Genomic DNA, 55648 nt, shown 5'->3' on the forward strand with positions numbered 1-55648 from the left:
GGCCGGCCGAGACATTCTTGATCAGCGCCGTCACGTGCGCGACGTCCTCCAGGCCCATGCCCGCGGTGGGCTCGTCCAGCAGCATGAGCTCGGGCTCCATCGCGAGCGTGGCCGCGATTTCCAGCGCGCGCTTGCGGCCGTAGGGCAGGTCCATCGCGACGGCATCGGCGAAGCTTTCGAGATCGACCTGGGCCAGCAGTGCCATGGCGCGCGCGTTCAGGCCGGCCAGCGTGCGTTCGCGCTTCCAGAAGTGAAACGACGTGCCGAGCGCGCGCTGCAGGCCGACGCGCACGTTCTGCAGCACCGTCATGTGCGGAAAGACGGCGGAGATCTGGAACGAGCGGATGATGCCCATGCGCGCGATCTCGGCCGGCCGTGCGCGGGTGATGTCGCGCCCGTTGAAGAAGATCCGCCCGGCGCTGGGTTCGAGGAACTTGGTCAGCAGGTTGAAGCAGGTCGTCTTGCCGGCGCCGTTCGGTCCGATCAGCGCATGGATGTGGCCGCGCTCCACGCTGAGGTCGACGCCGTCGACCGCGCGGAAGCCGCGGAAGTCCTTGACGAGGCCTTCGGCGCGCAGGATCACGTCAGCCATGCGGCGGACCTTCCGGCCGTGGCCTGTCGGGCCGCAGCGCATGCGCCAGCTCGCCGAGGATGCCGCGGCGAAACAGCATCACGCAGGCCATGAAGATCAGGCCCGTGACCAGCGGCACCGAGACGCCGATGGCCCGGAACCATTCGATGCCGGTGGCCGCCGCGAGGAAGTCGCCGATGTCGCCCAGCTTGCTTTCCAGCGCGACGATGATGGCGGCGCCGAAGATCGGTCCGACGAAGGTCCCCATGCCGCCGATCAGCGTCATCAGGATGACCAGGCCCGACATGGCCCAGTGCACGTCGGTCAGCGTGGCCGCGCCGAGCACCACCGACTTGGTCGCCCCGGCCAGCCCCGCGAGCGTGGCCGACAGCACGAAGGCCACCAGCTTGTACCTGGCGACGTCGTAGCCCAGCGAGAGCGCGCGCGGCTCGTTGTCCTTGATCGCCTGCAGCACCTGGCCGAAGGGTGAATGCACGGTGCGCACCATGAGCCCGAAGCCCGCGAGCACGATGGCGAGCACGACGTAGTACAGGGTCAGGTCGTTGTGCAGATCGATGAAGCCGAGCAGCGTGCCGCGCGGGATCGCCTGGAGGCCATCCTCGCCGCCGGTGAAGGGCGCCTGCAGATAGAAGAAGTAGAGCATCTGCGCCAGCGCCAGCGTGATCATCGAGAAGTACACGCCCTGCCGGCGGATCGCGAGGCCGCCCACCACCAGGCCGATCAGCGCCGAGGCGCCGGTGCCGAGCAGGATCCCGGCCTCGGTCGGCATGCCCAGCGAGGCCAGCGCATAGCCGCAGAAATACGCGGCGCCGCCGAAGAAGGTCGCGTGGCCGAAGGACACCAGTCCGGCGAAGCCGATCAGCAGGTTGAAGGAACAGGCGAACAGCGCATAGAGCAGCACCTTCATCACCAGCACCGGATAGAGCACCGCCGGCGCGGCGAGCAAGGCGAGCAGTGCGAGGACATAGCCCCATTTCTTGAGCGTCATGCGGTCCTACTTTTCGCGGCCGAACAAGCCCGCAGGGCGAAGCACCAGCACGATGGCCATGATGATGAAGACCATCGTGGAGGACAGCTGCGGATAGAAGACGCCGGCGAGCGCCTCGACCACGCCGAGGCCGAGGCCGGTGAGGATGGCGCCGAGGATCGAGCTCAGCCCGCCGATCACCACCACGGCGAAGACCACGACGATGAGGTTGCTGCCCATCAGCGGCGAGACCTGGACCATCGGCGCCGCGAGCACGCCGGCCAGCCCCGCCAGCCCGGCGCCCAGGCCGTAGGTCAGCGTGACCAGCAGCGGCACGTTGACGCCGAAGGCTTCCACCAGCTTCGGGTTCTCGGTGCCCGCGCGCAGCGTGGCGCCCAGGCGCGTCTTCTCGATCACGAACCAGATCGCGAAGCACACCACCAGCGACACCGCCACCACCCACGCACGGTAGTTCGGCAGCACCATGAAGCCGATGTCGGTCGCGCCCTGCAGCGCATCGGGCACCGAATAGGGCTTGCCCGATACGCCGTACATCGAATGGAAAAGACCTTCGAGCGCCTGCGCGAGGCCGATCATCAGCAGCATGCCGTAGAGGTGGTCCAGCCTGTAGAGCCGGCGCAGCATCGACCGTTCGATCGCGATGCCGAAGACGCCCACCAGGATCGGCGTCAGCAGCAGCATTCCCCAGTAGCCGATGCCCGCGTAGCTGAGCCCCATCCACGCCAGGAACGCGCCCAGCATGTAGAGCGCGCCGTGCGACAGGTTGATGACGTTGAGCAGGCCGAAGATGACGGCCAGGCCGAGCGACAGCAACGCATAGAAGGAGCCGTTCACCAGCCCGAGGAAGAGCTGCGCGAGCAGGGCCTGGTGGGGAATGCCGAAGATGTCCAACTCACTTCCAGAGCGCGCACTTGGTCTCGGACTTCTTGATGAAAGCCTCGTCGCCGGGAATCGTCTTGATGGTCTTGTAGTAGTCCCACGGGTACTTCGATTCGGCCGGCGTCTTCACCTGGCGCAGGTACATGTCGTAGACCATGCGGCCGTCGGCGCGGATCATGCCGTTCCTGGTGTACATGTCGCTGATCTTCGTCGACTTGAGCGTCGCCATCACCTTGTCGCCGTCGTCGGTACCGGCGGCCTTCACCGCCTTCAGGTAGGTGGTGACGGCCGAGTAGTCGGCGGCCTGCATCGAGCTCGGCATCTTCTTCATCTTCTCGAAGTAGCGCTTGGCCCAGGCGCGCGAGGCCTCGTCCTGGTCCCAGTACCAGCCGTCGGTCAGGTACATGCCCTGGGTCAGCTTCAGGCCCAGCGCGTGGATCTCGGTGATGTGGGTCAGGATGGCCGCGAGGCTCATCGTCTTGTTGATACCGAACTCGTTGGCCACCTTGACCGCATTGATCAGGTCGTCGCCGCTGGTGGCGAGGCCGAGGATCTTGGCCTTCGACGCCTGGGCCTGCAGCAGCAGCGCCGAGAAGTTCGGCGTCGTGCCCACCGGATGCTTGACGCTGCCCAGCACGCGGCCGCCCTTGGCCTTGATGACGTCCGAGGCGTCCTTCTCGAGCGAGGTGCCGAAGGCGTAGTCGGCGGTGAGGAAGAACCAGTCCTTGCCGCCCGCCTCGACGATGGCGCCGGCCGTGCCGCGCGCGACCGATACCGTGTCGTAGGCATAGGCCACGTTGTAGGGCGTGCATTCCTCGTTGGTCAGCCGCGCGGTGGCCGCGGTGATGGCGAACATCGGCTTCTTCTTCTCGGCCGAGAGCTTGGCCAGCGCGAGCGCCGCGCCGGAGTTGGCGCCGATCACCAGCATGTCGAGCCCGTCGCGGTCGAACCATTCGCGCGCCTTCGCCGATGCGACGTCGACCTTGTTGAGGTGATCCGCATAGACGAACTCGACCTTCTTGCCGTTGATCGGACCGAAATCCTGCACGGCCATCTTGATCGCTTCGACGCCGCCCTGGCCGTCGTTGTCCGAGTAGACGCCCGAGATGTCGGTGAGGAAGCCGATCTTGATGACGTCGCCGGAGATCTGGGCCGACGCGGGCGCCGTGATGCCCAGTGCGATGGCGGCGCAGGCGGCGACGGCCGCGCGCTTCGAGTGGCTCGGTATCTTGGACATGAGTCTCCTTTTTATGATTTCTGTGCGGCACGAATGATAGCGCTAACCTGTTTCGCGTCAAGCGCGCTCGCCGGAATGTAGGCAAGCAGATCCTGCTTCGGGTATCTGCGCGTGCTGGTCATGCTCAAGCGCGAGGGCTGGTCGTTGGGCAAGAAGCGGGTCTATCGGCGATATCGGCCGGAAGGCCTGCAGCTTCGCATGAAGGCCAAACGCCGCAAGCGCATCAGCCTGCAGCGCGGTCGACCGGTGCCGGCCTAGACTGCCGCTCTCCCTCACATCCAGCCTCGAAATGAAAGTGCACGCGTGATCAAGGTTCTAGAAGGCATCCGGGTCCTGGAACTCGGGCAGGTACTGGCGGGCCCTTTCGCCGGTTCGATCTTTGCCGGCCTCCGCGCCGAAGTCATCAAGGTGGAGCGCACCGATGGCGGCGACGATGCACGCCGCATGGGCCAGGCCTTCCACGAGGGTGACGCGCTGATCTTCCAGGTCTTCAACGCAGGCAAGCAATCGGTGGCCCTGGACCTGAAGAGCGCGGCGGGCCGCGCAGGACTGGAGCGCCTCCTGGCCGACGCGGACATCCGCACGCGTGCCGTGCGCGATGGCGACGACTTCATCATCAACGGCCACAAGCACTACATCAGCGCCTCCACGTTCGCCGATGTGGCCATCACCATCTGCGTCACCAACCCCGACGACGGCGCGCGCGGCATCTCCGCCTTGTTCATCGATCTGCGCGCGCCGGGCGTGCGGCTCGACTTCGACTGCGTGCCCATGACAGGCCAGTTCGTCGATGCCGACATCCATTTCGACAACGTGCGCGTACCCGTGGCCAACCTGATCGGCACCGAGGGAGAAGGCCTGCGCATTGCGATGGACCGCATCAACGTGAACCGCCTGCTCCACCATGATCGGGCTCGCCCGCCAGGCGTTGCGGCACTCGATCGACTATGCGCAGCACCGGGAGCAGTTCGGTGGCCCTATCGCCCGCTTCCAGGCGATCCAGCATATGTTGGCCGACATGGCGACCGCGCTCTATGCCTGCGAGCAGATGGTGCTGGCGACGGCGGCGAACGCCGATGGCGGCGAGGACATCCGCACCGAGGCGTCGATGTGCAAGCTGTTCGTCTCCGAGCGCTGCTTCGAGATCGCCGACAAGGCGGTGCAGATTCACGGCAATGTCGGGGTCACGCGCAACCATCCGGTCGAGTTCATCTTCCGCCGCCTGCGCATGTACCGCATTGTCACGGGCACGAGCGAGATCCAGCGCAACACGGTGGCCAAGGGGATTCTCCTATAGACCCCTGACTCGCATGGAGTTGTCATCCATATCCGCCGACTCACCTTCGGGTACTGAATGAAGTCCTGACCACGGGGCGGCGTACGGTGACTTAGTCTTCGAGCGGCATTGGCGAGATCGCGCCGATGTCATGGCCCGCGAAGGTCACGGCCAGCGCCTCGCGCTTGAGCCGCTTGCCGTGGCAGGTGGGGCAAATGCTGCCGACCATGAAGCTGCCATGCGCTTCTTCATCAGCGCACTCTGCGTGGTGGCGAAGATGTGCAGCACGTATTTGCGCGCGCCCATAAAGGTGCCCTGGTAGCTCGGCTCCATCTTGCTGCGCAATGCGGCGCGGGTCTCGGCCGGCGTGAAGCCGGCTCAGTACGCCCGCCATTCGACGCGTCGCAGGACGCCGATTCCGCTTAGGCTTGCGGGGCAAATCGAGTCTGCCGCGGGTTTTCAAGTAGGTCTCGTCGACGCGCCATGAGCGACCGACCTGACGAGCGAATCGATTCCAGCGCTTCTCGAACTCGGGCACGTAGCGCTGCACCCAGCGCATGATGGGCGATGCACGCAGGTTCACCTTGGGCCATATCGGGCGGAGGCGTGCCGCGGCCGGACCGCAGGCGTATCGCGCAGCATCGAGCCGTGCGAAAGCTCAGCCCGCGCCGCCCTGGCGCCCCAGCGCCATGGCCATGACGGGCTTGGCCCACTGCGGCACCTGGTCGAGCGCGATGTGCGAGACGATGCGCCCGTCTTCCATGTGCAGCAGCAGCAGCGGCTGTGGCCGCTGCCCGGCCTTCGGATCGCCTTCCGCGCTGTTGTCGTAGACGCGCAGGCTCGCCAGATGCGGCAGCAGCCGGATCAGGTTGGCGCGGCTAGTCTCGTAGCGCTCGCGGATCTTCGCTTCGGGAATGTCGTGACCGCCGGTGGCCACCCGCGCTTGGACGCGCTGCAGATGCAGCTCCAGCGACGACAGCCCGGCATACCAGAGATGGACCTGCGCCCCCTCGCGTGCGCCGTCGAGCAGCATCTGGGAAATTGTCCTGGCGCCCAGCGTCGTCTCGAAAGCGAAGTTCAGACCCTGCGCCAGAGCCCGCTCGAGCCCCTTGCGGCCGAACTCCCAGGCCTGGGCATTGGCCGCCTCGGCCGACAGTCCCGGGTTGGCCTCCAGCAGCGCGCGGGCGGCCAGGTCGGGGTTGAAGTAATCCACCTTCTTCTGCAGCAGCGCGGCGCCGCCCACGCTGCTCTTGCCGGCGCCGTTGACGCCGGCCAGCAGGAAGATCCGCGCCGGCATCAGCGGCGTGCCGCCGGCACCGCCTGGGCAACAGCCGCCTCACCGAGTTCGGCAGGATTCAAGGCGAAGGCGGCCACCATAGCCTGTGCAGCCGCCTCGCCCTGCATGTGCGCGAACATGTCGTCAAAGCGATGCGTGAGGGCTTCCAGGTTCGGCTCCGACGCCTGTTCCAGCTTCAGGTAGCGCTCCACCGACATCAGCACCATCGACGGCTGCTCATGCCGCGTGATCACTACTGCGCCTCGTGCCATCACCGTACTGGTCACCTTCTGCATGCCCGAGGCCAGCTTAGTGGCGGAAAACGACGGCAGGTCGCGCGTCAAGCGCTCGATCTCGGCGGGTAGGACAGAGGAAGTGGAGGCGGCCATCGCAGATCCTTAAATTAAGGGTTTTGGCCATTTTACCCATTTTCCCCTCCTGCCGCTGTACCCTCCCCCGACCGATCAGGTCGAACGCTCCGCGCCCGCCAGTCCGCAGCACGACGGCGGCCCCTGATGGACGACAACCAGGACGCGGCCTAGACCCTGGCTACGTTGATGGATGCATTGGGCTCGCTTCGACGATGCGCCACGACGGTCCTTCCGCAAGCGATCAAGCAGCTGGCGTCGTCGATGCGGCCGAATATGACTTCAACGTCCGGACCATCAACGGAAAAGCTCCTTGATGTAGACGAACTCGAACCGGGCTGCTCGCTGTAGCGAGGTTTCAGCCCTGCGCTCAGGAAAACACTATGGGCTGCTGCCGGTTTCAAAGACATCTTGTTAAGGTGTGAAATGAAACCGGAGGCGGTTCATCGGAACGAGAAGGCAGTTCAGCCGAGAGTTTGAAGCAATCAAGCTGGTAAAGGAACGGGGTGCGGCGGTGGCGCAAGCTGCCCGTGACCTTGATGCACGAGAACGTGCTGCGCAAATGGGTACGTGAGGCAACAGCGGACCCGCAGCAGGCGTTCCCTGGTTAGGGCGTGATGAAGCCCGAGCAGGCTGAGCTAGAGCGTTTGAGGAAGGAGAACGCCAAGCTGCGCATGGAGCGTGACCTGTTGAAAAAAGCGGTGGCCTACTTCGCCAAGGAGTCTCGAGCTTTCACTTTCTGCAAAGGGCTTTGAACGGGCCGTCGACTTTGCGAGACCGGGCCGTCCAGCCCGTGAGCCTCGTAGCGTCGAACCCACTTGCGAGCGTCAGGCGCGAGATGCCGCAGCATCTACACACCCGATGTATGTGAATCGCACACATTAGACGTGGTATTCGTCCAGATCGATGGAGAGATGCACCGGGCCCGAGTAGTCAAGGCGCACGTCGGCTTCGATTTCCGCGAGTTCCGCCTGGGTGGGACGCTTGAAATGCGTCAGCACAAGCCGCTTCACCTCGGCGTTCGCGGCGATCTTTCCCGCGGTATCCGAGCATGCGAGCGTGTATTGGGCCACGCCTTTCATGTGCGCGCTTTTCAAGGATGACGCAGCCATATAGCAACACTGCAGATGCAGGTCCGAGTTCCGTGCTGCGCGAACAAGTTCCTCGCACATCACGGCGTCGCCACTGTAAGAAAAAACCTTGCCTTCGGCCTCGACACGAAAGGCCAGGCAAACCCAGCGCTGCCGAAACAGCTCGCCGAACGGGAGCTTGTGGCCATGCTCAACTTCTTCGCATCGCGCTCGCCAACCCTCGCCCTCGATGACCTCTCCTCCCCTGATTTCGGTCACGTCAGCACCGACGAAAGGGCCGAATGCGCTTTCTCCTTCTGTTCGAAATCCGATGTCACGGTCGTAGACCGCCTTGATGAGGATGTCGATGATTGCGGCGGTTCCAGGAGGGCCGTAGACCTTCAGCGGCATCCTTCGCCCTTCGATCCAGCTCGTGATGAGGTAGTTGGCGAACTCCCCGATATGGTCGACATGCAGATGCGAAATGAAAAGCGGCCCGAGCGTCGCGAGCGGAAGCGCCTTCTGGGCGATTCGCTGTATCGCGCCGCGACCGATGTCGAATATCAGATATTGATCGCCGACTTCCAGCACATGGCAGGACGAGTTGCGCTCAGGGTCGAGCCGCGGTCCCCCAGTTCCCAGAGTCATCAGCTTCATTCTGGCCTTCACTCGATCGAGATGTTCGCGCGTTGGATCGTATCCCGGTATTTGTCGTGCTCGGATTTCACGAAGGTTGCGAATCCGCTCGTGTCCTGCAGCATCGGGACGCCCCCGATGTCCATGATGCGCTGCTTCATCTTGGGATCGGCCAACACAGCGCTGACCTCCCTGTTCAGCGTTTCGACCACCGTAGAGGGCGTACCGATCGGCGCGAAGAGTCCGTTCCAGGCGGTGATCTCGAAACCGGGAACTCCGGCCTTGGCAATGGGCGGCACCGTGCTCAGGTCGGGCAGGGACTCCGCCGTCGTGACCCCAAGCGCCTTCAGGCGCCCGGACTTGATGTGGCTGAGCGACGAAATGACCGTGTCGAATGCGACGTCCACACGCCCGGCAATGACGTCGGTGATCATCGGCCCGCTGCCCTTGTAAGGCACATGCGTCAGCGTGGTCTGCGACATCCGCTGGAAGATCTCCGCCGCAAGATGGGGGGCCGTGCCGCTTCCGGGCGAGGCATAGGTCACCTGGCCAGGGCTTTGTCGAGCGATGCGGATCAAATCCTCGACCGACCGAATGTTGGGTCGTGAGGTGACGAGCACCAGAGGGAGCCCCGCCAGGGGCGCAATCGGCTTGAGTTCGCGCTGCGCGCTGAACGACAGGTTCCGGTAGAGGCTCTCGTTGATCGCGTTGGTGGAAATGGTCCCGAGCAGCAAGGTGTAGCCATCGGCGGGCGACTTGGCCACGAGTTCGGCGCCGATGTTGCCGCCGGCTCCCGCGCGGTTGTCCATGATCACCGGCTGCTTGATCCGCTTCGAGAGCTCTGCGCCGACCACTCGCGCGATGGCGTCGGTCGCGCCTCCGGGCGGGAACGGCACCACGATCTTGATGGATCGAGAAGGGTAGGGAGCGTCCTCCGCGCCCGCTGCTCCTGCCGCGGACGCACAGACGATCCCCGACAGGAGGACAAGAGCACAAGCCAGAAAATTGGACGCCATGGGGATTCTCCATCTAGAAAGGTTGATCAGGTTGCGGGGGACGGGCCAGGCACGGCCCCAGTCGCGCCAACATCGCATCGCAGCGAGAGAGCTGTTCCCGGGTGATGAATTCGTCCGGCCTGTGACCCTGATCCATGCTGCCCGGCCCGCAGATGACTGCCGGGATGCCTGCGCGCTCGTACAGGCCGCCTTCCGATCCGAAGGCGACGGTCCCGAAATCCTTCGACTGGCTCAATTGCGCGAGAAAGCGCGCCGCATCGCTGTCGAGGGACGTGGCGAGAGCCGGATAGCTCGTCAGTCTCTCGAGCAGGATGCCGGTTCCTGCATCCACCGCCCGCATACGCGGCTCGAGGTGCGCCGTCGCGTGGTTGCGCAATTCGTCCATCACCGTGGCGGGTTCGAAACCAGGCAGCGGTCCTGCAACTTCTGGTGCTCGCCGTGGCGATGCCCTGGTTCGCCTTGATGGGCGGCTACATCAGCGCACTTCGTGAGGAACTCAAGAGCGCCCTGCACACTGTCGAGGAGCGCGAGCGTAGGAGACCGGGGGCGGAAGGATCCAAGCGCACTACGGCCCCGAAGCGTGCAGCTCTGCAGGCCAGCATCTGCAGCGGTCGAACGTTCGGAGCGTGCATTGCAATGCCAGCGCCGCGCTCGCGGCAAGCGCCCGCCGGCGCTGCGGCAAGGGAGAGCGGAGCGACCGCGGAGTGACGGTACGCACGAGAGTGCCGCGCTATGGATGCCAACTTGAACGAGCCACCTCCAGACGTCGTGCGACGGCGTCGTCGTCATAGCTGAGCGCGGCAGACAGCGCTTCGGCAGCGCGCTTGAGTCGCGGCGCAAACTGGGTGAGCTCGTCGTCGACATGCGCGCCAGCCGGCGCGCCGATGCACAGGGCGCCGACCACGCGCCAGCGGTTGCCGAAGACGGGCACCGCAATGCTTGCCGACTTGCTCTTGGCTTCCGCCACGGTCACGTGGTAGCCGCGCGAACGGATCTCGTCGTAGAGCACACCCTGCCTGCCCATCGCGGCCAGCATGACCTTGCCTGCGGCACCCAGGTCCAGCGGCATCGATTCGCCGACGCGCGCCGCGTTGTGCTGCGCGTTCGGGCACATGACCTTCACCAATCGAACGCGCCGGTTGCCCTCCTGCACGAAGAAGGAAGCATCCTTGCCGGTCTCGTCCGACAGCTTGCGCAATGCGGGCTCGATGTTCGCTCGGATGTCGAAGGACACCTGATAGCGAGCACCCAGGGATGCGGTGGCCGGTCCCAGCCGCCATTGCGCGTTCTCGTTGTTCTGCACGACGAATCCGTTGGCCGCCAACGTCTTGAGCAAACGCAACGCAGTGGCCTTGGGCAATTGCACGCGGCGTGCGATGTCGCTCAGCCCGAGGTGTGGCTCTTCGATCGTGAAGACACCGAGGATCGCCAGCGTCCGCGCGGCGGATGTCACGAGCGTGGGTTCAGGGTTTGTACCCATTTTTGACCCTTCATCGGTTCACGTGATGGACCGCGATTGTAGGAGACCCGCTGCGGTCCTACGCTCGGGTCCATGGAAGGCCATCACGTCGATGCGCCTTCAGGACTCCACAAGGAAACGAGGCAACACATGTATCGACGCATCGCCACACTCGCTATCGCGGCTGCCGCCATCGGCGCGCTGATGCCCGCTTTCTCCGCCGAGGACTATCCGGCCAAACCGATCCGCATCGTCGTGCCTTACAGCGCGGGCGGCGGTGTCGACAACATCACGCGCGTGGTCGCGACGCAGCTGGGCGCGAGGCTGAAGCAGTCGGTGATCGTCGACAACCGTCCTGGCGCGAATGCGAACATCGGCGCCGACTACGTCGCGAAGGCACCTGCCGACGGCTACACGCTGTTGATGGGCGCGACCTTCCTGGCCTTCAACCGGGCGACGATGAAGACGATCCCCTACGACGCATCCAAGGACTTGATTCCCGTGGCGCGCACCGGCAAGGCGCCCTTCGTGCTGGTGGTGCCCGCCACGTCGCCCTTCAAGACCGTGGCGGAACTGGTGGCCTACATGAAAGCCAATCCCGACCAGGCGTCCTATGGTGCCGTCGGCGCCGGCTCGCCGACCAACCTGATCTTTCCGAAGAACACCGGCACCGATCCCGTCCAGATTCTCTACAAGGGCGGCGCCACGGCCTTGCCCGACCTGATCGCCGGCCGCCTCACTTACATGATCCAGACCACGAGCGAGGTGCTGCCGCACATCGGCACAGGGAAGCTGCGCGCCCTGGCGGTGACCGGCACGGTGCGATTCAAGCATCTGCCCGATGTCCCGACCATGAAGGAGGCGGGTGTCGGCGGACTCGAAGGGACGGGATGGTGGGGACTCTTCGTGCCGGCGAAGACGCCGGCCGCAATCGTCGATCGCCTGTCGGAGGAAACACAGCGGGTGATGAAGCAGCCCGAAGTGATCGCCGCGCTCGACAAGCTCGGCATCGAATCGGCGCCGCAGCCCGCCGCCGAGTTCCAGCCCTTCTTTCAAAGCGAGTTGAAGAGCTACGTCGAAGTCGCCCGGCAGTTCAATCTGACGACCGAGTAGCGCCCGCGCTTCCTTCCCTCTCATCGTTTCAGCACCCCAGGAGCATCCATGCAAGCAGGTTTTCAGGTTCTCAAGCGCCGCAGCGCCGTCGCCAGCGAGTGGATCCACAAGTTCGCCTCGATCCCGGTGGCCAACATCAGCGATTCGATGTCACGCCTCAATGCGGGTGGCGCAAGACTTCGCCCGATGCATGCGGGCGGCGTGCTGTGCGGGCCGGCGGTCACGGTGAAGACCTGCCCCGGCGACAACCTGATGACCCACATGGCGCTGAACCTTGCAGTGGCCGGCGATGTGATCGTGGTGGATGCGGGCGGCGAGCTGACCAACGCGATCGTCGGCGAGCGCATGCTGGCCTACTGCATTGCCAAGAAGTTTGCCGGCATCGTCATCCACGGCGCGGTTCGCGACTATGGCTGGATCCGGCAGCACGACTTCCCGGTGTATGCCTGCGGCGTCACGCACCAGGGGCCCTACAAGAACGGTCCCGGCGAGATCAACACACCCATCTCCATCGGCGGCATGGTGGTCGCGCCCGGCGACCTGATGGTGGGCGACGAGGACGGCCTCCTCTGCATCCCTCAGGATTCGGTCCCCGCCGTCTATCCCAAGGCTGCAGCCAAGTTCAAGCACGAGAGCGAGACCTTCGCCGCGATCGGCAAAGGCGACAACGACGAAGCGGGATACCGGGCCAAGCTGATCAAGCTCGGATGCTTTTTCGAGGAATGAGCATTCCGATCCGAATGACCGACGCGTTCCATCCATCCACATTTTCGACCTCGACATCATGATCATCGATTGCCACGGCCACTACACCACCGCGCCCGCAGCACTGAAAGACTACCGGGCGCGCCAGACTGCCGCCTTCGAAGCCGGGCAGGTGCTGACGCCGGACTTCCACATCAGCGATGACGAGATCCGCGAGTCGCTGGAAAAGAACCAGCTGCGCATCCAGCGCGAACGCGGCGTCGACATGACCTTGTTCTCTCCCATCGCGGGCGCCATGGCGCATCACGTGGGGGACGCCACGACGAGTCGGCATTGGACCGAGGCCTGCAACGATCTGGTTCATCGTGCCACCGAGATGTTTCCCGACCAACTGGTGCCCGTCTGCCAACTGCCGCAGTCGCCCGGCGTGAGCCCGGCCAATTGCGTCGACGAACTCACCCGCTGCGTGGAAGAACTGGGCTTCGTGGGTTGCAACGTCAACCCGGATCCGACCGACGGCTTCTGGACCGACCCGCCGATGACCCAGCGCTACTGGTACCCGCTGTTCGAGAAGATGGTGGAACTTGACGTTCCTGCCATGGTGCACGTGAGCTGCTCCTGCAATCTCAACTTCCACCACACCGGCGCGCACTATCTCAACGGCGACACCACCGCCTTCATGCAGTTCCTGCTGTCGGACATCTTCAAGGACTTCCCGACCTTGCGTTTCGTGATTCCCCACGGCGGCGGCGCCGTGCCCTACCACTGGGGCCGCTATCGGGGACTGGCGCAGCAACTCAAGCGTCCCCCGCTCGAGGAGATGATGCGCAATGTGTTCTTCGACACCTGCGTGTACCACCGGCCGGGCGTCGAGTTGCTGCTGGAAGTCGTGCCGCCGGACAACGTGCTCTTCGCATCGGAGATCGTGGGTGCCGTGAAGGGCATCGACCCCCGCACCGGCCACCACTACGACGACACCAAGCGCTACATCGACGCGGTTGAATGGCTTCAGCCCGATCACCGCGCCAAGGTGCTGGGCGGCAATGCGCTGCGCGTCTATCCGCGGCTTGCCCAGCATCTTCAGGCGCGCAATGCCGTGGCCGCGGCCTGACAGAACGCAAGACACACCCGATGATCTGATCGCTCAAGCACGGCATCGTCCATGAACACACTGCCCGCCAATGCATGCGACTGCCACATGCATGTCTTCGATCCGAAGTACCCTTTCGCGCCGGGCACCAGGCCGGTCCCGCCTGCATCGGTGGCGCAGTACCGGGAAGTGCAGGCAAGGCTGGGCACCACGCGCACGGTCGTCGTTGCACCCTCTTCCTACGGACTGGACAACCGCTGCACGCTGGATGCACTGAAGGCACTCGGCCCGCAGGCGCGAGCCGTCGTGGCACTGTCCACCGAGGTCACGCGCGAAGAGCTCGACGGCCTGCACGCAGCCGGTGTTCGTGGCGTGCGCATCAATCTGGCCCGCGGTGACGCCACGCCGTTCGACACGCTTGGACCCTTGGCACGTCGCATCGAGCCGCTCGGATGGCATGTGCAGCTGATGCTGACTCCGGCGCAACTGGCGCTCCACCGCGCCGAACTGCTCGAGCTCGGCGTGCGCCTGGTGATCGATCACATGGCACGCATACCGCAGGACGGCGGCACGGCAAGTCCTGCCTATTCGGCGCTGAGGCGACTGCTCGATGCCGGCAATACGTGGGTCAAGTTGTCCCTTGCGTCGTCGGCTCAGCTGATTGGCACCGCGCAGGAAGATGCGCTTCACGCCGTCGGCCGTGACCTCGTCCGCGCGTGTGCAGATCGACTGCTGTGGGGCAGCGATTGGCCGCACGTGCTTTCCACGCTCGAAGGCCAGCCGCAACCCAGCGACGAGCAATTGCTGGCGCTGTTCCTGGAATGGGCCACCACCGAACGCGACCGGCAGTCGATCCTGGTCGACACCCCCGCCAGCCTTTACGACTTCCCAACCCTCTCCCCATGAACACCCTGCTCTTTCTTCGCGCCACGGCCCTGCTCGCAGCGGCCGCGATCGCAGCGCCCGCTTTCGCACAAGATGCGTACCCTGCGAAGCCGATCGTGTACGTGGTGCCCAACGCGCCCGGAGGCTCGGGCGACGTCATCGCACGCACCCTGTCGGGGCTTCTCTCGCGCGACCTCGGCGTTCCGGTCGTGATCGAGAACAAGGCGGGCGCGACGGGCGTGATCGGCGCGCAGTTCGTGGCGCGGTCGAAGCCCGATGGCTACACGCTGCTGGTGAGTTCGACGGGACCGATGGCGGTCGTGCCTGGTCTTCGTTCCGATCTGCCGTACGACGCCAACGACGCCTTCCTGCCGGTGATCAAGATCGCCGAATCCCATACCGTCCTCGTGGTGCCCGCCGCGAAGCCATGGCACTCCGTCAAGGAGATCGTCCAGGCCGCCAAGGCGGCGCCCGGCACGATGAGCTTCGCATCCGGCGGCAATGGCACGGTGCTCCACCTCCAGGGCGAGCTCTTCAAGCTGAAGACCAGCATCGACATGGTCCACGTGCCCTACAAGGGCGATGCACCGGCCGTGACCGATCTTCTGGCGGGTCAGGTTTCGATGATGTTCGTACCGACCCAGTCCGTCGCGCCGCAAGTGCAGGCGGGCTTGCTTCGCGTCATCGCCACCACTTCGTCGAAGCGACTTCCAAGCATGCCGGACGTGCCGACGATGGCCGAAGCGGGCGTGCCCGACTTCGCGGGCGATGCGTGGTTCGGCGCCTACGTACCTGCAAAGACGCCCGCTTCCGTTGTCGTTCGATTGAATGCGGCATTCAACAAGATCCTGAAGGATCCGACCGTGATCGATCGACTGCAAAAGCTCGGGCTCACGGTCGCGGGCGGCGACGCCGCGTCCCTGATGACAGCCCAGCGTGCCGACATGAAGAGGTGGGCGGAGGTCATCAAGGCGGCAAATGTCCATATGAGCGAGTGAGCTTGCGCTCCTGAGGCGTGTTCGAACTTGTAGCCGCCAATCAGCATCGATCGCGCGCCACGTTCCCTCCTGGCTTGGCCTCGATACTTGCGAAGGGCGCCAGCTCCCGCTCGAGTCTTCGCCTACAGGGTGGCGCAGGGCGACAAAGGTTGGACCGTCACGTCGCTGAAGACCTCGGAGTCCGTCTACTCGGGGCCCGGCCCAGTCGAGTGATCCTGTCCACCTGCGCTGTTCCGATTTCAGTCAGCCGTCGGCGGCACCATCAAATTGTGCGATCCGTCTCCTCAACTCCTTTCTGGCCTCGCAGCCTGGACCGCCGGCCATACTGCCCGCCGCATCCGCGGAGATGACAGAAGAACTCCAACGCGAGACCTGCGCCGGCGTGAAACGGGCCGGCGCGCCAGCAGCAGGCGGGGCGCGCGAGTCCAGAACAAAACTTGCCAAGGCTGCGGCTATAGCGGCTAAATAGACATCATGGTCGCTCGTGCGTCGGCAGCGGCTCGTCTCCGGGTATCGTGGATCGGCGTTCACAGCGCGCGTGCCACATGCGGCGGGCTGGCCAGCCGCAAACCGTATGGAGACGAGCCATGAACGAGGGTATCAACTTCTTTGTCGGCCTGGACGTGCATAAGGACAGCATTGCAGTTGCGGTCTGTGAGTCTGGCCGAGAGCCAAGTCGGTTCGTGGGCACGCTCAGCGCCGACGCCCAAGGCGTGATCAAGACGCTGCGCAAATACGGGGCCCCGAAGGATGTCAGCGTGGTCTATGAGGCCGGCCCGACCGGATACGGCCTGCACCGGGCTCTGAGCGAGCGCGGCTATCACTGCGAGATCATCGCGCCTTCGCTGATTCCGCACCGCGCCGGCGAGCGCATCAAGACGGATCGACGCGATTGCGTTCGGCTGGCCGAGCTCTCTTGGGCGGGTGAACTCAAGGCGATTTGGGTGCCAGACGAAGCACACGAAGCCATGCGCAATCTCTGGCGGGCCCGCGAGGATGCGCTTGGCCAGCGCCTGCGAGCGCGCCAGCAACTCAAGTCGTTCCTGATGCGCATGGACCGTCGCTTCACGGGCAAGACGAGTTGGACCAGGGCGCACCACCATTGGCTCGCCGACCAACGTTTCAATCACGTCGCAGAGCAGATCGCCCTGACGGAGTACCTGCTTGCTGAGCAGCTTGCCGGCGAACGCGTAGTGCGACTGACGACCGCATTACAGCAGGCAACGCAGGACTGGCGCTTCGGTGGTGTGGTGGCTGCTCTGAGAGCACTGCGAGGCATTGACACTGTCAGCGCCATTGGCCTCGTGTGCGAGATCGGCGACATCGGCCGGTTCGCCAGTGCGCGTCAGCTCATGGGGTACCTAGGCTTAGTTCCATCGGAGCGCTCGAGCGGCGCCAGCCTGCGCCGCGGCTCGATCACCAAGACTGGCAATTCACACGCTCGCCGGCTGCTGACCGAGGCGGCGTGGAACTACCGATTCCCCGCGCATATGAGCAAAGAACTCCAAGCTCGCAGTGAGGCACTCGCGCCGGACATGGGACCGCAATCTACCAAGCCATCATGCGTTCGTCACGCTTCTGCCGCGCACGCTCCTAGCCGAATTCAAATGTCGCAAAGTCGCTCGACCCAGGTTCTGGGCTTGCGAAAGAGCGCCTCGGCCGCCTTCACATCGCGATGAGAGTCCTGGCGCAAGGCAACTGTCTTGCGTTCTCGATCGACAGCCCGCTGGAGGCAGTCCGCTCGCCTCGGGTCTTCATATACGTCTCGCCGAAGCGCCAAGATCGAATCGAACGGCATTGCGAGCGAAGCGATTCCAACGTTTCTCGAACTCCGCCACGAAGCGTTGCACCCAACCAGTCCAAAGGCCGTCAGCCTATCGCATGCATCGGCCGGTCCATCAGGCCACAGGCTCGGGCAACTCCTCTGCGACGGTGGTGCGACGGAGTTCACGCACGTATTTCGTCTCGTCGAAGGGCATGGCGCGATGCATGGTGCAGCGGTTGTCCCACATCAGCAGATCCCCTGGGCGCCAAACGTGCGCATGCACGAACTCTGGCCGAGTGGCAAAGGCCATCAGCTCCTCCAATAGCTGGCGGCTTTCGTCGTCAGGCAGGCCGACGATGCGCTCGGCATGCGAGGCGAGGTAGAGCCCGGAACGACCGGAGCCCGGATGGACGCGCACCAACGGCTGAACGCACGGCACGAAACTTCTGCGTTCGGCTTCGTCCAGCGGTGGCGAGCCGGGAATGAGGCTGCGCGAGAAGGCCAGCGAGTGCTGCACCTGCAGCGTGCGAAGCACCTGCTGCTTCTGCGGCGACAGGGCATCCCAGGCCGCACGCATGTCGGCAAACTCGGTGTTGCCTCCTTGCTCCGGGAGTCTTTTCGCGCACAGGAATGTGTACTTCCCCGAAGGCTTGCGGAACGAACTGTCGGTGTGCCAGAGCTTGGTCGTCAGCGCGTAGAGGCGGCGAGGATGATCGACGCCCAGGGGAAAGCCGTGTTCGTCCACATTGGAGATGTCGCTGAGTTCTTCCCTTTGCAAGCGTCGCTCGAAGTTCCGGCGCTGCAAGGTAATGGACCGCTGAGGCTGTCCAAAGTAGCTGGAAAAGAGCAACTGCTGCTCGTCGTCAATCGCCTGGTCTCGGAACACCAGCACGCCGTGCGTGTCGATGGCCGCCGTCACGGCCGATTGCATGGCCTCACTGAGATCCTGGCGCAGATCCAATCCCACCACTTCGGCGAAGAAATGCGGATGTATGCGATTGACTTGAAATGGCATGTGCATGTCGCTGCGTTCTCTCTGTGGGGGCCTCGGCGATCAGGGGGTCCAGGCGAAGCCGGGATTCCTCAGTTGGTAGTAGAGCGCGCCATCCTGCAGCACCAGCGACTTCATCATGCCCGCGCCGCGGTTGTGATGGGAGTGCATCGCACGCGCGGGCGTGACCATCAGGCCGAAGGGAATCCAGTCGATGCGCTCGCCAGCCACCATGGAGTACACGCCCTCGCTCTCGATGGCCAGCGTGAGCGCCGCGGCGTTGTGCAGGTGCGGGCGCTGGTCGCCGCCGGGCTCGAGCGTGTTCACCGCGGCCGTCATCGTCGGCAGAATGGATTTCATGCGCGCCATCGGCGTCGTCGCGAAGATGACCGACTTGCCTGCCGTCCGTTGCGGCCCGGTGCGCGCGTGCACGACGCCCAGCGATTCGTCGATCTTCGCGGACTTGAACAGCGCAGGCGCGACGACCTGGTTGTCGGCCGCCACCGGAGCCCGCGTGCCGCCATAGCAGATCTCGGGCTCGTTGGTGACGCAGAACAGTACGCTGTCCGCGCGGGCTTCGTGTTGCGTGGCGCTTGCGCCGGGCAGCACGAACAGGTCGCCCGCCGCCCACTCGATGCACGCCTCGCCGGCCTGCGTCGCTCCCTCGCCGCGGATCACGTAGAACACCTCGCCCGTGGCGTCGAACGCATGCGAGATCGAGTCCCCGCCGCGCAGCACCACATAACGCGCCAGCATGGCCGGCGTGGTGGCCGGCCAGCCCAGACCCAACGTGGACGACAGGTCCATCGCGATCAGGCCGGTCGGCGCGTCGCGATCGAGCGCCCTGCGCTGCTCGTCGGCGAAGAGGCAGGGCGGCACCTCTGCCAGCCCGCGGTCGAAGGCGCCTTCGGGCACATGGAAGATCGCGTCGCGCTCGGCCGGGTTCAACGTTGCCACAGACATGTCGGGTTCCTTGAAGGGTTCAGTTCTCGAACTTGATCGCGGCCTTCTCGACCACCCCGCTCCAGCGCTTGAAGTCCGTATCCAGCCGGGCCTGGAACTGCTCGGGCGTGCCGGACATGCCCATCGTCACGCCGGCCGCGCTCAGGCGCTGGATCACTTCGGGTTCGAGCGAGGCTTGCACGATGGCCTTGGCGACGGCATCCACATAGGGCTTGGAGGTTCCAGCCTTCATGAACACGCCGAACCAGGACGTCAGATCCAGGCCCGGATAGCCCAGCTCGCCGGTGGTCGGCACGTCGGGGAACAGGTCGCTGCGGTGCTCGCCAGCAATGGCGAGCACCTTGGCCTTGCCCGACTTCTGCAGCGTGGACAGGCCCACGATGCCCGAGCATGCGTACTGGATGTCGCCGCTGATCAGCGCCTGGGTGAACTCGGCCGTGCCCTTGTAAGGGATGTGCACGGTCTGCATGCCGGCCATCTGGTTGAGCATCTCGCCGCCCAGATGGGTCAGGCTGCCGATGCCGTCGGAGCCGAAGTTGAGCTTGCCGGGGTTCGCCTTGGCGGCAGCGATCAGTTCCTTGAAGCTGCCGATGTTGGCCTTGGTGCTGGAGGCGAAGGCGAGCGCGCTGCCGCCCATCAGGCTGACCGGCACCACATCCTTGCGCGCGTCGTACGGCAACGCTTGCTTGCGATAGGCGCTGATGACCGGGAACACGACCTGCGTCGACAGCGTGCCGAAATAGATGGCATGCCCGTCGGCCGGAATCTGCAGGAACTGCTGCATGGCGGGCACGCCCTGCGCCCCCGGCTTGTTCTCCACGATCACCGGCGTGCCGAGGATCGTCGACAGCTTCTCGGCATACACGCGGCCCGTGAGATCGGTCGGCCCGCCGGGCGGGTAAGGCACGATGAAACGGATCGGCTTGGTGAAGTGGGCCTGCTGTGCCGACGCCGGCGCGTGGGCGATCAGGCCCGCAGCCAGCGCGAGCGCAGCGAGGCTTGCAAGCCCGGCGCGGCGCGAGAGGTTCGTCGCGGATTTCTTCATGGTGTCTCCTGGTAGTTGATTCAGTGGGCCAGCGCGAGGCCCGCGCGCGGCCAGTCGAGCGCCACCAGCTCGCCGTTGCCCGAGAGCGTCACGTAGGCCGTGCGCCGATCGGGACCGCCGAAGCAGATGTTGGTCACGTAGGTCTCGCCGTCGATCGGCACGTGTTCCACCCGCTGCCCTTGCGGCGACACGACGGTGATGCCGGCCTTGATGATGGTGGCGATGCAGACATTGCCGCCGGCCTCGACCGCCAGCGAATCGAAGCGCATGTACTCGGACGCGGCATGCAGCAGGCGCCCGCCGTTGGGCGATGCCGGCCAGGGCATCGGCGCGATCTCGCCGGGCGCCTCGATGGCCCAGGCCCACAGCCGCGCGGTGTCGGTCTCGGCGACATACAGGGTCTTGCCGTCGGGCGCGAGGCCGATGCCGTTGGGCGTGACGAGCGGAAACACGACCTCGCGGATCAGGCTGCCGTCGGCGCGCGCGTAGTAGACGCCGCCGCGGTCGGTGTCGCGCTCCCGCACCTTGCCGTGGTCGGTGAACCAGAAGCCGCCGTGGTGGTCGAAGACGAGATCGTTCGGTCCCTTGAGCCGCACGCCGTTGCAGCTGTCGTAGAGCGTGGTGCACGCGCCGGTTTTCAGATCGACACGCTGGATCGATCCGCTGACGTACGAAGGCGCGGTGCCGTGCGGCAGCAGCCAGCGGCCGCGCGGCATCCAGTTCAACCCGCCGTTGTTGCACACGTAGAGCGCGCCATCGGGACCCAGCGCCGCGCCGTTCGGCCCGCCGCCGGTTTCGGCGTAGGTACGGCGCACGCCCTTCACATCGATGCCGGTGATCACGCCGCCGCCGACTTCCACGCACAGCACGCTGCCGTCGTCCAGCACGACGGGCCCTTCGGGGAACCTCAACTTGTCCAGCACTGTCTGCACGAAAACCTCCGGGCCGCGCGCACGGCGGCACGCTTCAGTCTCGCAAAAGTTTAGGCCGCGCAGACGACATTCGACGGCACGCGCTGCGTTCAACACGTATGTGCTGAATTGCCGTTCGCAGGGCAAACGTCATTGCGTGTCGGGCCCGTGCCGCCTCAGAGTGGCATCACTTCATGCTGACCCTCAAGACCGTCATCGAGCGCAACGAGCGCTGGTACCCCGACGTCCAGGCCTACGTGCAGGACGAACGCGTCCTCACCCATCGCCAGTACGCGCAGCGCGTGCGCAAGCTCGCCGCAGCGCTTGCCGCCACAGGCCTCGCGCGCAACGGCCGCGTCGCCGTGCTCTCGATGAACTCGATCGCGTACTGCGAGATCTACGGCGCCTGCGAATGGGCCGGCTTCATGGCCGTCACGCTGAATTTCCGGCTCGCCGCGCCCGAGATCGCATGGATCCTCGCCGACAGCACGCCCGCGGTGCTGTTCTTCGAGGCGTCCTTCGCGCCGATGGTGGCGACGCTTCGTCTTGCGCTGCCCGCCATGCGCTGCGTCTGCATCGGCGAGGCCACGGCATGGGCCGAGGACTACGAGGCGCTGCTGGCCGGCGGCGACGAGGCAGGCCCGCCTTTCGGGCCGGCGCCGGACGACTACGCCTCGCTCATCTACACCAGCGGCACCACGGGCCGGCCCAAGGGCGTGCTGTCGACGCAAGCCACCGTGCTGGCCACGGCCGAAATGCTGGCGCAGGAGATGGACATGGCGGCGCACAGCCGCTCGCTGCTGATCACGCCGCTGTTCCATGTGGGCGCCAGGAACGTGCGGGCGGCGCAGGCCTGGCGCTACGGCACCTGCGTGATCGAGCGCGGCTTCGATGCATCGCGCCTGGCCGGCCTCGTGCAGCGCGAGCGCATCAACACCATGTTCCTCGTCGCGGCCCAGCTGCAGATGCTGCTGGACCAGCCCGACATCGACAGCCACGACCTGGGCAGCCTCGTCACCGTCGGCATGGCCGGCGCGCCGATCCCCGTGCCGCTGCTGGAGCGCGCCATCGCGCGCATGGGCCGCGCCATCATGGTCCAGTACGGCATGACCGAGGGGCAGATCGCCAGCCTCTATCGCCACGAGCTGCGACCGCGCGGCACGCCCGAGGAGATCCGGCGCATCGGCTCGGTCGGCCACTCGGTGCCGCACGGCCAGCTGCGCGTGGTGGACGAGCGCGGCGCCGATTGCGCACCGGGCCTGCCCGGCGAGGTCTGGTTCCGCAACGCATCGGTGATGGACGGCTACTGGAACAACACCGCGGCCACGCTGGAGGCGCTCACCTGCGGCTGGATGCGCACCGGCGACATCGGCGTGCTCGACGATGCGGGCTATCTCTTCCTGATCGATCGCAAGAAGGACGTGATCCTCTCGGGCGGCGAGAACATCTACAGCCGCGAGGTGGAGGAAGCCTTGCACCGCCACTCGGACGTGACCGAGTCGGCGGTGATCGGCATCCCCGACGTGCGCTGGGGCGAAGCGGTGAAGGCCTACGTGGTGCGCAAGGCCGGTGCGACCGTCAGTGCCGCCGAGTTGATGGAATTCGCGGCCACGCAGATCGCGCGCTACAAATGCCCGAAGCAACTGGTCTTTGTCGACGAGCTGCCGCGCCTGGCGACCGGCAAGGTGAGCAAGGTGGCGCTGCGCGAAGCCCACCGCGCCGAAGGCCGCTGAGCTTCATTTCACGTCCCCGCCAGCAGGGGCCAGACCTCGTCCGCCTGACAGCCGGCGAACGCGGCGGCCAGCTGGCGCCGCCAGTAGGGCACGCTGCCGAACTGATCCCGCCAGGCCATCAGGCGCCGGGTGCGAAAGTGCAGCGCGTATTCGTAGCTGAAGCCGATCGCGCCATGCACCTGGTGCGAGAGCGCGAACACGGTGTCGGCCGCATCGCCGAGGCGCGAGCGCGCCGCGGCCACCGTCACCCGGTCATCCGGCGCGGCGATCGCCGCATCCAGCATCGCATGCGCGGCCACCACCGCCGAGGCCAGTTCCGCGATCATCTGCTGCACCACCTGGAATTTGCCGATCTCGCGGCCGAACTGCCTGCGCTCCAGCGCGTAGGCCGTGGTGCGCTCCAGGCACCAGCGCATCGCACCGATCATCTGCGCGCCGCGCAGCAGGGCCGCACGGCGCAGCAAGGCATCGAAATCCATGCCGTCGATCGGAAGCCAGTCGATGGCCGGCGGCAGCGTGAAATCGGAGGCGGGCTCGGCCGCCGCGTCGGCGATCGAATCCTGCAGCCGCAGGTCGGACGTGGGCAGCACGGCCAACCGTGCGCCGGCGCCGGTGCCCGCGCGCGCGACCACCAGCACCTGCGTCGACGCAGCCGCCCACGCTGCGCCGCGCATGCGCGTCGGCAAGGCCTCGCCGTCGGCGAACAGGAGGCACAGCGGCCCGGCCGCCGGTTCGCGGCCGACCAGCGCCAGCAGTGCGTTGCCCATGATCAGTTCCAGCACCGGTACCGGCAGCGCATGCCGGCCGGCCGCCTGCAGGATCGCCGCGGCATCGGCCAGTCCGGCGCCGATGCCACCTGCGCCCTCGGGCACCAGCGCGAGGCCGATGCCGACCTCCTCCACGGCCGTCCAGATCGCTCGGGCAAACGTGCCGTCCTCGGCCGACTCGATGCGCGCCGGCGTGGCGATGTCGCCGAACAGGCGCTCGGCCATGTCGGCGAACTGCGCCGTGTCGTTATCGTTGTCGTTGTCCTGGCTCATGTCGTTCATCTCAGGCCCAGTCCGCGCGCGATCACGCCGCGCAGGATCTCGCCGGTGCCGCCGCGGATCGTGAAGGCCGGCGCATAGCGCTGCGCGCTGGCCAGCAGCGCCCGCAGCGCGGGCAGGTCGGCGCCTTCGAACAGCGCATCGGCATGAACGATGTTGCGTACCGTGCGCACGATCTCCTGCTCCAGCCGCGTGCCAATGTCCTTGGCGATTGATGCCTCGAGATTCGGCGTCTTTCCGGCCTGCAGCATGCTGGCGATCGACAGCGAGATCTGCCGCACGGCCATCAGCTGGCCGAACAGCCTGCCGATCTCCATCGCACTCGCGTCCGAGGGACGAGGGCCCGCGGCCTGCACCAGCTCGGCCAGCAGGCGAAAGCTGCTGAGCCAGCGTTCGGGGCCGCTGCGCTCGTAGGCCAGCTCGGCGCTGACCTGGTTCCATCCATGGCCGGGCTGGCCCACCACGTCGGCGTCGGAGACGAAGACATCCTGGAACACCACCTCGTTGAAATCCTGCACGCCCACCATGCTGCGGATCGGGCGGATGGCCACGCCCGGGCTGTCCAGCTTGATGAGGATCTGCGTGAGGCCCGACTGCCGGTTGCCTTCGTCGGCCCTGGCCGTGCGCACCAACGCGATCATGTAGTCGACGCGGTGCGCGTTGGTGGTCCAGAGCTTGGCGCCGTTGATGCGCCAGCCGCCATCGACGCGCGTGCCGCTGGTGCGCAGCGAGGCCAGGTCGGAACCCGAGTCGGGTTCGCTCATGCCGATGCAGAAGGCCAGTTCGCCGCGCGCGATGCGCGGCAGCAAGGCTTGCTTCTGCGCCTCGGTGCCGAACTTCAGCAGCACCGGTCCGCTCTGCCGGTCCGAGATCCAGTGCGCACCGACGGGCACGCCGGCGGCCAGCAGTTCCTCCGTCACCACGTAGCGCTCCAGCGCCGTGCGCTCGTGGCCGCCGTAGCGGCGCGGCCAAGTCATGCCGATCCAGCCCCGCGCGGCGATCCTGCGCGAGACCTCGGGCGAAAAGCCGAGCCCGACCTTGTCGGGGTACGGCAGTCCGCCGGCGGCGCGCTCGGCGGCGACGAAGCCGCGCACCTCGCGGCGCAGCGCCATCAACTCGCTGGGCAGCGCAGGCAGTTCGAGGTGCAGGGAAGAAACGGTCATGAACGGTCGAGAAGAAAAGGTGCGGGCGCGACGGCGCGCCATGCGACGCTCATTCGCGCCACGTGCTGTCGATCTGGTCGAGCATGCGCAGCAGCGCCGTCCATTCCAGCGTGAAGGTGCGGCCGTCCTCGGTCTTGCGGCGGTCGCGCGCGGTGTCGAACTGCTGGGCGGTGGTCGCGGACACGGCATCGCTCAGCACCGACAGCGGCGTGCCGCCCGCGAGCGCGGCCACCTGGATCTGGCATGCGCGCTCGAGGTAGTGCGTCTCGATGAAGGCCTCGGCCACGCTGCGCCCGCAGCCCAGGATGCCGTGGTTGCGCAGCAGCATCGAGAGGTTGTCGCCGAGGTCGTGCGCCAGGCGCCGGCGTTCCGCATCGTCGTCGGCCACGCCGAGGTATTCGTGGTACGACAGCCGGCCGTGGAAGCGCAGCGCGTGCTGGCTGATCATCAGCAGGCCCGCCTGCTGCGCCGCGACGGCGATGCCCGCCGTGGTGTGCGTGTGGATCACGCAGGCGATGTCGGGCCGCGCCTCGTGCACTGCGCTGTGGATGAAGAAGCCCGCGCGGTTGATCGGCGCATTGATCTCGGTGACGGGGTTGCCCCTGAGGTCCACGCGCACCAGGTCGCTGGCGCGGATCTCATGGAACATCAGGCCGTAGGGATTGATGAGGATGGCTTCCTCCTCGCCCGGAATGCGGCCCGACACGTGCGTGTAGATCAGGTCCGTCATGCGGTAGTGCGCAAGCAGCCGGTAGCACGCGGCCACGTCCAGCCGCACTTGCCATTCGGCGTCCGACATCGATGAAGGTTTCATTGATGCGAAGCGTAAGCCCGGGCCCTCGCATTCGCCAGTTGCCGCGCACGATTTCCACATACGTGATGAATTGCCGCCGACTCTGTGCGCGGCACGGTACACGCCGCACGCGGCCGTAGCATTCGTCGCAACGGGACTGATCCCACGCACAGAGGAAACCACCATGAATCCAGCCATCCCGCGCGGCGCCTTCGCGCGGCGTGCCCTTCGCCGCCACCTGCTGGGCCTCGCATTGGCCCTTGCCGTCAGTCCCTCCGCCTTCGCGCAACCGGCCGCATGGCCGGCACAACCGATCCACCTGATCGTCCCCTTTCCCGTCGGTGGCCCGACCGACATGGCCGCGCGACTGGTGGCGGAGAAGCTCACGCATTCGCTCGGCCAGCCGGTCATCGTGGACAACCGCGGCGGCGCGGCGGGCATGCTGGGCACGCTGGCGCTGGCTCAGTCGAAGGGCGACGGCTACACCATCGGCCTGATCGGCAACGGCCTCGTCACGCTGACGCCCTATGTGCGCAAGGACGTCGGCTTCGATCCGCTCAAGGACCTGATCCCGCTCTCCAAGGCCGTCGACATTCCGCTGGTCGTGGTGGAGAACGTTGCGCTGCCGCCGAAGACCATGAAGGAGTTCATCGCCTATGCCAGGGCCAACCCCGGCAAGCTCAGCTACGGCTCGGACGGCACGGCGTCGCTCACCCACCTGAGCTTCGAGATGTTCAAGCAGGCGCAGGACATCCACCTGGTGCACATCCCCTACCGCGGCACCGCGCAGATACTGACCGATCTGCTGGGCAACCAGATCCAGGTATCCATGAGCGGCATCGCCGGGCCGCTGCCGCACATCAAGTCGGGCAAGCTGCGCGCACTGGCAGTCACCAGCGCCAGGCGCGTGCCCGCGCTGCCCGACACGCCGACGATGATCGAGCTGGGCATGAAGGACTTCGACATCACCACCTGGTTCGCCTTCTTCGCGCCGGCCGGCGTGCCTGCGCCGGTGGCCGCGAAGCTCAACGAGCACCTGGGGCGCGCCCTGCGGGAGCCCGACGTGATCGAGAAGCTGCGCGGCGCGGGCATGGAAGCCGCGCCTTCCTCGCAGGCGGAGATGGACCGCATCGTGCGCCGCTACATCGCGCAATGGCAGCGCGTGATCAAGAGCGCGAACATCAAGCTGGACGATTGACCGGCGCCCTCACCCGCCGTCACCCACCGGCCGCATCCCGTGCGCCGGCCTTCGGCGCCACGTAGTGCTCGGGGTAGATGCGACGCACCATCTCGCCGCTCCTGCCGTAGCCCAGGCAGGCGCCGACCACCGGCGGCGGTCCACCGTCGGGCGGCACGCCGTAGACGCGCTCGGCCGCGGCACGATCGTTCCATCGGATCTGGCTGGACAGCGTCTGGACGGCCACCGTCGCCATGGTCTGGAACAGTGTCAGCACATGCGTGCAGCCGGCCTCGCCGCCGACGCGCGCCTGCAGCTCGCGGTGGAAGCCCGCGCCCAGCCTGAGCCCGACCAGGCGCTGGAAATTCGGCACGGCGCCGGGGCATTCGGGGAAGGGATGGCTGTCGATGCGGACCTCGACCTCGCGCAGCGCGCGCGCATCGTCCATCGCGAAGCGCACCCACATCTCGTGGAATTTGCCGCCGGCCGGCACCGGGGGGCGGAACGGCGTCGGGCTTTCGTAGGTGCGCGTGTCCACCAGGCTGGCCTCCACTTCCCACAGGCCGTCGTCGCGCCGGAATCCTTCGCAGCGGATGGTGCGGTCGTTCAGCGGCTGGCGGGATTGGGGGTGTGAAAGAGGCATGGGTTCTCCGGTCCGAATCAGTCTAAGGGCCGTCGGCGCGCGCAAAGCAACAGGCATGTGATGAATAGCGCCGGTGCAGGCAGCCACGCTTTTGCACCGTCCCGCTTTGCGGCCCACTGAGGGCATGGAAGACCCTGTGCATTTCGAAACCCTGCCCGGCCGCGTCGGCCTCGTCACGCTCGACCGGCCTGCGGCGCTCAACGCACTGGACATGCAGAGCGTCCGCCTGCTGCGCGAAGGCATCCGCGCCATGGAGGCGGATACCGGCATCGACGTCATCGTGCTCACCGGAAGCGGCGAGCGCGCCTTCTGCGTCGGCGTGGACCTGAAGGAGCGCCAGCGGCTGGGCAACGCGGCATCGCGCGACTTCGCCATCGCCGAGATGCTGCCCCTGTTCCGCGAGTTCGACACCCGCGCCAAGCCCGCCATCGCCGCCGTCTTCGGCCATGTGATCGGCGGCGGTTTCGAGCTCGTGCTGTGCTGCGACATGATCGTCGCGGCCGACGACACGCTGTTCGCGCTGCCCGAGGCGAAGTGGGGCCTGCTGCCCGGCGCCGCGGGTTGCCGCAAGCTGCCCGGGCGCATCGGCCAGTCGCGCGCCAGCGCGATGATCATGGCCGGCGACAGGCTGCCCGCGGCCGAGGCGATGCAGCTGGGCCTCGTCAACAGCGTGCTGCCGCGCGCCGGTCTGCTGGACGAAGCGCTGCGGCTGGCGCGCCAGGTGTCGGCCAACGTGGGTGTCTCGGTGCGCGCGGCGCGCCGCTGCATCGGCGACGCGCTGGCCGCGCCCGCCACTTCGGAATTCGACCTCGCCGCGATCCGCGAATGCTATGCGGCCGACCCGTCGCGGCAGCTCGCTGGCTTCGGCCGGAAGGCCTGAGCGGCCGCGGCTCAGGCGCCGGGCGTACGCCGGGCCATCCTCTGCGGCTCGGGATCGAGCGCGAAGGCCGGGTACTGCAGCACCAGGACTTCCAGGCCCGCAGCGCCGGCATGCAGCGCCATCGGCGCCTCGTCGCCCGAATGCCAGACACAGGCCGGCGGGCCCAGCAGTTCGCCGTGCGTTGCGAGCGCGCCCGACACCACCACGTGATAGCGCCCGCCGCTGTCGCGCTGGGCAGGCGCGGTGGCGCGGCCGCACGGCGGCACGCGCACCACCCACGCGGCCAAGCCGCTGGCGTCCGATGCGATCAGCACTTCGGTGGCCGGCTGCGCGAGTTCGGCGAGCGACGCCGAGGTCGACACACGAACCGGGCCCACGCTTTCCTGCCGCTTGCGCAGGCCCTTGCGCATCTTCTCGCGCGACTCGGGCAGGTACCACGCCCCTGGATCGGTGACGGTGCGCAGCGTGAGGTAGTCCAGGCCGTCGGCGCCGGCGACGAGCGGGCCGTAACCCGCCTCGCGCGATGCGTAATGGATGCTCACCGCGTCGAGCGCATGCGCGCCCAGCGTGCCGCCGCCGCGCGTCACCACCTGGAACTGCTCTTCCAGATGGAAGTGCGTAGGCAACACCCAGCCGGGCTGCTGGTGGACCAGGAAGGCCTGCGGCGCAGGGCGTGGACCGGCCTCGGTCTCGATCAGGTATTCGGTGTAGCCGCGGAAGTTGCCTTCATCGAAGACGCGGGTGCGGGTCTTTTTTTCGACGGTGCCGATGCGTTCCATGTGCGTTGCCTTCCGGATTCCTTGCCGCCAGTATGGCCGCGTGGCGGGAGGAGACGCGGCCCGCGCCGCGCCCGCCGCGCATTGCACATGCATGTGATATTTCGCCGCGCCCGCTTGTGCCGCCGCATCACCGTCGGCTAGTGTCGGCCGATGGAACCCACGGCTTCCCGGCTCTTCTCTCCTTTCGACTTGCGCAGCGTTCGCTTTCGCAACCGCATCGGCGTGTCGCCCATGTGCATGTACGCCTGCGGCCCGGACGGCCTGGCCACGCCCTGGCACATGGTGCATCTGGGCATGCGCGCACCGGGCGGCGCCGGGCTCGTCGTGGCGGAAGCCACCGCCGTGGCGCCGCACGCGCGCATCTCGCCGGCGGATCTCGGCCTGTGGTCGCGCGCGCATGCCGACGCGTTCGCGCCGATCACGCAATTCATCTCCGGCCAGGGCTGCGTGCCCGGCATCCAGCTGGCGCACGCCGGGCGCAAGGGCAGCACGCGCAGTCCTTGGATCGGGCGTGACGCGGTACCCGAATCCGAAGGCGGCTGGCAGGTGCAAGCGCCCTCACCTCTTCTCTTTTCGCCGCTGAACGCGATGCCGCGCGAGATGAGCGGGGCGGACATCGCACGCACGATCGGCGAGTTCGGCGCGGCGGCGGGCCTCGCCTTCGAGGCCGGCTTCCGGTATGTCGAACTGCACCTGGGCCATGGCTACCTGGCGCACCAGTTCCTGTCGCCGCTCACCAACCGGCGCACCGACGACTGGGGCGGCGATTTCGATGGCCGCACGCGCTTCGCGCGCGAACTCGCGAAGGCCGCGCGTGCGGCCTGGCCGGACGAACTGCCGCTGGCCGCACGCCTGTCGATCACCGACTGGGTCGAGGGCGGCTGGACGGCCGACGAAGCCGTGCGGCTGGCCGGGCTGCTGGGCGAAGCCGGCGTGGACCTCGTCGTGTGCTCGAGCGGCGCCATCGTTCCCGGCGCCATGCCGCCGGACGGTCCCATCATGCAGTTGTCCTTCGCAGCCCGCGTGCGCGCGCAGGCCGGCGTGGCCTCCGGCGCCGTGGGCCAGATCACCGAGGCCGCACAGGCGGAACAGATCATCGCGAGCGGCGGCGCCGACCTCGTGTTCCTGGCCCGCGCCATGCTGCGCGATCCGTTCTGGGCCGTGCATGCGGCCGAGGCGCTCGGCGCACCGGCGCCCTGGCCCATCGCCTATGACCGCGCCGTAGGCCAGCGGCAGGGGCGCGTGCAGCGGCCTCAGCGGCCGTAGTTGGCCGGACGCTTTTCGAGGAAGGCCGCCACGGCCTCGCGATGGTCGTCGGTTTTGTGCGAGACGGCCTGGAACACGGCGGACATTTCGAGGATGCTGTCCAGCCGCGAATGGATGGCTTCGCGCATGAGGCGCTTGGCCAGCCGCACGCTGTGCGACGGGTTGACGGCGATGCGGTCCGCAAGCTGGCGTGCCGCGGGCATGAGTTCTTCGGCCGGCACGACGCGCGACACCAGGTTCCATTCGAGTGCCTGCCTGGCATCGATGGCGTCGCCGGTGAACGCCATCTCGGCCGCGCGCGACAGGCCCACTGTGCGCGGCAGCAGCCATGCGCCGCCGTCGCCGGGGATGATGCCGAGCTTCACGAAGCTCTCCGCGAACCGCGCCTTGTCGGACGCGATGCGGATGTCGCACATGCACGCCAGGTCGAGGCCTGCGCCGATGGCATGGCCGTTGACCGCGGCGATCACCGGCACCTCGAGGTTGAACAGCGCCAGCGTCAGGCGCTGGATGCCGCGGCGGTAGTCGTGGCGGATGTCCATCTCGCTCACTTCGGCGGTGGACTGGCGCTGCATCTCGCGGATGTCTCCGCCGGCCGAGAACGACGGCCCGTTGCCGGTGAGGATCACGGCACGCACGCTGCGGTCGTCGTGGATGCGATCGATCGCGACCAGGAACTCCGCCACCGCCGTGTTGCCGGTCAGCGGGTTGCGCTGCTCGGGCTGGTTCATGGTGAGCGTGACGATGGCGCCCGTCTGCTCGTACAACAAGAAGTCTGTCATCTCTGGTGTCCTCTCAGGTGCCGGCGAGTCTGGCGGGCACGCCGCCAAAAGTCCAATACACAAAGGCCGCCGGGCCATGCGGTATTCATATGGCGCCGCTGCACTTCGCTATTGGACAGTGCGCATGGCCGGCGATAACCTGCCCCGATGGCAGACCTTCTCGACAACCTGCGCCTGGCCACGCTGCCCGCGCACGCCGACAACTTCAGGGCGAAGGTCAAGACCTTCCTGAGCCGCGAACTGCCGCCCGCGCAGGCCGACGTGCGCTCGCGCTCATGGCTGGCCTTCGACGCCGACTTCAGCCACGCGCTGGCGGCGCAGGGCTGGGTCGGCGTCACGCTGCCGAAGGCCCATGGCGGCGCCGACCTCGACGCCTTCAGCCGCTTCGTGCTGGTGGAAGAGCTGCTGGCCGCCGGTGCACCCGTGGGCGCACACTGGATCGCCGATCGCCAGAGTGGTCCCTTGATCCTCAAGTACGGCAGCGAAGCGCAAAAGAACTTCTACCTGCCGCGCATCTGCCGCGGCGAGGCCTTCTTCGGCATCGGCATGAGCGAGCCGAACGCCGGCTCCGACCTGGCGGCCGTCGGCACGCGCGCGACCCGCACCGACCGCGGCTGGCGCCTGAACGGCCGCAAGATCTGGACGACCAACGGGCACCGCTGCCACTACGTGATCGCGCTGGTGCGCTCTTCCGGCACGGCCGCCGACCGGCACGCGGGGCTGTCGCAGTTCATCGTCGATCTGTCCTTGCCCGGCGTCACCGTCCGGCCGATCGTCGACCTGACGGGCGACGCGCACTTCAGCGAGATGTTCTTCGACGACGTGGCGCTGGACGAGGCCGCGCTGATCGGCGCCGAGGGCCAGGGCTGGCAGCAGGTGACCGCCGAGCTGGCCTTCGAGCGCAGCGGGCCCGAGCGCATCTACTCGAGCATCGTCCTGCTCGACCGCTGGATCGCATGGCTGCGCGAGACAGGCGGCGCCGACGCGCACCTGGAAACGCTGGGCCGCTTCGCCACCCACCTGGCCACGCTGCGCCACATGTCCATCACCGTCACGGCGCGGCTCGCGGCCGGCGAAAGCCCGGTGGTGGAAGCGGCGTTGGTGAAGGACATCGCCACCGAGTTCGAACAAAGCATTCCCGCCATCCTCGAGGCGGCGCTGGGCGCGGACCCCGGCGTCGCGATCGACGACGACCTGGTGCGCGCCCTGGCCTACGTGAGCCAGATGGCACCCACCTTCTCGCTGCGCGGCGGCACCCGCGAGATCCTGCGTGGAATGATCGCGCGCGGTCTCGGCCTGCGCTGACAACAGAAGGACCTCCATGTTCGCCGAAGCACTCGCATCCATCCTCCGTGACCATTGCACGCCGGCCGACGTGCGCGCCATCGAAGCCGGTGGCTCCCATGCCGCGCTGCTGGCGGCCATCGGCGACGCCGGCTTTCTGGAACTGTTGGCCGCCGAGGAAGAAGGCGGCGCGGGCGCCAGCCTGTCCGACTTCCATCCGGTGCTCGCGCTGTGCGGCGCGCATGCCGTGCCGCTGCCGCTGGCGCAGACCTTCGGTGCGCGCCTGCTGGCGCCGCGCGAGGCCTTGCCCGACGGCCTGATCACCTTCGCGCCCGGCCTGGTACGCGACGCGGACGGCGCGCTGCACGCAGCGCTGGTGCCGTGCGCGCTCGTCGCCGCGCACGTGATCGCGGCCGATGGCGATGCGCTGCGGCTGCTGCCCGTGGCCGGCGCCCGGCGGGTACCGACCGGCGTGCACGGCAGCCTCGCCGCATCGCTGCACTGGCCGGCCGGTGCAGGCCGCCCATTGCCGTCAAGCGCCGCCGCCGGCCTGCAGCCGCTGGCCGCCGCACTGCATGCCGGCCTGCTCGCCGGTGCCATGAAGCACGTGTTCGACATGACGCTGGCCTACGGCAACGAACGCGTGCAGTTCGGCAAGTCGATCGGCAAGTTCCAGGCGGTCCAGCACCAGTTGAGCGTGATGGCGGAGCACGTGGCCGCCGGCTGCATCGCGGCCGAAGCCGCATTCCAGGGCGCGGCCCGCATCCCGGCCGATGCCGCCTGCGCCGTGGCCAAGGCCCGCACCAGCGAGGCGGCGCAGCTGGTGGCCTCGATCGCGCACGCGTTGCACGGCGCGATCGGCATCACGCAGGAATACGACCTGCAGCTCTACACCCGCCGCCTGCACGAATGGCGCATGGCCCACGGTTCGGAGACCCACTGGAACCGCGTGCTCGGCCGCCTGCTGATCGACAGCCCGCACACCCTGGCGGCGGATTTCGTGCGCGCCATCGGCACCGCCGGCACCACCCCCACATCCACTTCCCCCTAGGAGCACCATGTCCCGCTATTCCGGTTACGAACGCCTGCTGATCCAGCAGGACGGCAAGATCCTTCGCATCACCCTCAACCTGCCCGAGAAGCGCAACATCGTCGGCGGCCCCATGAGCCTGGAGCTGATCCGCGCCGTGCAGACCGCCTCCAGCGATGACAGCGTGGCCGTGATCGTGCTCACCGGCGCGGGCGACAGCTTCTCGGCCGGCGGCGACATCGTCGGCATGCAGACCAAGATCGACGACCCCAGCCTGTTCTACAAGGGCGTGATCCATTCGCGCCAGCTGGTGTTCGGCATGCTCGACTGTCCCAAGCCGATCGTCTGCCGCGTGAACGGCCACGCCATCGGCCTGGGTGCGACCATTGCGCTGCTGTGCGACGTGGTGATCGCCAACGAGGACGCGAAGATCGGCGACCCGCACGTGCGCATGGGCCTGGTGGCCGGCGACGGCGGCGCGCTGATCTGGCCGCAGCTGATCGGCTATGCGCGCGCGCGCAAATACCTGCTGGGCGGGGATCTCATCACCGGCAAGCTGGCCGCCGAGATCGGCCTCATCGCCGAAGCCGGCCCGATGGACGTGGTCGACCGCCTGACGGAAGAATGGGCGAAGAAGTTCGCTGAGGGCGCGACGCAATCCATCGCCGGCACCAAGATCACCATCAACCTGCCGCTGCGCCAGGCCGCGCAGGCGGCGCTGGACGTGGGCATGGCCTACGAGGGCCTGTCCAACATCACCAAGGACCACCAGGAAGCCGTGAGCGCCTTCATCGAAAAGCGCAAGCCCAGCTTCACCGGCGAATGAACGGCGCCATGAGCACGGCGCAACCCGCGCAGCCGCGCAAGCCCGCCCTCGCCGGCGTCCGCATCCTCGACCTGTCGCGCGTGCTCGCGGGTCCCTGGTGCACCATGACGCTGGCCGACCTGGGCGCGGACGTGATCAAGATCGAGAACCCCGCCGGCGGCGACGACACGCGCGGCTGGGGCCCGCCCAACGTGGGCGGCGAGTCGGCCTATTTCTTCTGCGCCAACCGCAACAAGCGCAGCGTGGCGGTCGACATCAGCCAGCCCGAAGGCCAGGCGCTGGTGCGCGAACTGCTCGCGCATTGCGACGTGGTGGTGGAGAACTTCCGCGCCGGCGCACTCCAGCGCTACGGACTGGACTACGACAGCCTGAGCGCGAGCCGGCCGGACCTGATCTATTGCTCCATCTCCGGCTACGGCCGCAGCTCGCCGTTGGCGGACCGGGCCGGCTACGACTACATCATGCAGGCCGAGGGCGGGCTGATGTCCATCACCGGCGAGGCCGAGGGCGAGCCGATGAAAGTGGGCGTGGCCGTGGCCGACCTGTTCACCGGCATGTACGCGGTGCAGGCCATCCTGGCGGCCATCATCGCGCGGCGCAACGACGGCCTGGGCCAGCGGATCGACATGGCGCTGTTCGACTGCCAGCTGACCATGCTGGCCAACGTCGGCAGCTCGTACCTGGTCTCGGGCAAGGAACCCGTGCGCTACGGCAATGGGCATCCGGCCGTGGTGCCCTACCAGGTGTTCCCCACGCGCGACGCCGAGATCGTGATCGCGGTCGGCAACGACCGGCAGTTCCGGCTGTTCTGCGAGCAGGTGCTGGAGCGCCCCGACATCGTGGCCGATGTGCGCTTCACCGCCAACGCCGACCGCGCGCGCCACCGCGACGCGCTGGTGCCGCTGCTGTCGGACATCCTGCGCACGCAGGACGCGGCGCACTGGCAGGCGCGCCTGGCGACCACCGGCATTCCGACCGGCCGCGTGCGCACCGTCGGCGCGGCGCTCGAATCACCGGAAGCGCAGGCGCGCGGCATGGTGAGCGAGGTGGAGCATCCGACGGCCGGCTCCATCCGCCTGGTCAGCTCGCCGCTGCGCATGAGCGGCACGCCGGTGCGCACGCCCTCGCCGCCGCCGACGCTGGGGCAGCACACCGACGAAGTGCTGGCGGAGATCGGCTGGCCGACGCGCGAGCGCAGCCAGCCGAAGGTCGTCTAAGGGACGGCCAGTTCGACATGACGCCGGCGATGCTGGGCCGCATTGCCCAGCCAGGCCGAGAGCACCAGGGCGCGCTTGAGGTAGAGGCCGATATCGGATTCGTGCGTGTAGCCGATGGCCCCATGCAGCTGGATGCACTCGCGCGTGATGCGCAGTGCCGCATCGCTGCAGCGTGCCTTGCATCGGCTCGCAATGCGGCTGCGCTCGGGGCCCGTGCAGGCGTCGTCCGCGAACGCGGCCAGTGCCTCGTCGAGCACCGCGGCCGCGAGCTCGCGCTGAACCAGCAGGTCCACCGCCTTGTGCTGCAGCGCCTGGAAGCTGCCGATGGGCTGGCCGAACTGCACGCGCGTGCGCATGTAGGCCAGCGTCATGTCGAAGGCTTCGTGCGCCACACCCAGCAGCTCGGCGCTGGCGGCCACGACCGCCGCGTCGAGCGCCTGCGCGAGCACGGCACGCCCGTGCGCGGGCGCGGCCACGAGCGCATCGGCCTCGACGGCCACGTGGTCCAGCGCCACCGCGATCGAAGGCGTGCCATCGGTCTGCCAGCTGTTCGACACCCGCACACCGGGAGCATCAGGCGGCACATGGAACACACCGACACCCTCGTCGATGCGCGCCGACACCAGCAAGGCCGTGGCCGCCGCGCCGCCAGCCACCCATCCCTTGCGGCCCGAGATCACGAAGCCGTTCCCCTCGCGCCAGGCCTCGGTGCGGATGGCATCGGCCGCGATCGATGCGGGCTGCTCCTGCCACGCCAGCGCCAAAGTGGCGGCGCCCGAGGCCACGTCCCCGAGCAACGCGACCGCCTGCGGCTGCACGGCGGCGTGAAGCAGTGCGGTGACCGGCAGCACGGCCGTCGCCACGAAGGGCTCGCCCAGCAGGCTGCGCCCCAATTCCTGCGCGACCGCTGCCGCCTCGCGCAGGCCGAGCCCTGCGCCGCCCTGTGCCTCGGCCACGAGCATGCCGCGCCAGCCCAGCGCCTGCATCTGCGCGAAGGCCGCCGTATCGAAGCCGGGCAGCGCCGGGTTCCACGCGCGCGCGCGCAGGGCGCCATGGTCGCGCTCGCCGGCTGCGAAGTCGCGCGCGCTGTCGCGCAGCAGGGTCGCGATGTCGACGTCTTGATCTGCTGTGTTCATCGGCGGCTCCTTCATCCCGGAAGTTCCAGCCACTGCCTGGCCAGGATGTTGCGCTGGATCTGGTTCGAGCCGCCGTAGATCGTCGGCCCGCGCGACTCGAGGAAGGGCGTGAGCAGGTCGATGGACTCGCCGCCCACGTCCACGTAGCCTTGGGTCGCACCGTCCTGCCCCGCGGTTTCGACCAGCAGTTCGGTCACGCGCTGGCAGGTCTCGGTGGCGGTCATCTTGAGCAGCGAGGATTCGAGACCGAAGCCCTTGCCCAGCGAGAGCGAGTGCACGAGGCGCTCGTACATCGCGGCCAGGTCACGCACGTCGAAGAGCAGTTGCGTGTAGCGGTCCTGGAACACCGGGTCGGCCCAGGCCCCGCTGGCGCGCGCCACCTTCTCCAGGCGCGCGAGCGCGATCAGCGACTGGCGAGGCGAGCCCGACCACACGCGCTCGAAGCCGAGCAGTGTCTTGGCAATGTTCCAGCCGCCGTGGAGTTCGCCGACCACGTCGCTGCGATGCGCGCGTACATCCTGCAGGAAGACCTCGCAGAATTCCTCGCCGCCCGAGATGTCGCGGATGGGCCGCACGGTGATGCCGGGCTGGTCCATGGGGAACAGCACGAAGCTGATGCCGGCCTGCTTGCGCACCGTCTTGTCGGTGCGCACCAGCGCGAACATGTGGGTGCCGTCGAAGCCCATCGTGGTCCAGATCTTCTGGCCGTTGATGATGAACTCGTCGCCTTCGAGCCGCGCGTCGGTGCGCAGGCCGGCAAGGTCGGAGCCGGCATCGGGCTCCGAATAGCCCTGCACCCAGACGTCCTCGCCCGAAAGAATGCGCGGCAGGTACTTGCGGCGCTGCGCTTCGGTGCCGCGCGCGATCAGGATCGGGCCGAAGTTGGTCAGCGACTGGGTCTGCATGACCGGCGCGCCGCTGCGCTCGTACTCCTCGATGTAGATCAGCTGCTTGACCGGCGACAGCCCCATGCCGCCCCATTCGACGGGCCACGAAGGCGCCACCCACCCCTGTTGCGAGAGCGTCATGAACCAGGGCTTCACCACGTGCCAGCGCAGGCGCTTCGGCTGGTGCCGCAGCGCCGGCGGGCAATTGGCATCGAAGAAGGCGGCGGCGCGGGCGCGGAAGCGCTCGTCGTCGAGGCCGTTCCAGTCCGTGGCGGCCGCTTGTTCGCTCATGCTCATTCGCCCTTGAACTCCGGCTTGCGCTTCTCCGCAAAAGCCGTGACCGCAGCCGCATGGTCGCCGCTGTTCATGGTCAGCATCTCGTAGGCAATGGAGGTGTCGAGCACCAGATTGAGCTGCTCCTTCACGCGCTTGTTCACCGAGAGCTTGGTCCACTGCACGGCCCATGCCGGCAATGCCGCGAGTTCGCGTGCGATGGCGGTGGCTTCGGCCAGCACCTGTTCCTGGGGGAATACATGGGTCACGAGGCCCATCGCATGCGCCTCGCGTCCGGTGATCAGGCGTCCGCGCATCAGCAGGTCCTTGGCGCGGGCATCGCCGATCAGGAGCGGCATCACCACCGCGCCGCCGTCGCCGGCCACGAGGCCGACCTTGGTGTGGCTGTCGCCGATGCGCGCGTTCTCGGCCATGACCGTGATGTCGCAGAACAGTGCGAGCGAACAGCCGAAGCCGGCAGCGTCGCCGTTGATGGCTGCGATCACGGGCGGCGACGTCTCGACCATGTTCTGCCAGAGCCGGCGCGTGTTGCCCGGCGCGCGCAGCGAGTGGCGGAAGTTGTCCTTCGTTCCCACGCGCCGGGCCATGCCCTTGAGGTCGCCGCCGGCGGAGAAGGCCTTGCCGGCGCCTGTCAGCACCACGGCGCGGATGCGCTCGTCGTCGTTGATGTCGAGCCAGATGCGCTCGAGTTCGTGGTGCATGGGCACGCTCGCCGCGTTGAGCGTGTCGGGGCGGTCGAGCGTCAGGATCGCGACGCCGTCGTCGCCGATCTCGATCCGGAGATACTGGTACTTGTCGTAGTTCATGCAGTGCTTTCCACAGGGTCTTGCGCGGCTGCGCCATGCAGGGCGCGGATGCGGTTCTTGTCGATCTTTCCGTTGTTCAGCTTGGGCAGCTCGGTCGCAAAGACCACGCTGCGCGGCTTCTTGTAGCTGGCGATGAGCGTGCGGCAGTGGTCAATCAGCACCTGCGCCGAAGCCTCGGCGCCGGCATGCAGCACCACGACCGCGCGCACCGCCTCGCCCCAGCGCGTGTCGGGCACGCCGATCACCGCGGCCTCGCGCACCGCCGGGTGCTGCGCCAGCGCCTGCTCGACCTCGCGCGAGTAGATGTTCTCGCCGCCCGAGATCACCATGTCCTTCTTGCGGTCGACGATGTAGAGGAAGCCGTCCTCGTCGAAGCGCCCGACATCGCCCGAATGGATCCAGCCGCCGCGCAGCGCCTGCAGCGTGGCCGGCATGTCGTTCCAGTAGCCGCGGAACATCACGCCGCCGCGATAGACGATCTCCCCGGCCTCGCCGGGCGCCGCGTCGCGGCCGTCCTCGCCGACGAGACGGACATCGGTCCCGATCAAGGGCTGCCCCACCGACTCCAGGCGGGCGCGCTCGCGCGCGCTGCCGTCCGGCCGGTGCTGCGATCGCAGCAGCACGCTGACCGCGCCCTCGGTCTGCCCGTAGACCTGATGGAACACATTGCCCATCAAGGCCAGGCCCTTGCGCAGCACAGGGATCGGCATCGGCGCGGCCGAATAGCACAGCACCCGCACCGACGACAGGTCGCGCCGGGCGATGTCCGGCTCGTCGAGCACCGACTGCACCATCGTCGGCGCCAGGTGCAGGATGCTGGCCTTCTCGCGTTCGATCGCATCCAGCACGCGCGCCGGCTCGAACTGGCGCTGCACCAGCACCGTGGCGCCGCGCCACAACGCGCCGATCTGCAGCCCCTTGGCGCCGACGTGGAAGTAGGGCATGACCAGCAGCATCCGGTCGGCCGGCGAGATCCCCATCTCGGCCGCATGCATCTGCGCCTTGTTGACGCTGTCGCGATGCGCCAGCAGGCAGCCCTTGGGCTTGCCGGTGGTGCCGCTGGTGAAGATCAGGTGGGCGATGTCGTCCTCCTCGGCACGCCCCGCGGGCCCCTGCGCGGTGGCCGTCTCCAGCACGGTTTCGTACGCTTCGGCCCAGTCGGGCGCAGGGCCGATGCAGACCCACGCGCGCACCTGCGGCAACTGTTCGCGCAGGCGGCCGACCCACTCCGCATACTCGCTCTCGAACACGAAGGCAGCCGGTGCCGCGCTCTGGAGGATGGCGAGCATCTCGGCCTGCGCGAGGCGGTAGTTGACCGTGGCCGCCATGAAGCCGGCGTACTCGCAGGCGCCATAGAGCTCGAAGTACTCGATGCAGTTCATCGCCAGCATGGCGATGCGGTCCTGATGCACGCAGCCGCGCGCTTCCAGGGCCGCGGCCAGGCGACAGACCCGCTCGTGGTAGCGGCCATGCGTCAGGCTGCGCGCGCCGTCTTCGAAGGCCACGCCGTCGCGCAGGAAGCGCGCGTTGCGCTCGATCAGGTCGCCCAGCGTCAGGCCGGTCGAGATGCGACGCGGCGGCGCGATGCGCTGGCTCATGCGGGTTGCCGGTCGGCGTTAGCGTCGTGCTTCATGTCCATGCAGGCCCTACTCGGGCTGAACGCCTGCCACCTTGGCCGCGGCGGCCCAGTACGCCAGATCCTTTCGGACCAGTTCGCGCATCTTGTCTGCACTGCCAGGCGTCGGCGTCAGGTACTGGATGCGCATGGCCTGGAGCACCTCCGGCTCTTTCAGGGCGCTGTTGATCTCCTTGTTGAGCCGGTTGACGATCGGCGCCGGCAGGCCCGCCGGCCCGAACAGGCCGAACCAGGGTTCGAATGCGAAGCCGGGCAGGCCGGCCTCCGCCACCGTCGGCACCTCGGGCATCAGCGGCGAGCGGGCGGAGGTCGCGAGGGCGAGGGTCTTGAGCTTGCCGGCCTTGATCAATGGACCGGATGTCTGCATCGAATCGAACATCAGCTGCACCTGGCCGGACACCAGATCGGGAAGCGCCTGGGCACCGGCCTTGTAGGGGACGTGTGTCGACTGCACGCCCGCGCGCTGGTTGAACAGCGTCATGGCCAGATTGTTGGTCGTCGCCACGCCATACGACGCGTAGTTGAGCTTGCCGGGATGGGCCTTCATGTAGGCGATCAGTTCCGGCACCGTCGATGCCGGTACGTCGTTGGAAGCCGACAGCGAGATCAACATGATGGCCAGCGGCGCGATCGGGGTGAAGCTCGTCACCGGATCGAAAGGCACCTTGGCCATCATGACCGGCGCGCTGGTCAGGCCCGAGGTGGTCAGCAGGAGCGTATAGCCATCGGCCGGCTGCTTGGAGACGTACTCGGAGCCGATCACCGTGCCGGCGCCCGGCTTGTTGTCGACCACCACCGGCTGGCCGAGCCGCTGCTGAAGCTTCTCGGCCATCAGCCGTGCGATCTGGTCGGTGCCCCCGCCGGCGCCGTAGGGCACGACCAACTTGATCGGGCGGTTGGGATAGCCATCCTGCGCCGCCGCGGGCCAGGCCGCCATGGCGGCGGCGGCAGCGAGTGCCAGAGCGGCGCCTCTGCGAGTCAATCGGTTCGGGTGCATGGTCATCAGCTTTCGTGGATGTTGTCTCGTGGCGGGTTTCATCTGAACGATAAGAGCGCGAGCGTGCAGATTCAAACGTGATTACCCCGGACCAGGCGATTGCGCACATCTGTGATTCATTGGTACTCCGTGCCTGCTGCGGTTCGGTGCCGCCCTCGCCCGTGCGGCGGCTACAGCGTGTCCGCCGAACCGAAGATCGCCGTCGCCTGGCTCGACAGCACGCCGCCGTTGCCGTGGGCGATCGCGACCTTCGCGCCCTCGACCTGCCGCGCGCCCGCGGTGCCGCGCACCTGCTGCACAGCCTCGACCATCGTGAAGAGCCCGTACATGCCGGGATGCACGCACGACAGGCCGCCGCCGTTGGTGTTGACCGGCAGCCGCCCGCCCGGCGCGATGGCGCCATCGGCCACGAAGGCGCCGCCTTCGCCCTTGGCGCAGAAGCCGAGGTCTTCCAGGAACAGGATGGTGTTGATGGTGAAGGCGTCGTACAGCTCGGCCACGTCGATGTCCTTCGCCGTCAGCCCGGCCTGTGCATAGGCGCGTGCGCCGCTCTCGGTGGCGGCCGTCACGCACAGGTCCGGCATGTTGGCGATCGAGCGATGCCAGGTGGCAGAAGCAGAGGCCAGCAGGTAGGCCGGCCGGTGCGGAAAATCGCGCGCGCGCTCGGCGCGCACCATGACCACCGCGGCCGCGCCATCGGTCACCAGGCAGCAGTCGCGCACCGTCAGCGGATCCGACACCATGCGCGCATTCAGCACGTCGTCGATGCTCAGGTCCTCGCGCATGAAGGCGTCGGGATTGAGCTGCGCCCACTTGCGCGCGGCCACGGCCACCTCGGCCAGATGGTGGCGCGTGGTGCCGTATTCGTGCATGTGGCGCGCCGCGGCCAGCGCATAGGACGACGGCGGATTCATCGGCTTGTAGCGGTGCTCGTGGACGATCGGCGTGCCGCCGCCGGAGACCAGGCCGCCCGCGGACGAGCGCTGGTTGCTGCCGTAGGTGATCAGCGCCACGTCGCACAGGCCGGCATCGAGCGCCAGCGCGGCCCACATGGCCTGGATCTGGAACGACGAGCCACCGGTGCGCAGGTTGTCCGTGACCTTGGGATGGATGCCGAAGTACTCGGCCATCGTGAGCGACGACAGCGGGTCCTGCGGCAGCGTGGTGAACAGGCCGTCGACGTCCGAAGGCTTGAGGCCGGCGTCGGCCAGCGCCAGCAGCGCAGCCTTCGCCGCGAGATCGATCGCCTCGTTGCCGGGCGCGGAGCCCATGCCATAGGTGGCCGCGCCCACCACGGCGGTCTTGCCGCGCGGAAAGCCCATGCCGCTCATGCCGCGCCCCCTTCCACCGGCTCGAACACCAGTAGCGCCTTGTCGCCGGGCTCGATGCGCGCCTTCACCTTCATGCCGATGCGCACGTCGGCGGCGGCGATGCCGACCACCTTGCTCGTGAGGCGCGGACCTTCCTCGAGGTCGATCAGGGCGACGTTGTACGACTCCGCCGGCGGCTTGGTGCGCACCACCGTGGTCGAGTACACGATGCCGCGGCCGCTGGGCTCGAACCATTCGAGCGCGGTGTCGCCGGTCAGCGGCTCGGCCACGCGCGGGTAGAAGAAGGCGCGGCCCGACTTGACGGCCCGCTGGATCATGAAGCGGCCTTCGTCGAGATGCTTCTGGAATTGCGCATCGGTCTGTGCCGGGGCGCTCGCCTGCGCGGCGTTCTCTGGGTTCATCGTCTGTCCCTCGTTCATTGCGGCGGCCGGACCGCAATCAGCGAATCCACGGCCACCACGCCCTGGCCTTCGGGATAGACCAGCACGGGATTGAAATCGATCTGGTCCACCACGCCTTCGCCCTCCGCGGCCAGCCGCGCGACGGCGCCCAGCAGCTTCGCCAGCGCGTCGAGGTCGGCCGGCGGACGGCCGCGCGCACCCTTGAGGATGGCCGCCGCCTTCAGGCCGTCGATCATGCGCCGCGCGTTCGCATGCGAGATCGGCGGCGGCGCGAACACCACGTCCTTCAGCACCTCGACGTAGATGCCGCCGAAGCCCAGCATCACCAGCGGACCGAAATCCGCATCGTGCACCATGCCCACGACCATCTCGTGACCAGGCGGCATCATCTTCTGCACCTGCACGCCCTCGATGCGGGCCTGCGACGCGTGGCGGCGCACGTTGTCCAGCAGCCGCGCGTAGGCCGCCTCGAGCGCGTGCTCTTCCACGCCCAGCACCACACCGCCAGCCTCCGTCTTGTGTGCGATGTCCGGCGACTGGATCTTGAGCACCACGGGAAAGCCCATCTCGCGCGCCTGCTCCAATGCCTGCCCCGCACTCGTGGCCATGGCGGCGGGCGGCACGGGAATGGCGTAGTGGGCCAGCAGCCTGCGCGTGTCGGCTTCGCCCAGCACGCCGCCGGCGAGCGCGTTCGACCGGAACCATGAAGGCGCGGTCGCCTGTTCCTGCGGACGGCTCGCGGCCTCGCGCCGGCGCGCCTGAAAACCGCCATAGCGGCGCAGCGCCTCGAGCGCGCAGCCACAGGCGCGAAACGAGGGAAAGCCATGCGCGCCGATGTCGGCCAGCGCCGCCAGGTTTTCTTCCGACGGTGCGATATGCGAATGAAACAGCACCGGGATGCCGCAACGTTCGAGCAAGGGCTTCAGCGCGGGCGCCATGCCCTGGACGCGGCCGCGCGGCGACAGGCCCATGTTGACCAGCACCGCATCCACCTCGCCCGAGCGCGCGAGCACATCGATCACGCCCAGCATGGCGAGCCCCTTGTTCTCGGTGGCGGTGACGGTGGTGTCGACCGGATTGCCGGCCGACGACAGCGCCGGCACCAGCGCCTTGATCTTCTGCTGCACGTCATCGCTCAGGGGCGGCAGCGTGAGGCCCTGCGCAGACAGCAGATCGGCCGCCCAGCCGCCCGCGCCGCCGGAGGTGGTGATCACCGCCGTGCGGCCGCCGCGCATGAAGGGCATGAGCGAGAAGGCCGCGGCGACCGACAGCATTTCCTCGGCGTCCGACACGCGGATCACGCCGTGGCGCTCGAACACCGCGTCGTAGGCGGCATCGGCGCCGGCCAGGTGCGCGGTGTGCGACACGGCGGCGCGCTGCCCGGCCTCGGAGCGGCCGATCTTCATGACGACGATCGGGATCTCGCGGGCCGCCGCCTTCTCGGCGATGGCCGCGAAGCGGCGCGGATTCTTCAGCCCCTCGATGAACAGCAGGATGACGCCGATCTCCCCGCCATCGATCAGCTGCTCGACGACATCGAGGCATTCGAGGTCGATCTCGTTGCCGGTGGTCGTCACGCTGTGGACATCGAGGTGCTCCGCCAGGGCGCGTCCGAACAGCGCGAAGCCGATGCCACCGCTTTGCGAGACCACGGCCACCGGCCGCTTCGAGGGACGGCGCGGCGGCGGGTGGTCGATGCACTCCTCGACCACGTGCGCGAAGGTCGCGGCGAGGCCCGCCTTCGGCAGATAGAGCCCCTCGGTATTGGGGCCGAGGATGGACATGCCTTTCTCGCGCGCCAAGCGCGCGGCACGCTCGAGCTCCGCCTCGGGAATGTCGGAAGAAAAGACGATCGCGGCCGCGCAGCCCATGGCCGCGGCTTCCTCGATCAGCGCAGGCACGCCAGCGCCGGGAATGCCGATCAGCAGCAGGTCCGGCACTTCGGGCAGATCGCGCAGCGAGGCATAGGCCTTCAGCCCCTGGATCGTGGCGTAGCCGCCCGGGTTGACCGGGTACACCGGGCCGGTGAAGCCGCCGTCCTTCATGCAGCGCAGCATCTTGCCGCGCGTCTTGCCCGCGTCCTCCGATGCGCCGACGACGGCCACCGAACGCGGATGCAGCAGGCGCGGGTTCATGCGGTGATGTGCGAACCGCCGTTCACCGACAGGTGCTGTCCGGTGATGAAGCTGCTGGCCGGCGACACCATGAAGGCGATGGCCTTGACCGCCTCGTCGGGCTCCAGGAAGCGGCCGAGCGGAATGTTGGCCAGGTACTTGTCGCGGAACTTCTCGCTGCGCACGACTTCGGTCATCTCGGTGGCGACCACGCCGTAGGCGATGCTGTTCACGCGGATGCCGTAGCGGCCCCACTCGCGCGCGGCGCTCATCGTGAGGCCCAGCACGCCGCTCTTGGCGGCGCCGTAGTTGATCTGCCCCACCGTGCCCTTGCGGCCGGCGTCGGAGGAGATGTTGACGATGGTGCCGGGCTCCCTGTCGCCCGCATCCGCGCGGCGAACCATGTCGGCACCGGCGATCTGCAGGCAGTTGAAGACGCCGGTGAGGTTGACGTCGATCACGGCCTGCCACTGCTCGGGCGTCATCTTCGAGATCATCGCGGTGCGGGTGATGCCGGCATTGTTCACCAGCGCATGCACGCCGCCGAATCGCGCCGCGGCCTCCTTGACGACGGCTTCGACGAAGGCGCGGTCGGTCACGCTGCCGGCCTTGGTCAGCACGCGCTGCGCATCGAGCGAAGCAGTGGCCTCCGCCAGCGCGCCCGCATTCGTGTCCACCAGCGTGAGGTTGCCGCCGAGTTCGTGCAGCAGTTTGGCCGCATGCAGGCCGATGCCTTGCGCGGCGCCAGTCACCATCACGTTGCGCCCGGTCATGTCCATCAGGTTGATCATTCGTCGTTTCCTTTGCGAGGGGTCGTCGGCGCCGGTGCTACTTGTCGGTGTAGACCGGCTTGCGCTTGTCCAGCGCCGCGGCCACGGCCTCTGCGTGGTCGGCCGTGTGCTGGGCCAGGCCCTGCAGGCTGGATGCGAGCGAGAGCGAGGCTTCGAGCGACTGCCCGGCCGAATCGCGCAGCAGCCGCTTGTTCATGCGGATCGCGTGCGAGGGATGGCGCGCGATGCGCCCGGCGAGTTCGCGCGCGCGCGGCATCAGCTGCTCCGGCGGCAGCAGCTGAGAGATCACGCCAAGTTCCAGCGCGCGGCGGGCGTCGAAGTCATCGCCGGTCAATGTGAGTTCCGCCGCGATGGCCGGGCCCACCGCACGCTGCAGCAGCCAGCTGCCGCCCGCGGCCGAGACCAGGCCCAGCCGGATGAAGCTCTCGGCAAAGACGGCTTTCTCGGAAGCGATGCGCAGGTCGCACATCAGCGCGATGTCGAGCCCGGCGCCGATGGCCGGTCCGTTCACCGCGGCGATGACCGGCACTTCCACCGCCATGAAGGCGCGCGCCAGGCGCTGCACGCCGCGGTCGTAGTAGCGGCGGATCTCCGACGGGCCGCCGGCGAAGTGATGTTCGCGGTCGCGCATCGCCTTCAGGTTGCCGCCGGCGCAGAACACGTTGCCGTGGGCCGTGAGGATGGCGCACTTGATGGACACGTCCGCATTGATGCGGTCCAAGGCCTCCAGCAATGCATCGGTGAGCTCGGTGCTGATCATGTTGCGCGTGTCGGGCCGGTTGAGGGCGAGCACGACCACCGGTCCCTCGCGCTCGAAGGTGACGACGGGCGAATCGGCGCTGGATGTCATGGATGCTCCTTCTCGTTGCCTTCGTGCCCGGCGCGGGCGGGCCGCTGCACGACCGCGTCCAACGCGACGACGCCCTGCCCGCGCGCACGCACGACCACCGGATTGACCTCGATCTCGCCGATGTCCTCCCGCCGCGACACGGCCAGGTGCGACAGCGCGGAGATGGCCTGGGCCATGGCGTCGATGTCGCCCTCGGGCGCACCGCGCCACCCTGCGAGCAGCGGCCAGGTGCGCAGCTCGCGCATCATCTCGTGCGCCTGCGCCACGCTCACCGGCGCCAGGCGAATCGCGACGTCGCGCAGCAGTTCCACCGCCACGCCACCGAGGCCGAAGGTGACGACCGGACCGAAGGTCGGGTCGGGCGCGACGCCGAGGATGCATTCGGTGCCGCCGGTCACCATCTCGGAGACCAGGTAGCCTTCGATGCGCGCCTGCGGCAGCTCGCGGCCGAGGCGGTCCGCCATGCGCCGCACCGCATCGAACACGGCGGGGCCATCGGCCAGGCGCAAGGCCACGCCGCCGTGCTCGGTCTTGTGCAGAATGTCGGGCGACACCACCTTGACCGCGACCGGGAAGCCGATGCGCTCGGCCGCCAAAGCCGCTTCGTCGGCGCTGTGCACGACGATCTCATTGGGCGAGCGAATGCCGCACGCGGCCACGATGCGCTTCGCTTCCACCTCGTTGAGCGGCGCAGTGCCGATGGGCACCAGGTCCGCCGCGAAGGCGGGCGGCGTCTCGGCCACCGCGGCCGGACGGCGGTAGAACTGCTCGAAGCGGTACAGCGCCGCCAGCGCCTTCACGGCCTCGGACGGATCCTCGTACACGAGGAAGCCGGCATCGTGGTAGGTCTCGCGCAGATCCGGCGGCGTGGTGACGGACAGCAGCAGCAGGCGATCGGGATGATGGTCCGCCACTTCCTTGAGCACGTTGCAGATCGGGCCGGCCATGCTGGGCGCCATGCCGACGATGCCGAGGAACAGGATGATGGCGTCGAAGGCATCGCTTTCCAGCACGCGTTCGAGCGTGCGGCCCAGCATGTCGTGGTTGGCGGTGACCAGGCCGGTCATGTCGATCGGGTTGTGCGGCGAGCAATACGGAACGATCTCGCGCAGCTGCGCCTGCGTCTTCGCCGGCACCTCGCCCAGCTGCAGGCCGGCGTCGGCGATGAAGTCGGCCATCTGCACGCCGACGCCGCCCGAGATGCTGATGACGGCGGTGCGCGGCCCGTGCGGGCGCTTGCCGCGCGACAGCGCGTAGGCGACGTCCAGCAGCTCGTCGGTGGTGCGGGCGCGGTACACGCCGTACTCGCGGAAGATGGCGTCGTAGACGGCGTCCTCGCCGGTGAGCGATGCGGTGTGCGAGGCGGCGGCGGCGCGGCCCTCGGGCGTGCGGCCGACCTTCATCATGACCACCGGCTTGTTTCGGCTGCGCGCCGTGTCGAGCGCCTGCAGTAGCCGGGCCGGCGAACGCACGCCTTCCAGGTAGCCCAGCAGGATGTCCACGTCGTCGCGCCGCGCCACCCAGTCCAGCGCCTCGCCCATGTCGACGTCGCATTCGTTGCCGGTGGCGACGAAATAGCCGAGGCCCAGCTTGCGCAGTTGCGCGTGCTGCAGGATGTAGCCGCCATAGCCGCCGCTTTGCGTGACGACGCCGATGCGGCCGGGCTCGGGCAGGCCTTGTTCGTAGGCCGACGCGAAGGTGGCGACGAAGCCGGCGCGGGCGTTGACCAGGCCCATGCAGTTGGGGCCGAGGATGCGCATGCCGCTGGCGCGTGCAATGGCCACCACCTCGTCCTGCCGCGCCTGGCCTTCGGCCCCCACCTCGGCGAAGCCCGCACCGTAGACGATGGCGGACTTGACGCCCGCCTGCGCGCAATCGCGCAAAGTCTGCACGGTCTCTTCGGCGGTGATGGAAAGGATGGCGCAATCGAAGGGCTTGCCGATCGCCGCCACGTTCGGGTAGGCCTTGATGCCCTGCACTTCGTCGCGCACGGAATTCACCGGGTACAGCGGGCCGCCGAAGCCGGCGTGACGCAGGTAGTGCAGCACGCGCCCCCCGAAGCGACGCCAGTCGTTCGATGCACCGACGACGGCCACCGATTGCGGCGCGAAGAGCGCGTCGAGGCTGGAGGGTTGGGAAGGAGAAATGATGGTAGAACTCAATGGATTCGCTCTGCAGGCATGCGGCTCGCCGAGGGCGCGCCAGGACGCGATGAGGCTAACAGAGCACGCCTGCTTTCGCGCCTCGCGCGAGGGCGCGCGGCAACTCATCACATGCATGTCGAATTGGTTCTGGCGCGCTGCTTGTGTTGCTCCTTGCAGTGACGCTGCGCACAATAGGCCGACCCCGAAGAGACACCAGGAGAGAGGCCGTGAATCCATCGCTGCCGGAAGATTTCGCGGCGCGCCTCGATCGGCTGGAGTCGCTCGACAGCATCCGGCAGCTCGCCAGCAAGTACGCGCTGGCGATCGACGTGCGCGATCTGGATGCCGTGGTATCCCTGTATGTCGAAGACATCCGCACCGGGCCCGGCACGCGCGGGCGGGCCGCACTCAAGGATGTCTTCGATCGCGTGCTGCGCGGCTTCACCGCCACCTCGCACCAGGTGCAGAACCACGTGATCGAGTTCGACGATGCCGACAACGCTCAGGGTCTGGTCACCTGCCGCTGCGAGCACGAAGTGCAGACCACGCAGGGGCCGCGCTGGGTGGTGCTGCAGAACCTCTATCACGATCGCTACCGGCGCGACAAAGGCCGCTGGTACTTCCGCGCCCGCGTGCAGAACCGCCTCTATGCCACCGCGCTGGAAGACCCGCCCACCGGTCCGCTCAAAGACCGCTGGCCGGACACTGCGCCCGCGGCCGCGCCGTTCCACGACCCGTTCGATGCGTGGCGCGAGTTCTGGGGCGAGCAGGCGCCGGACGCCGATCTTCCGGCATGGACGGCCGAGGACAACTTCATCCACCGCCTGCGCCGCAGCGACAAGCTGCCGGCGCTGGCGCGGCACATCGCGAAGGCGCATGCCGAGGCGCGCACAGCGGCCCCCGACAGCAAGGACGAACCCGCGCCCTAGCCGAGCGCGGCCATGCGCTCCAGATGGAAGTCCTCGTCGCCCAGCAGCAGCGTGGTGAGCATGAGGCGCTTGAAATGCGCGCTGATGTCGAGCTCTTCGCTCATGCCCATGCCGCCGTGCATCTGGACCGCATCGCGGCCCACCAGGCGCGCGCAGCGGATGGCCTGCACGCGCGCCGCGGAGATGTCGTGCATCCGCTCGCGTTCGGACTTGCCGGCATCGGTCAGCGCAGCCGCGGCGACGAGGGCCATCGAGCGCGCCAGTTCCACCGCCACGTACATGTCGGCCAGCCGATGCTGCAGCACCTGGAACTTCGCCAGCGGCGCACCGTACTGCTCGCGGGTCTTGAGGTACTCGCAGGTGCTGTCCACCAGGTAGGCGGTCGAGCCCACCACCTCGGCGCACAGCGCGGCGCTGCCGTGATCGGCGGCGAGCGTGAGCAGCGGCACGGCCTCGCCGAGGCGGCCGACGATGTCCGAGCGCGGCACCCGGACGTCCTCCAGCGTCAGTTCGGCGGCCGTCTGGCCATCGTTGCTGCGAAAGCTGCGGATGCGCAGGCCGGGCGCGTCCCTGGCCACAAGGAACAGGCTGACGCCTTCGGCACTGCGCGCGCTGACGAAGAACCGGTGCGCGATCGCGCCGTTCGGCACCACGCGCTTGCGCCCCTTCAGCACCCAGCTCTCGCCGTTCGCGACGGCGATGGTGTCGACGCGCGCGAAGTCCTGGCCCACGTCATCTTCCAGCGCGGCCAGTGCCAGCTGCAGTTCGCCGGCCACCATCTGCGCGAGCAGCGCATCGCGTGTCGCGCCTTGCGGGCCATGCTGCAGCAGCGCGCCGCCGACCACCACGGTCCACAGGTAGGGCTCCAGCACCAGGCGCCGGCCGAAGGCCTCCATCAGGATGCCGGCCTCGAGGGCGCCGCCGCCGAAGCCGCCCGCTTCCTCGGGCAGCGCGGCACCGAGCCATCCGAAGTCGGCGAAGTCGCGCCACACCTTGGCGCTGAAGCCGCCGGCCTTCAGCATGACGCCGCGCTGCTGGTAGTCGTACTTCTGTTGGAGATAGCGCTGCACGGAATCGCGCAGCATCTGCTGATCGGATGAATAGCTGAAGTCCACGTCGGATGCCTAGATGCGCAGGATTCGCCGCGCGATGATGTTCTTCTGGATCTCGGCGCTGCCGCCGTAGATGGTCAGCTTGCGCCGGTCCATGGCCTGCTGCGCGTGATAGGCATCGGCCTCGGGGATCACCGGGCCGCCCTCGGGCAAGGTCTGCACGTCGGGGATCGAGAGCGGGCCGCCCTCTTCCATCATGAATTCGGTGATGGACTGCTGGAGTTGCGCGCCGCGCAGCTTCACCACCGAGACGATGGAGGCCTCGGCCTTGCCCGCCACTTCGTCGGCCAGCACGCGGTAGGCGGTGAATTTGAGCGCCATCAGGTCGGCCTCGAGCGACGCCAGCTTCTGCGCCGTGCGCGGAATGCGCGCGAGCGGCACGCCGCCGCGCAGCGTGCGCTCGGCGAACGCGCGTGCCTCGACCAGGTAGCGGGTGGACGCGCCCAGGCCGGCGCCGACGATGCGCTCGTAGCTCAGCAGGTACTGCGTCATGGCCCAGGCGTCACCCTCGGGGCCCAGCAGGTTCTCCGCCGGCACGCGCACGTCCTCGATCGTGACCTGGTTCACGGCATGTACGCCGCCGACGGTGATGATGGGCGAGACCGTCACGCCGGGCTGCGCCATGTCGATCAGCAGGTAGGAGATGCCCGCCTGCTTCTTCTGTTCGAGCGAGGTGCGCACCAGGCAGAAGATCCAGTTGGCATCGTGCGCATAGCTGGTCCACAGCTTGGTGCCGTTGACGACGTAGTGGTCGCCTGCGCGCACCGCGCGCATCTTCAGGGCCGCGAGGTCGGAGCCGGCGCCGGGCTCCGAGAAGCCCTGGCACCACCAGTCCTCGCTGGTCAGGATACGCGGCAGGAAGCGCTGCTTCTGCGCCTCGGTGCCGTAATGGATGATCAGCGGCCCCAGCAGGTCGATGGCCGGGATGTTGGCGCGCGGGGCGCCGTTGAGGTGCACTTCTTCGTCCCAGATGAAGCGCTCGATCGGGCCCCAGCCGGTGCCGCCATAGGCCTTGCTCCAGCAATGGCCGAGCCAGCCCCTGGCCGCCAGGATGCGCTGCCAGCGGATGTGGTCGGCCTTGGAGAGCTTCTCGCCGCGCAGGGTGCGCGCGCGAATGTCGTCGGGAAGGCTGTCGGCGAGAAAGCGCCGCACGTCGGCGCGGAACGCGCGGTGCTCGGGGCTGAAATTCAGGTCCATGGGTGTTGCGGATTAGAGCATCGGGCAACGCGCGCAGCGAGGCTGCTGCAGCGCACGCGGCTATTCATCACATATGTGCATATTGGCGTTGCGCCCTCGCGCACACGCCTCGGATCGGCCTTTGCGGCGCAGGTGCCTGCCTACAATGAATTCATGAGCGAACCCGTTTCAAAGACCGCCTTGGGCCGTGTCACCGTCCTCACGATGAACGCACCCGAAAAGATGAATGCCGTCTCTCTCGAGATGCGCAATGCGCTCATCGAATCGTTGCACGAATGCTTCCTGGACGACGCGTGTTCCGCCGTCGTGCTGGCCGGCGCGGGCGGCAACTTCAGCGCCGGCGGCGACATCAAGAGCGAGCGACCCGCACCCGAGTTGCTGGCGCGCACGCTGCGCCACAAGCTGGGCCGGCTGCAGGAGCTGGTGCGCGTGATCTGCAATGCACCCAAACCCGTGGTGGCCGCCGTGGAGGGCAAGGCCTACGGCGCCGGGCTGTCGCTGGCGACCGCCTGCGATGCCGTCGTCGCACAGCAAGGCGCGCAGTTCTGCGCCGCCTTCGGCAAGGTGGGACTGGTCCCCGATGCCGGACTCTTCTACACGCTGCCGCGCCGCGTCGGCGCCGCGCGCGCGCAGCACATGATGCTGAGTGCGCGCGTGGTGCCGGCCGGCGAAGCGCTGGACACGGGCCTGGTGGACAGCCTGGCACCCGAAGGCGAGCTCATCGCGATGGCCTGCGCCGCGGCCGAGCGCCTGGCGCAGATCGCGCCGTTGGCTTTCGCGGCGATCAAGTCGCTGTCCAACAGCAGCTGCGCCAGCCTGGAACAGGCCTTCTCCGAAGAGCAGCGCCTGCAGCCGCTGCTGGCCATGACCGACGACAACCACGAGGCGCGCTCCGCATTCGCCGAGCGCCGCAAGCCGGTCTTTCGCGGGCGCTGAGTCCTCCGCCGCATTCCCATTCAAGGAGACATCGATGTTCAGCGAAACCATGCTGGCGGGCAAGCGCGTGCTGATCACGGGCGGCGGCACGGGCCTGGGCAAGACGGTCGGGCGGCGCGCGGTCGAACTGGGCGCCGAGCTCACCATCGTCGGCCGCCGCGCCGAGGTGCTGAGCGAGACAGCAGCCGAGTTCGATGCGCTGGGCCAGAAGAAGACCACGGCGATCGCCTGCGACATCCGCGAAGGCGAGGCGGTCGCGCAGATGATGGACCAGGCGTGGCAGGCCGGCCCGCAGGACGTGGTCGTCAACAACGCCGCCGGCACCATGCTCGCGCGCAGCGAGACCTTGTCCTCGCGCGCGGTGGACGCGGTGCTGCGCGTGTCGCTCCACGGCGCGACCTACGTCTCGCTCGAAGCCGGCCGGCGCTGGATCGCGGACCGCCGGCCGGGCCTGCTGATGTACACGCTGGCCGCGGGCTTCGAGGACGGGCGTCCCTTCATGCTGCCGCTCACGGTGGCCAAGGGCGGCCTCCTGACGCTGCTGCGCACGCTGGCGGTCGAGTGGGGGCCACGGCAGATCCGCACCGTGGGCGTGGCGCCCGGCAACTTTCCAACGCCCGGCGCGGCGGCGAAGCTGCAGGCCGGCCGCACGGCGGATCCGGCCCCGATGATTCCACTCGGCCGCGTGGGCCAGCACAGCGAACTGGCCGACCTCTACGCATTCCTGATGTCCGACCTGGCGACCTACATTTCCGGCGAAGCCATCACCATCGACGGCGCCAAGGGCCTGCGCACCAACGGCGTCGACGACCTGATGCAGTGGACGCCCGAACAGTGGGACGCGCTGCGGCCGAAGAAGGGCTGATCTTCCTCGACGCGGGCTCAAGCGAAGGTCGCGAGCCCGCGGTCGAGCACCACCGCCTGGCGCGCATCCACATGCGCGCGAAACGCCATGCCGTGCGGCTCGTTCCACGCTTGCACGCGGATCGTCTCGCCCGGGAACACAGGCTTGGTGAATCGGCTTTCGATCGAGCGCAGCCTGGCCGCGGCGCCGGCCATCTTCATGAGCGCGTGAGCGGCGACGGAATAGGTGCACAGGCCGTGAAGGATGGGCCGCGGGAAGCCGGCCCTGGCAGCGAACGCGGGGCTCGCATGCAGCGGATTGCGGTCGCCGTTGAGCCGATACCACAGCGCCTGATTCGGCTGCGTGGGCATGCGGCATTCCTGGTCGGCGGCGCGATCGGGCACGGGCTTGAAGTCGTGCGAGAGATCGCGCTGTCCGCCGAAGCCGCCGTCGGCGCGGCAGAAGGTGCCCGACTCGATGCGCGCGAGCAACGCGCCGCTGGCCTTGTCGCACAGCGTGCGCTCGGTGACGATGATCGCGCCACTGTCGGCGCCCTTGTCGACCAGCTCGAGGATGCGGTTGCGCGCCACGAAAGGCGCGCCCGGCCGCAACGGCGCGTGCAGTTCCAGCCGCTGCGTGCCGTGGACCAGCATCTGGCGATCGATGCCCATCGCAGGGTTCGCCATCCAGGGACCGGGATGGCCGAGCACGATCGGCAGTGTCGGGAACGCCTGGAGCTCTTCCTCGAACACGTACGGCAGCTCGGCAAGGTCCGTCGGATCGCTGCCGACACCGATGGACAACGCGAACAGCATGCAGGCCTTGTCGTCGAGCACCTGCTCGATGTCGGCGAAGGGATGCGCGAGGATGGCTTGGGCGTTCAATGGCATGGCGAAATCGTAGGCAGCACGCCGCAGCGCGACAAGGTCGGCAGGCGCATCGCGCGCAATCAACACATCCATGCGAAGTGTGGGGGGCCACGCACCCTGCCGCTAACATCGCCGCATGCGAAAGAAATGGGTTGCAGAGACGAAGCACGTCGTCGGCGCGCGGCCGCCGCTGCCGGACGGGGTCGTCAAATCCGCGGGACGCGTGCTGCGCATCCTCGAATACTTCGACGAGATCCAGCGTGCCGCCAACGTGGTGGAGATCGCCGGCATCCTCAAGCTGCCGCAATCGAGCAGTTCGGCCCTGCTGCGCAGCCTGGTGGCGATGGGCTACCTGTACTTCGACCGCGCGGCGCGCACCTACCTGCCGAGCTGCCGCGTGGCATTGCTGGGCAACTGGGTCAACAGCCCGCTCTTCGTCGGCGGCACCGCCCTGCGCTGCATGGAGGAGCTGCAGCACAAGACCGGCGACGC

General features: G+C 67.8%; 52 protein-coding genes and 5 pseudogenes (2 of these 57 cut by a window edge). 21 read left to right on the forward strand and 36 right to left on the reverse strand.

What is annotated here, in order from left to right; genetic code table 11:
* The 4 genes in view from E5P2_RS33530 to E5P2_RS33545 are tightly spaced (at most 6 nt apart) and all read right to left on the reverse strand, a layout consistent with a single transcriptional unit that may run on beyond the window.
* Nucleotides 1-592: the 5' portion of an ABC transporter ATP-binding protein gene (locus E5P2_RS33530; RefSeq protein WP_162571388.1), read on the reverse strand. The gene continues 179 nt to the left of window position 1, outside the view; the window shows 592 of its 771 coding nt (coding positions 1-592); its start codon is at nt 590-592; its stop codon lies off the left edge, out of view.
* Entirely contained in the window at nt 585-1580 is a 996-nt protein-coding gene (locus E5P2_RS33535; RefSeq protein ID WP_162571389.1) for a branched-chain amino acid ABC transporter permease, read from the reverse strand. Before E5P2_RS33535 ends, E5P2_RS33530 begins: the two co-directional genes overlap by 8 nt.
* 6 nt (nt 1581-1586) lie before the next feature.
* Nucleotides 1587-2471, reverse strand: a complete 885-nt coding sequence (locus E5P2_RS33540) for a branched-chain amino acid ABC transporter permease (RefSeq protein WP_162571390.1) — start codon at nt 2469-2471, stop codon at nt 1587-1589.
* A gap of 1 nt (nt 2472) precedes the next feature.
* The gene (locus E5P2_RS33545) at nt 2473-3696 is read right to left on the reverse strand and encodes an ABC transporter substrate-binding protein (RefSeq protein ID WP_162571391.1); all 1224 of its coding nucleotides are present in this window, start codon (nt 3694-3696) and stop codon (nt 2473-2475) included.
* A gap of 111 nt (nt 3697-3807) precedes the next feature.
* Here E5P2_RS33545 and E5P2_RS33550 point away from each other — a divergent pair, with 111 nt between their 5' ends.
* A complete protein-coding gene (locus E5P2_RS33550) occupies nt 3808-3954 on the forward strand; it encodes a hypothetical protein (RefSeq protein ID WP_162571392.1) in 147 nt (48 codons plus the stop codon).
* A 45-nt stretch (nt 3955-3999) separates the two neighbouring features.
* A pseudogene (locus E5P2_RS33555) lies at nt 4000-4993 on the forward strand (acyl-CoA dehydrogenase family protein).
* 97 nt (nt 4994-5090) lie between these two features.
* Here the strand turns inward: E5P2_RS33555 and E5P2_RS33560 are convergent.
* The 4 genes and pseudogenes from E5P2_RS33560 to E5P2_RS33575 form a co-directional block, all read right to left on the reverse strand.
* Nucleotides 5091-5350, reverse strand: a pseudogene (locus E5P2_RS33560) (hypothetical protein); the annotation flags it as partial.
* 67 nt (nt 5351-5417) lie between these two features.
* Nucleotides 5418-5534 (reverse strand): annotated as a pseudogene (locus E5P2_RS33565) (IS6 family transposase); the annotation flags it as partial.
* A 96-nt stretch (nt 5535-5630) separates the two neighbouring features.
* Nucleotides 5631-6269 carry a zeta toxin family protein gene (locus E5P2_RS33570; protein ID WP_162571393.1) on the reverse strand — a complete coding sequence of 213 codons (639 nt, stop codon included), beginning with the start codon at nt 6267-6269 and terminating at the stop codon, nt 5631-5633.
* Complete coding sequence (locus E5P2_RS33575; RefSeq protein ID WP_162571394.1) at nt 6269-6637, reverse strand: hypothetical protein; 369 nt, start codon at nt 6635-6637, stop codon at nt 6269-6271. Before E5P2_RS33575 ends, E5P2_RS33570 begins: the two co-directional genes overlap by 1 nt.
* Before the next feature lie 424 nt (nt 6638-7061).
* Here E5P2_RS33575 and E5P2_RS33580 point away from each other — a divergent pair.
* Nucleotides 7062-7337, forward strand: a pseudogene (locus E5P2_RS33580) (transposase); the annotation flags it as partial.
* 160 nt (nt 7338-7497) lie between these two features.
* Here the strand turns inward: E5P2_RS33580 and E5P2_RS33585 are convergent.
* The 4 genes and pseudogenes from E5P2_RS33585 to E5P2_RS33600 all read right to left on the reverse strand — a co-directional run bounded on the left by E5P2_RS33585 (nt 7498) and on the right by E5P2_RS33600 (nt 10818).
* Nucleotides 7498-8343, reverse strand: coding sequence for an MBL fold metallo-hydrolase (locus E5P2_RS33585; RefSeq protein WP_162571395.1), 846 nt, complete (start codon nt 8341-8343; stop codon nt 7498-7500).
* An 8-nt stretch (nt 8344-8351) separates the two neighbouring features.
* Nucleotides 8352-9338, reverse strand: a complete 987-nt coding sequence (locus E5P2_RS33590) for a Bug family tripartite tricarboxylate transporter substrate binding protein (RefSeq protein WP_162571396.1) — start codon at nt 9336-9338, stop codon at nt 8352-8354.
* Between the two features lie 13 nt (nt 9339-9351).
* A pseudogene (locus E5P2_RS33595) lies at nt 9352-9750 on the reverse strand (acetylornithine deacetylase); the annotation flags it as partial.
* Nucleotides 9751-10068: 318 nt separating this feature from the next.
* Nucleotides 10069-10818: an IclR family transcriptional regulator gene (locus tag E5P2_RS33600; protein ID WP_162571398.1), complete on the reverse strand. Its 750-nt coding sequence runs from the start codon at nt 10816-10818 to the stop codon at nt 10069-10071.
* A gap of 129 nt (nt 10819-10947) precedes the next feature.
* Between E5P2_RS33600 and E5P2_RS33605 the strand changes: the two genes are divergently transcribed.
* From E5P2_RS33605 to E5P2_RS33630, 6 genes are all read left to right on the forward strand, one after another.
* Nucleotides 10948-11910: a Bug family tripartite tricarboxylate transporter substrate binding protein gene (locus E5P2_RS33605; RefSeq protein WP_162571399.1), complete on the forward strand. Its 963-nt coding sequence runs from the start codon at nt 10948-10950 to the stop codon at nt 11908-11910.
* Nucleotides 11911-11958: 48 nt separating this feature from the next.
* The gene (locus tag E5P2_RS33610; protein ID WP_162571400.1) at nt 11959-12636 is read left to right on the forward strand and encodes an RraA family protein; all 678 of its coding nucleotides are present in this window, start codon (nt 11959-11961) and stop codon (nt 12634-12636) included.
* A 58-nt stretch (nt 12637-12694) separates the two neighbouring features.
* Complete coding sequence (locus tag E5P2_RS33615) at nt 12695-13726, forward strand: amidohydrolase family protein (RefSeq protein ID WP_162571401.1); 1032 nt, start codon at nt 12695-12697, stop codon at nt 13724-13726.
* Nucleotides 13727-13777: 51 nt separating this feature from the next.
* Nucleotides 13778-14611 carry an amidohydrolase family protein gene (locus tag E5P2_RS33620; RefSeq protein ID WP_162571402.1) on the forward strand — a complete coding sequence of 278 codons (834 nt, stop codon included), beginning with the start codon at nt 13778-13780 and terminating at the stop codon, nt 14609-14611.
* Nucleotides 14608-15588, forward strand: a complete 981-nt coding sequence (locus E5P2_RS33625) for a Bug family tripartite tricarboxylate transporter substrate binding protein (RefSeq protein WP_162571403.1) — start codon at nt 14608-14610, stop codon at nt 15586-15588. Before E5P2_RS33620 ends, E5P2_RS33625 begins: the two co-directional genes overlap by 4 nt.
* Before the next feature lie 587 nt (nt 15589-16175).
* Entirely contained in the window at nt 16176-17267 is a 1092-nt protein-coding gene (locus E5P2_RS33630; protein WP_332107578.1) for an IS110 family transposase, read from the forward strand.
* 219 nt (nt 17268-17486) lie between these two features.
* Here E5P2_RS33630 and E5P2_RS33635 read toward each other — a convergent pair whose 3' ends face one another.
* Genes E5P2_RS33635 through E5P2_RS33650 form a run of 4 tightly spaced genes read right to left on the reverse strand, consistent with a single transcriptional unit; the run spans nt 17487 to nt 21284 of the window.
* On the reverse strand, nt 17487-18368 hold the full coding sequence (locus tag E5P2_RS33635; RefSeq protein ID WP_232080978.1) for a TauD/TfdA dioxygenase family protein: 882 nt from the start codon (nt 18366-18368) through the stop codon (nt 17487-17489).
* A 39-nt stretch (nt 18369-18407) separates the two neighbouring features.
* On the reverse strand, nt 18408-19307 hold the full coding sequence (locus tag E5P2_RS33640; protein ID WP_162571405.1) for a hypothetical protein: 900 nt from the start codon (nt 19305-19307) through the stop codon (nt 18408-18410).
* 19 nt (nt 19308-19326) lie between these two features.
* Entirely contained in the window at nt 19327-20352 is a 1026-nt protein-coding gene (locus tag E5P2_RS33645; RefSeq protein ID WP_162571406.1) for a Bug family tripartite tricarboxylate transporter substrate binding protein, read from the reverse strand.
* A gap of 20 nt (nt 20353-20372) precedes the next feature.
* Entirely contained in the window at nt 20373-21284 is a 912-nt protein-coding gene (locus tag E5P2_RS33650; RefSeq protein ID WP_162571407.1) for an SMP-30/gluconolactonase/LRE family protein, read from the reverse strand.
* A 173-nt stretch (nt 21285-21457) separates the two neighbouring features.
* Here E5P2_RS33650 and E5P2_RS33655 point away from each other — a divergent pair, with 173 nt between their 5' ends.
* Nucleotides 21458-22996 carry a class I adenylate-forming enzyme family protein gene (locus tag E5P2_RS33655; protein ID WP_162571408.1) on the forward strand — a complete coding sequence of 513 codons (1539 nt, stop codon included), beginning with the start codon at nt 21458-21460 and terminating at the stop codon, nt 22994-22996.
* An 8-nt stretch (nt 22997-23004) separates the two neighbouring features.
* On the opposite strand, the gene E5P2_RS33660 is transcribed toward E5P2_RS33655, so the two are convergent.
* From E5P2_RS33660 to E5P2_RS33670, 3 genes are read right to left on the reverse strand one after another with little or no spacing between them, the layout of a single operon-like run.
* Entirely contained in the window at nt 23005-24045 is a 1041-nt protein-coding gene (locus E5P2_RS33660) for an acyl-CoA dehydrogenase family protein (protein WP_232080979.1), read from the reverse strand.
* Nucleotides 24042-25205: an acyl-CoA dehydrogenase family protein gene (locus tag E5P2_RS33665; RefSeq protein WP_162571410.1), complete on the reverse strand. Its 1164-nt coding sequence runs from the start codon at nt 25203-25205 to the stop codon at nt 24042-24044. Before E5P2_RS33665 ends, E5P2_RS33660 begins: the two co-directional genes overlap by 4 nt.
* A 49-nt stretch (nt 25206-25254) precedes the next feature.
* A complete protein-coding gene (locus E5P2_RS33670) occupies nt 25255-26019 on the reverse strand; it encodes a class II aldolase/adducin family protein (protein ID WP_162571411.1) in 765 nt (254 codons plus the stop codon).
* Between the two features lie 163 nt (nt 26020-26182).
* Between E5P2_RS33670 and E5P2_RS33675 the strand changes: the two genes are divergently transcribed.
* On the forward strand, nt 26183-27196 hold the full coding sequence (locus E5P2_RS33675; RefSeq protein WP_162571412.1) for a Bug family tripartite tricarboxylate transporter substrate binding protein: 1014 nt from the start codon (nt 26183-26185) through the stop codon (nt 27194-27196).
* Between the two features lie 19 nt (nt 27197-27215).
* Here the strand turns inward: E5P2_RS33675 and E5P2_RS33680 are convergent, their stop codons facing one another.
* Nucleotides 27216-27818, reverse strand: a complete 603-nt coding sequence (locus E5P2_RS33680; RefSeq protein ID WP_162571413.1) for a DUF2889 domain-containing protein — start codon at nt 27816-27818, stop codon at nt 27216-27218.
* A gap of 136 nt (nt 27819-27954) precedes the next feature.
* On the opposite strand from E5P2_RS33680, the gene E5P2_RS33685 reads away from it, so the two are divergent.
* The gene (locus tag E5P2_RS33685) at nt 27955-28698 is read left to right on the forward strand and encodes an enoyl-CoA hydratase/isomerase family protein (RefSeq protein WP_162571414.1); all 744 of its coding nucleotides are present in this window, start codon (nt 27955-27957) and stop codon (nt 28696-28698) included.
* 11 nt (nt 28699-28709) lie between these two features.
* Here the strand turns inward: E5P2_RS33685 and E5P2_RS33690 are convergent, their stop codons facing one another.
* Nucleotides 28710-29477 (reverse strand): hypothetical protein, encoded by a 768-nt coding sequence (locus tag E5P2_RS33690; protein WP_162571415.1) that lies wholly within the window; start codon nt 29475-29477, stop codon nt 28710-28712.
* A gap of 150 nt (nt 29478-29627) precedes the next feature.
* Here E5P2_RS33690 and E5P2_RS33695 point away from each other — a divergent pair, with 150 nt between their 5' ends.
* A complete protein-coding gene (locus tag E5P2_RS33695) occupies nt 29628-30743 on the forward strand; it encodes an NADH:flavin oxidoreductase/NADH oxidase (protein WP_162571416.1) in 1116 nt (371 codons plus the stop codon).
* Here E5P2_RS33695 and E5P2_RS33700 read toward each other — a convergent pair.
* Nucleotides 30731-31525, reverse strand: coding sequence for a crotonase/enoyl-CoA hydratase family protein (locus E5P2_RS33700; protein WP_162571417.1), 795 nt, complete (start codon nt 31523-31525; stop codon nt 30731-30733). The genes E5P2_RS33695 and E5P2_RS33700 overlap by 13 nt on opposite strands.
* A 147-nt stretch (nt 31526-31672) precedes the next feature.
* Between E5P2_RS33700 and E5P2_RS33705 the strand changes: the two genes are divergently transcribed.
* Genes E5P2_RS33705 through E5P2_RS33720 form a run of 4 tightly spaced genes read left to right on the forward strand, consistent with a single transcriptional unit; the run spans nt 31673 to nt 35882 of the window.
* Nucleotides 31673-32830 (forward strand): acyl-CoA dehydrogenase family protein, encoded by a 1158-nt coding sequence (locus E5P2_RS33705; protein ID WP_162571418.1) that lies wholly within the window; start codon nt 31673-31675, stop codon nt 32828-32830.
* A 16-nt stretch (nt 32831-32846) separates the two neighbouring features.
* Nucleotides 32847-33860, forward strand: coding sequence for an acyl-CoA dehydrogenase family protein (locus E5P2_RS33710; protein ID WP_162571419.1), 1014 nt, complete (start codon nt 32847-32849; stop codon nt 33858-33860).
* Nucleotides 33861-33867: 7 nt separating this feature from the next.
* The gene (locus E5P2_RS33715) at nt 33868-34665 is read left to right on the forward strand and encodes an enoyl-CoA hydratase/isomerase family protein (RefSeq protein WP_162571420.1); all 798 of its coding nucleotides are present in this window, start codon (nt 33868-33870) and stop codon (nt 34663-34665) included.
* A gap of 8 nt (nt 34666-34673) precedes the next feature.
* Complete coding sequence (locus tag E5P2_RS33720) at nt 34674-35882, forward strand: CaiB/BaiF CoA transferase family protein (protein ID WP_162571421.1); 1209 nt, start codon at nt 34674-34676, stop codon at nt 35880-35882.
* On the opposite strand, the gene E5P2_RS33725 is transcribed toward E5P2_RS33720, so the two are convergent.
* The 11 genes from E5P2_RS33725 to E5P2_RS33775 all read right to left on the reverse strand — a co-directional run bounded on the left by E5P2_RS33725 (nt 35879) and on the right by E5P2_RS33775 (nt 49287).
* On the reverse strand, nt 35879-37018 hold the full coding sequence (locus tag E5P2_RS33725) for an acyl-CoA dehydrogenase family protein (protein ID WP_162571422.1): 1140 nt from the start codon (nt 37016-37018) through the stop codon (nt 35879-35881). The genes E5P2_RS33720 and E5P2_RS33725 overlap by 4 nt on opposite strands.
* Before the next feature lie 11 nt (nt 37019-37029).
* Nucleotides 37030-38196: an acyl-CoA dehydrogenase family protein gene (locus E5P2_RS33730; protein WP_162571423.1), complete on the reverse strand. Its 1167-nt coding sequence runs from the start codon at nt 38194-38196 to the stop codon at nt 37030-37032.
* A gap of 2 nt (nt 38197-38198) precedes the next feature.
* Nucleotides 38199-39005 (reverse strand): enoyl-CoA hydratase/isomerase family protein, encoded by an 807-nt coding sequence (locus tag E5P2_RS33735; protein WP_162571424.1) that lies wholly within the window; start codon nt 39003-39005, stop codon nt 38199-38201.
* Nucleotides 39002-40603: an AMP-binding protein gene (locus E5P2_RS33740; RefSeq protein ID WP_162571425.1), complete on the reverse strand. Its 1602-nt coding sequence runs from the start codon at nt 40601-40603 to the stop codon at nt 39002-39004. The genes E5P2_RS33735 and E5P2_RS33740 overlap by 4 nt, the downstream gene beginning before the upstream one ends.
* 48 nt (nt 40604-40651) lie before the next feature.
* Nucleotides 40652-41644 (reverse strand): tripartite tricarboxylate transporter substrate binding protein, encoded by a 993-nt coding sequence (locus E5P2_RS33745; RefSeq protein WP_232080981.1) that lies wholly within the window; start codon nt 41642-41644, stop codon nt 40652-40654.
* Nucleotides 41645-41808: 164 nt separating this feature from the next.
* On the reverse strand, nt 41809-42969 hold the full coding sequence (locus E5P2_RS33750; RefSeq protein WP_443083575.1) for a thiolase: 1161 nt from the start codon (nt 42967-42969) through the stop codon (nt 41809-41811).
* Complete coding sequence (locus E5P2_RS33755) at nt 42966-43370, reverse strand: Zn-ribbon domain-containing OB-fold protein (protein WP_162571427.1); 405 nt, start codon at nt 43368-43370, stop codon at nt 42966-42968. Before E5P2_RS33755 ends, E5P2_RS33750 begins: the two co-directional genes overlap by 4 nt.
* Nucleotides 43371-43384: 14 nt before the next feature.
* Nucleotides 43385-45505: an acetate--CoA ligase family protein gene (locus E5P2_RS33760; RefSeq protein ID WP_162571428.1), complete on the reverse strand. Its 2121-nt coding sequence runs from the start codon at nt 45503-45505 to the stop codon at nt 43385-43387.
* The gene (locus E5P2_RS33765; RefSeq protein WP_162571429.1) at nt 45502-46275 is read right to left on the reverse strand and encodes an SDR family NAD(P)-dependent oxidoreductase; all 774 of its coding nucleotides are present in this window, start codon (nt 46273-46275) and stop codon (nt 45502-45504) included. Before E5P2_RS33765 ends, E5P2_RS33760 begins: the two co-directional genes overlap by 4 nt.
* 37 nt (nt 46276-46312) lie before the next feature.
* A complete protein-coding gene (locus E5P2_RS33770) occupies nt 46313-47125 on the reverse strand; it encodes an enoyl-CoA hydratase-related protein (protein WP_162571430.1) in 813 nt (270 codons plus the stop codon).
* Nucleotides 47122-49287 carry an acetate--CoA ligase family protein gene (locus E5P2_RS33775; protein WP_162571431.1) on the reverse strand — a complete coding sequence of 722 codons (2166 nt, stop codon included), beginning with the start codon at nt 49285-49287 and terminating at the stop codon, nt 47122-47124. The genes E5P2_RS33770 and E5P2_RS33775 overlap by 4 nt, the downstream gene beginning before the upstream one ends.
* Nucleotides 49288-49496: 209 nt before the next feature.
* On the opposite strand from E5P2_RS33775, the gene E5P2_RS33780 reads away from it, so the two are divergent.
* Nucleotides 49497-50198, forward strand: a complete 702-nt coding sequence (locus E5P2_RS33780; RefSeq protein ID WP_232080982.1) for a nuclear transport factor 2 family protein — start codon at nt 49497-49499, stop codon at nt 50196-50198.
* Here E5P2_RS33780 and E5P2_RS33785 read toward each other — a convergent pair.
* Together E5P2_RS33785 and E5P2_RS33790 are read right to left on the reverse strand one after the other, a co-directional pair.
* A complete protein-coding gene (locus tag E5P2_RS33785) occupies nt 50195-51313 on the reverse strand; it encodes an acyl-CoA dehydrogenase family protein (protein WP_162571432.1) in 1119 nt (372 codons plus the stop codon). The two genes, E5P2_RS33780 and E5P2_RS33785, sit on opposite strands and share 4 nt — an antisense overlap.
* Nucleotides 51314-51322: 9 nt before the next feature.
* Nucleotides 51323-52507, reverse strand: coding sequence for an acyl-CoA dehydrogenase family protein (locus E5P2_RS33790; RefSeq protein ID WP_162571433.1), 1185 nt, complete (start codon nt 52505-52507; stop codon nt 51323-51325).
* Between the two features lie 153 nt (nt 52508-52660).
* Between E5P2_RS33790 and E5P2_RS33795 the strand changes: the two genes are divergently transcribed.
* Nucleotides 52661-53443, forward strand: a complete 783-nt coding sequence (locus E5P2_RS33795) for an enoyl-CoA hydratase/isomerase family protein (protein WP_162571434.1) — start codon at nt 52661-52663, stop codon at nt 53441-53443.
* A gap of 34 nt (nt 53444-53477) precedes the next feature.
* On the forward strand, nt 53478-54308 hold the full coding sequence (locus E5P2_RS33800; protein ID WP_162571435.1) for an SDR family oxidoreductase: 831 nt from the start codon (nt 53478-53480) through the stop codon (nt 54306-54308).
* A gap of 17 nt (nt 54309-54325) precedes the next feature.
* Here the strand turns inward: E5P2_RS33800 and E5P2_RS33805 are convergent, their stop codons facing one another.
* The gene (locus tag E5P2_RS33805) at nt 54326-55177 is read right to left on the reverse strand and encodes a MaoC/PaaZ C-terminal domain-containing protein (protein WP_162571436.1); all 852 of its coding nucleotides are present in this window, start codon (nt 55175-55177) and stop codon (nt 54326-54328) included.
* A 115-nt stretch (nt 55178-55292) separates the two neighbouring features.
* Between E5P2_RS33805 and E5P2_RS33810 the strand changes: the two genes are divergently transcribed.
* A protein-coding gene (locus E5P2_RS33810; protein WP_162571437.1) for an IclR family transcriptional regulator crosses the window boundary here: on the forward strand, nt 55293-55648 show its start. The gene runs 448 nt beyond the window's last position; the window shows 356 of its 804 coding nt (coding positions 1-356); the start codon lies at nt 55293-55295; its stop codon lies beyond the right edge, outside the window.

The sequence above is a fragment of the Variovorax sp. SRS16 genome (assembly GCF_901827165.1).
In the GTDB taxonomy this organism is placed as follows: Bacteria; Pseudomonadota; Gammaproteobacteria; order Burkholderiales; family Burkholderiaceae_C; genus Variovorax.

Bases quoted from the DNA above. Each gene is read 5' to 3' on its own strand.
- E5P2_RS33535 (WP_162571389.1), bottom strand. From the start codon at position 1,580: ATGACGCTCAAGAAATGGGGCTATGTCCTCGCACTGCTCGCCTTGCTC.
- E5P2_RS33545 (WP_162571391.1), bottom strand. From the start codon at position 3,696: ATGTCCAAGATACCGAGCCACTCGAAGCGCGCGGCCGTCGCCGCCTGC.
- E5P2_RS33570 (WP_162571393.1), bottom strand. From the start codon at position 6,269: ATGCCGGCGCGGATCTTCCTGCTGGCCGGCGTCAACGGCGCCGGCAAG.
- E5P2_RS33575 (WP_162571394.1), bottom strand. From the start codon at position 6,637: ATGGCCGCCTCCACTTCCTCTGTCCTACCCGCCGAGATCGAGCGCTTG.
- E5P2_RS33585 (WP_162571395.1), bottom strand. From the start codon at position 8,343: ATGAAGCTGATGACTCTGGGAACTGGGGGACCGCGGCTCGACCCTGAG.
- E5P2_RS33590 (WP_162571396.1), bottom strand. From the start codon at position 9,338: ATGGCGTCCAATTTTCTGGCTTGTGCTCTTGTCCTCCTGTCGGGGATC.
- E5P2_RS33600 (WP_162571398.1), bottom strand. From the start codon at position 10,818: ATGGGTACAAACCCTGAACCCACGCTCGTGACATCCGCCGCGCGGACG.
- E5P2_RS33605 (WP_162571399.1), top strand. From the start codon at position 10,948: ATGTATCGACGCATCGCCACACTCGCTATCGCGGCTGCCGCCATCGGC.
- E5P2_RS33610 (WP_162571400.1), top strand. From the start codon at position 11,959: ATGCAAGCAGGTTTTCAGGTTCTCAAGCGCCGCAGCGCCGTCGCCAGC.
- E5P2_RS33615 (WP_162571401.1), top strand. From the start codon at position 12,695: ATGATCATCGATTGCCACGGCCACTACACCACCGCGCCCGCAGCACTG.
- E5P2_RS33620 (WP_162571402.1), top strand. From the start codon at position 13,778: ATGAACACACTGCCCGCCAATGCATGCGACTGCCACATGCATGTCTTC.
- E5P2_RS33625 (WP_162571403.1), top strand. From the start codon at position 14,608: ATGAACACCCTGCTCTTTCTTCGCGCCACGGCCCTGCTCGCAGCGGCC.
- E5P2_RS33630 (WP_332107578.1), top strand. From the start codon at position 16,176: ATGAACGAGGGTATCAACTTCTTTGTCGGCCTGGACGTGCATAAGGAC.
- E5P2_RS33635 (WP_232080978.1), bottom strand. From the start codon at position 18,368: ATGCCATTTCAAGTCAATCGCATACATCCGCATTTCTTCGCCGAAGTG.
- E5P2_RS33640 (WP_162571405.1), bottom strand. From the start codon at position 19,307: ATGTCTGTGGCAACGTTGAACCCGGCCGAGCGCGACGCGATCTTCCAT.
- E5P2_RS33645 (WP_162571406.1), bottom strand. From the start codon at position 20,352: ATGAAGAAATCCGCGACGAACCTCTCGCGCCGCGCCGGGCTTGCAAGC.
- E5P2_RS33655 (WP_162571408.1), top strand. From the start codon at position 21,458: ATGCTGACCCTCAAGACCGTCATCGAGCGCAACGAGCGCTGGTACCCC.
- E5P2_RS33660 (WP_232080979.1), bottom strand. From the start codon at position 24,045: ATGAACGACATGAGCCAGGACAACGACAACGATAACGACACGGCGCAG.
- E5P2_RS33665 (WP_162571410.1), bottom strand. From the start codon at position 25,205: ATGACCGTTTCTTCCCTGCACCTCGAACTGCCTGCGCTGCCCAGCGAG.
- E5P2_RS33670 (WP_162571411.1), bottom strand. From the start codon at position 26,019: ATGAAACCTTCATCGATGTCGGACGCCGAATGGCAAGTGCGGCTGGAC.
- E5P2_RS33675 (WP_162571412.1), top strand. From the start codon at position 26,183: ATGAATCCAGCCATCCCGCGCGGCGCCTTCGCGCGGCGTGCCCTTCGC.
- E5P2_RS33680 (WP_162571413.1), bottom strand. From the start codon at position 27,818: ATGCCTCTTTCACACCCCCAATCCCGCCAGCCGCTGAACGACCGCACC.
- E5P2_RS33690 (WP_162571415.1), bottom strand. From the start codon at position 29,477: ATGGAACGCATCGGCACCGTCGAAAAAAAGACCCGCACCCGCGTCTTC.
- E5P2_RS33695 (WP_162571416.1), top strand. From the start codon at position 29,628: ATGGAACCCACGGCTTCCCGGCTCTTCTCTCCTTTCGACTTGCGCAGC.
- E5P2_RS33700 (WP_162571417.1), bottom strand. From the start codon at position 31,525: ATGACAGACTTCTTGTTGTACGAGCAGACGGGCGCCATCGTCACGCTC.
- E5P2_RS33705 (WP_162571418.1), top strand. From the start codon at position 31,673: ATGGCAGACCTTCTCGACAACCTGCGCCTGGCCACGCTGCCCGCGCAC.
- E5P2_RS33710 (WP_162571419.1), top strand. From the start codon at position 32,847: ATGTTCGCCGAAGCACTCGCATCCATCCTCCGTGACCATTGCACGCCG.
- E5P2_RS33715 (WP_162571420.1), top strand. From the start codon at position 33,868: ATGTCCCGCTATTCCGGTTACGAACGCCTGCTGATCCAGCAGGACGGC.
- E5P2_RS33720 (WP_162571421.1), top strand. From the start codon at position 34,674: ATGAGCACGGCGCAACCCGCGCAGCCGCGCAAGCCCGCCCTCGCCGGC.
- E5P2_RS33725 (WP_162571422.1), bottom strand. From the start codon at position 37,018: ATGAACACAGCAGATCAAGACGTCGACATCGCGACCCTGCTGCGCGAC.
- E5P2_RS33730 (WP_162571423.1), bottom strand. From the start codon at position 38,196: ATGAGCGAACAAGCGGCCGCCACGGACTGGAACGGCCTCGACGACGAG.
- E5P2_RS33735 (WP_162571424.1), bottom strand. From the start codon at position 39,005: ATGAACTACGACAAGTACCAGTATCTCCGGATCGAGATCGGCGACGAC.
- E5P2_RS33740 (WP_162571425.1), bottom strand. From the start codon at position 40,603: ATGAGCCAGCGCATCGCGCCGCCGCGTCGCATCTCGACCGGCCTGACG.
- E5P2_RS33745 (WP_232080981.1), bottom strand. From the start codon at position 41,644: ATGACCATGCACCCGAACCGATTGACTCGCAGAGGCGCCGCTCTGGCA.
- E5P2_RS33750 (WP_443083575.1), bottom strand. From the start codon at position 42,969: ATGAGCGGCATGGGCTTTCCGCGCGGCAAGACCGCCGTGGTGGGCGCG.
- E5P2_RS33755 (WP_162571427.1), bottom strand. From the start codon at position 43,370: ATGAACCCAGAGAACGCCGCGCAGGCGAGCGCCCCGGCACAGACCGAT.
- E5P2_RS33760 (WP_162571428.1), bottom strand. From the start codon at position 45,505: ATGAACCCGCGCCTGCTGCATCCGCGTTCGGTGGCCGTCGTCGGCGCA.
- E5P2_RS33765 (WP_162571429.1), bottom strand. From the start codon at position 46,275: ATGATCAACCTGATGGACATGACCGGGCGCAACGTGATGGTGACTGGC.
- E5P2_RS33770 (WP_162571430.1), bottom strand. From the start codon at position 47,125: ATGACATCCAGCGCCGATTCGCCCGTCGTCACCTTCGAGCGCGAGGGA.
- E5P2_RS33790 (WP_162571433.1), bottom strand. From the start codon at position 52,507: ATGGACCTGAATTTCAGCCCCGAGCACCGCGCGTTCCGCGCCGACGTG.
- E5P2_RS33795 (WP_162571434.1), top strand. From the start codon at position 52,661: ATGAGCGAACCCGTTTCAAAGACCGCCTTGGGCCGTGTCACCGTCCTC.
- E5P2_RS33800 (WP_162571435.1), top strand. From the start codon at position 53,478: ATGTTCAGCGAAACCATGCTGGCGGGCAAGCGCGTGCTGATCACGGGC.
- E5P2_RS33805 (WP_162571436.1), bottom strand. From the start codon at position 55,177: ATGCCATTGAACGCCCAAGCCATCCTCGCGCATCCCTTCGCCGACATC.